Annotated in this window: 51 protein-coding genes; 24 read left to right on the top strand and 27 right to left on the bottom strand. The window is 43.4% G+C overall.

From position 1 onward, the window contains the following. Positions 1-178 precede the first annotated feature (178 nt). The 3 genes from PG901_RS02485 (at position 179) to PG901_RS02495 (ending at position 2,336) form a co-directional block, all read left to right on the top strand. Positions 179-397 (top strand): dodecin family protein, encoded by a 219-nt coding sequence (locus PG901_RS02485; RefSeq protein ID WP_105246437.1) that lies wholly within the window; start codon positions 179-181, stop codon positions 395-397. 217 nt (positions 398-614) lie between these two features. Then, positions 615-1,667 (top strand): 5'-nucleotidase, encoded by a 1,053-nt coding sequence (locus PG901_RS02490; protein WP_271133392.1) that lies wholly within the window; start codon positions 615-617, stop codon positions 1,665-1,667. Positions 1,668-1,730: 63 nt separating this feature from the next. Further along, entirely contained in the window at positions 1,731-2,336 is a 606-nt protein-coding gene (locus PG901_RS02495) for a rhomboid family intramembrane serine protease (RefSeq protein WP_271133393.1), read from the top strand. Positions 2,337-2,423: 87 nt separating this feature from the next. Here the strand turns inward: PG901_RS02495 and PG901_RS02500 are convergent, their stop codons facing one another. From PG901_RS02500 to PG901_RS02510, 3 genes are all read right to left on the bottom strand, one after another. After that, positions 2,424-2,969: a hypothetical protein gene (locus PG901_RS02500; protein WP_201625361.1), complete on the bottom strand. Its 546-nt coding sequence runs from the start codon at positions 2,967-2,969 to the stop codon at positions 2,424-2,426. 235 nt (positions 2,970-3,204) lie between these two features. Beyond that, positions 3,205-5,073: a sodium:solute symporter family protein gene (locus tag PG901_RS02505; protein ID WP_201620087.1), complete on the bottom strand. Its 1,869-nt coding sequence runs from the start codon at positions 5,071-5,073 to the stop codon at positions 3,205-3,207. A 4-nt stretch (positions 5,074-5,077) separates the two neighbouring features. Further along, positions 5,078-5,338 carry a DUF4212 domain-containing protein gene (locus tag PG901_RS02510; RefSeq protein ID WP_201565170.1) on the bottom strand — a complete coding sequence of 87 codons (261 nt, stop codon included), beginning with the start codon at positions 5,336-5,338 and terminating at the stop codon, positions 5,078-5,080. Positions 5,339-6,460: 1,122 nt separating this feature from the next. Here PG901_RS02510 and PG901_RS02515 point away from each other — a divergent pair. After that, positions 6,461-7,957, top strand: coding sequence for an alanine/glycine:cation symporter family protein (locus PG901_RS02515; protein ID WP_271133394.1), 1,497 nt, complete (start codon positions 6,461-6,463; stop codon positions 7,955-7,957). A 129-nt stretch (positions 7,958-8,086) separates the two neighbouring features. Here PG901_RS02515 and PG901_RS02520 read toward each other — a convergent pair whose 3' ends face one another. Further along, positions 8,087-9,724, bottom strand: a complete 1,638-nt coding sequence (locus tag PG901_RS02520; RefSeq protein ID WP_201565185.1) for an electron transfer flavoprotein-ubiquinone oxidoreductase — start codon at positions 9,722-9,724, stop codon at positions 8,087-8,089. A 652-nt stretch (positions 9,725-10,376) separates the two neighbouring features. Here PG901_RS02520 and PG901_RS02525 point away from each other — a divergent pair. The 4 genes from PG901_RS02525 to PG901_RS02540 all read left to right on the top strand — a co-directional run bounded on the left by PG901_RS02525 (position 10,377) and on the right by PG901_RS02540 (position 14,000). Further along, the gene (locus tag PG901_RS02525) at positions 10,377-11,114 is read left to right on the top strand and encodes a DUF1285 domain-containing protein (RefSeq protein ID WP_271133395.1); all 738 of its coding nucleotides are present in this window, start codon (positions 10,377-10,379) and stop codon (positions 11,112-11,114) included. A 166-nt stretch (positions 11,115-11,280) separates the two neighbouring features. Next, on the top strand, positions 11,281-12,180 hold the full coding sequence (murI, locus tag PG901_RS02530; protein WP_271133437.1) for a glutamate racemase: 900 nt from the start codon (positions 11,281-11,283) through the stop codon (positions 12,178-12,180). Positions 12,181-12,412: 232 nt separating this feature from the next. Then, complete coding sequence (locus PG901_RS02535) at positions 12,413-13,444, top strand: DUF4062 domain-containing protein (protein WP_271133396.1); 1,032 nt, start codon at positions 12,413-12,415, stop codon at positions 13,442-13,444. A gap of 256 nt (positions 13,445-13,700) precedes the next feature. Then, positions 13,701-14,000 (top strand): hypothetical protein, encoded by a 300-nt coding sequence (locus PG901_RS02540; RefSeq protein ID WP_271133397.1) that lies wholly within the window; start codon positions 13,701-13,703, stop codon positions 13,998-14,000. A 161-nt stretch (positions 14,001-14,161) separates the two neighbouring features. On the opposite strand, the gene PG901_RS02545 is transcribed toward PG901_RS02540, so the two are convergent. The 4 genes from PG901_RS02545 to msrA all read right to left on the bottom strand — a co-directional run bounded on the left by PG901_RS02545 (position 14,162) and on the right by msrA (position 17,963). Beyond that, positions 14,162-15,634 carry a lytic murein transglycosylase gene (locus PG901_RS02545; RefSeq protein WP_271133398.1) on the bottom strand — a complete coding sequence of 491 codons (1,473 nt, stop codon included), beginning with the start codon at positions 15,632-15,634 and terminating at the stop codon, positions 14,162-14,164. A 240-nt stretch (positions 15,635-15,874) separates the two neighbouring features. Then, positions 15,875-16,588, bottom strand: a complete 714-nt coding sequence (locus PG901_RS02550) for a DUF1499 domain-containing protein (protein WP_271133399.1) — start codon at positions 16,586-16,588, stop codon at positions 15,875-15,877. Between the two features lie 57 nt (positions 16,589-16,645). Beyond that, positions 16,646-17,320, bottom strand: a complete 675-nt coding sequence (tmpT, locus tag PG901_RS02555) for a thiopurine S-methyltransferase (protein ID WP_271133400.1) — start codon at positions 17,318-17,320, stop codon at positions 16,646-16,648. A 121-nt stretch (positions 17,321-17,441) separates the two neighbouring features. Continuing rightward, entirely contained in the window at positions 17,442-17,963 is a 522-nt protein-coding gene (msrA, locus tag PG901_RS02560) for a peptide-methionine (S)-S-oxide reductase MsrA (protein WP_271133401.1), read from the bottom strand. Between the two features lie 288 nt (positions 17,964-18,251). On the opposite strand from msrA, the gene cmoA reads away from it, so the two are divergent. Next, entirely contained in the window at positions 18,252-19,073 is an 822-nt protein-coding gene (cmoA, locus tag PG901_RS02565; RefSeq protein WP_442966840.1) for a carboxy-S-adenosyl-L-methionine synthase CmoA, read from the top strand. 73 nt (positions 19,074-19,146) lie between these two features. Then, the gene (cmoB, locus tag PG901_RS02570) at positions 19,147-20,205 is read left to right on the top strand and encodes a tRNA 5-methoxyuridine(34)/uridine 5-oxyacetic acid(34) synthase CmoB (RefSeq protein ID WP_271133402.1); all 1,059 of its coding nucleotides are present in this window, start codon (positions 19,147-19,149) and stop codon (positions 20,203-20,205) included. A 133-nt stretch (positions 20,206-20,338) separates the two neighbouring features. Here cmoB and PG901_RS02575 read toward each other — a convergent pair whose 3' ends face one another. Beyond that, positions 20,339-20,557 (bottom strand): DUF2788 domain-containing protein, encoded by a 219-nt coding sequence (locus PG901_RS02575; RefSeq protein ID WP_201565181.1) that lies wholly within the window; start codon positions 20,555-20,557, stop codon positions 20,339-20,341. A 386-nt stretch (positions 20,558-20,943) separates the two neighbouring features. Here PG901_RS02575 and argS point away from each other — a divergent pair, with 386 nt between their 5' ends. The 3 genes from argS to PG901_RS02590 all read left to right on the top strand — a co-directional run bounded on the left by argS (position 20,944) and on the right by PG901_RS02590 (position 24,944). After that, a complete protein-coding gene (gene argS / locus PG901_RS02580; RefSeq protein ID WP_271133403.1) occupies positions 20,944-22,773 on the top strand; it encodes an arginine--tRNA ligase in 1,830 nt (609 codons plus the stop codon). Between the two features lie 138 nt (positions 22,774-22,911). After that, complete coding sequence (locus PG901_RS02585; RefSeq protein ID WP_271133404.1) at positions 22,912-23,745, top strand: SPOR domain-containing protein; 834 nt, start codon at positions 22,912-22,914, stop codon at positions 23,743-23,745. Between the two features lie 104 nt (positions 23,746-23,849). Next, positions 23,850-24,944, top strand: coding sequence for a PTS transporter subunit IIC (locus PG901_RS02590; protein WP_442966841.1), 1,095 nt, complete (start codon positions 23,850-23,852; stop codon positions 24,942-24,944). Between the two features lie 104 nt (positions 24,945-25,048). Here the strand turns inward: PG901_RS02590 and PG901_RS02595 are convergent, their stop codons facing one another. The 7 genes from PG901_RS02595 to rdgB all read right to left on the bottom strand — a co-directional run bounded on the left by PG901_RS02595 (position 25,049) and on the right by rdgB (position 33,179). Next, positions 25,049-26,044, bottom strand: coding sequence for a c-type cytochrome (locus PG901_RS02595; RefSeq protein WP_271133406.1), 996 nt, complete (start codon positions 26,042-26,044; stop codon positions 25,049-25,051). 604 nt (positions 26,045-26,648) lie between these two features. Then, on the bottom strand, positions 26,649-27,686 hold the full coding sequence (locus PG901_RS02600; protein ID WP_271133407.1) for an SDR family NAD(P)-dependent oxidoreductase: 1,038 nt from the start codon (positions 27,684-27,686) through the stop codon (positions 26,649-26,651). A 221-nt stretch (positions 27,687-27,907) separates the two neighbouring features. After that, a complete protein-coding gene (gene clpX, locus PG901_RS02605; protein WP_201612622.1) occupies positions 27,908-29,221 on the bottom strand; it encodes an ATP-dependent protease ATP-binding subunit ClpX in 1,314 nt (437 codons plus the stop codon). A gap of 150 nt (positions 29,222-29,371) precedes the next feature. Then, positions 29,372-30,019, bottom strand: coding sequence for an ATP-dependent Clp endopeptidase proteolytic subunit ClpP (clpP, locus tag PG901_RS02610; protein WP_201555148.1), 648 nt, complete (start codon positions 30,017-30,019; stop codon positions 29,372-29,374). Between the two features lie 592 nt (positions 30,020-30,611). Next, positions 30,612-31,955 (bottom strand): trigger factor, encoded by a 1,344-nt coding sequence (gene tig, locus PG901_RS02615; RefSeq protein WP_201565851.1) that lies wholly within the window; start codon positions 31,953-31,955, stop codon positions 30,612-30,614. Positions 31,956-32,008: 53 nt separating this feature from the next. Next, on the bottom strand, positions 32,009-32,134 hold the full coding sequence (locus tag PG901_RS02620) for a hypothetical protein (RefSeq protein ID WP_265088598.1): 126 nt from the start codon (positions 32,132-32,134) through the stop codon (positions 32,009-32,011). A 355-nt stretch (positions 32,135-32,489) separates the two neighbouring features. Beyond that, positions 32,490-33,179, bottom strand: coding sequence for an RdgB/HAM1 family non-canonical purine NTP pyrophosphatase (rdgB, locus tag PG901_RS02625; protein ID WP_271133408.1), 690 nt, complete (start codon positions 33,177-33,179; stop codon positions 32,490-32,492). A 520-nt stretch (positions 33,180-33,699) separates the two neighbouring features. On the opposite strand from rdgB, the gene PG901_RS02630 reads away from it, so the two are divergent. Together PG901_RS02630 and PG901_RS02635 are read left to right on the top strand one after the other, a co-directional pair. Further along, a complete protein-coding gene (locus PG901_RS02630; protein WP_201546523.1) occupies positions 33,700-34,329 on the top strand; it encodes a superoxide dismutase in 630 nt (209 codons plus the stop codon). A gap of 144 nt (positions 34,330-34,473) precedes the next feature. Beyond that, positions 34,474-34,965: a hypothetical protein gene (locus PG901_RS02635; protein WP_271133409.1), complete on the top strand. Its 492-nt coding sequence runs from the start codon at positions 34,474-34,476 to the stop codon at positions 34,963-34,965. 31 nt (positions 34,966-34,996) lie between these two features. On the opposite strand, the gene PG901_RS02640 is transcribed toward PG901_RS02635, so the two are convergent. The 3 genes from PG901_RS02640 to PG901_RS02650 all read right to left on the bottom strand — a co-directional run bounded on the left by PG901_RS02640 (position 34,997) and on the right by PG901_RS02650 (position 37,814). Then, complete coding sequence (locus tag PG901_RS02640) at positions 34,997-35,776, bottom strand: tetratricopeptide repeat protein (RefSeq protein WP_271133410.1); 780 nt, start codon at positions 35,774-35,776, stop codon at positions 34,997-34,999. A gap of 122 nt (positions 35,777-35,898) precedes the next feature. Further along, the gene (locus PG901_RS02645; RefSeq protein ID WP_271133411.1) at positions 35,899-36,717 is read right to left on the bottom strand and encodes a DUF72 domain-containing protein; all 819 of its coding nucleotides are present in this window, start codon (positions 36,715-36,717) and stop codon (positions 35,899-35,901) included. A gap of 41 nt (positions 36,718-36,758) precedes the next feature. After that, the gene (locus PG901_RS02650) at positions 36,759-37,814 is read right to left on the bottom strand and encodes a polyprenyl synthetase family protein (protein ID WP_442966842.1); all 1,056 of its coding nucleotides are present in this window, start codon (positions 37,812-37,814) and stop codon (positions 36,759-36,761) included. 815 nt (positions 37,815-38,629) lie between these two features. On the opposite strand from PG901_RS02650, the gene fadB reads away from it, so the two are divergent. The 3 genes from fadB to PG901_RS02665 all read left to right on the top strand — a co-directional run bounded on the left by fadB (position 38,630) and on the right by PG901_RS02665 (position 43,039). After that, entirely contained in the window at positions 38,630-40,789 is a 2,160-nt protein-coding gene (fadB, locus tag PG901_RS02655; protein ID WP_271133413.1) for a fatty acid oxidation complex subunit alpha FadB, read from the top strand. 245 nt (positions 40,790-41,034) lie between these two features. Continuing rightward, on the top strand, positions 41,035-42,207 hold the full coding sequence (fadA, locus tag PG901_RS02660; protein ID WP_201629586.1) for an acetyl-CoA C-acyltransferase FadA: 1,173 nt from the start codon (positions 41,035-41,037) through the stop codon (positions 42,205-42,207). A 256-nt stretch (positions 42,208-42,463) separates the two neighbouring features. Beyond that, entirely contained in the window at positions 42,464-43,039 is a 576-nt protein-coding gene (locus tag PG901_RS02665) for an isochorismatase family protein (RefSeq protein ID WP_173239808.1), read from the top strand. A 137-nt stretch (positions 43,040-43,176) separates the two neighbouring features. Here PG901_RS02665 and PG901_RS02670 read toward each other — a convergent pair whose 3' ends face one another. Beyond that, on the bottom strand, positions 43,177-44,445 hold the full coding sequence (locus tag PG901_RS02670; RefSeq protein ID WP_271133414.1) for an MFS transporter: 1,269 nt from the start codon (positions 44,443-44,445) through the stop codon (positions 43,177-43,179). A gap of 262 nt (positions 44,446-44,707) precedes the next feature. Between PG901_RS02670 and PG901_RS02675 the strand changes: the two genes are divergently transcribed. Next, a complete protein-coding gene (locus tag PG901_RS02675) occupies positions 44,708-45,367 on the top strand; it encodes an HD domain-containing protein (RefSeq protein WP_271133415.1) in 660 nt (219 codons plus the stop codon). A 124-nt stretch (positions 45,368-45,491) separates the two neighbouring features. Here PG901_RS02675 and asd read toward each other — a convergent pair whose 3' ends face one another. Then, positions 45,492-46,328 (bottom strand): archaetidylserine decarboxylase, encoded by an 837-nt coding sequence (asd, locus tag PG901_RS02680; RefSeq protein WP_271133416.1) that lies wholly within the window; start codon positions 46,326-46,328, stop codon positions 45,492-45,494. 129 nt (positions 46,329-46,457) lie between these two features. Between asd and dtd the strand changes: the two genes are divergently transcribed. Continuing rightward, complete coding sequence (gene dtd / locus PG901_RS02685; RefSeq protein ID WP_271133417.1) at positions 46,458-46,910, top strand: D-aminoacyl-tRNA deacylase; 453 nt, start codon at positions 46,458-46,460, stop codon at positions 46,908-46,910. A 63-nt stretch (positions 46,911-46,973) separates the two neighbouring features. Here dtd and PG901_RS02690 read toward each other — a convergent pair whose 3' ends face one another. After that, positions 46,974-47,582, bottom strand: a complete 609-nt coding sequence (locus tag PG901_RS02690) for a M23 family metallopeptidase (RefSeq protein WP_271133418.1) — start codon at positions 47,580-47,582, stop codon at positions 46,974-46,976. 261 nt (positions 47,583-47,843) lie between these two features. Between PG901_RS02690 and PG901_RS02695 the strand changes: the two genes are divergently transcribed. Further along, positions 47,844-48,533 carry a putative quorum-sensing-regulated virulence factor gene (locus PG901_RS02695; RefSeq protein WP_271133419.1) on the top strand — a complete coding sequence of 230 codons (690 nt, stop codon included), beginning with the start codon at positions 47,844-47,846 and terminating at the stop codon, positions 48,531-48,533. 36 nt (positions 48,534-48,569) lie between these two features. On the opposite strand, the gene PG901_RS02700 is transcribed toward PG901_RS02695, so the two are convergent. Next, positions 48,570-49,460, bottom strand: a complete 891-nt coding sequence (locus PG901_RS02700; protein ID WP_271133420.1) for an alpha/beta hydrolase family protein — start codon at positions 49,458-49,460, stop codon at positions 48,570-48,572. A 448-nt stretch (positions 49,461-49,908) separates the two neighbouring features. Here PG901_RS02700 and PG901_RS02705 point away from each other — a divergent pair, with 448 nt between their 5' ends. Continuing rightward, complete coding sequence (locus PG901_RS02705) at positions 49,909-50,586, top strand: TIGR00730 family Rossman fold protein (RefSeq protein WP_201541104.1); 678 nt, start codon at positions 49,909-49,911, stop codon at positions 50,584-50,586. A gap of 108 nt (positions 50,587-50,694) precedes the next feature. Here the strand turns inward: PG901_RS02705 and PG901_RS02710 are convergent, their stop codons facing one another. Further along, entirely contained in the window at positions 50,695-52,242 is a 1,548-nt protein-coding gene (locus PG901_RS02710; RefSeq protein ID WP_271133421.1) for an FAD-dependent oxidoreductase, read from the bottom strand. Between the two features lie 658 nt (positions 52,243-52,900). Here PG901_RS02710 and PG901_RS02715 point away from each other — a divergent pair. Both PG901_RS02715 and PG901_RS02720 read left to right on the top strand, forming a co-directional pair. Beyond that, positions 52,901-53,335, top strand: coding sequence for a COG4315 family predicted lipoprotein (locus tag PG901_RS02715; protein WP_201565752.1), 435 nt, complete (start codon positions 52,901-52,903; stop codon positions 53,333-53,335). Between the two features lie 366 nt (positions 53,336-53,701). Beyond that, complete coding sequence (locus tag PG901_RS02720) at positions 53,702-53,983, top strand: type B 50S ribosomal protein L31 (RefSeq protein WP_149491046.1); 282 nt, start codon at positions 53,702-53,704, stop codon at positions 53,981-53,983. 151 nt (positions 53,984-54,134) lie between these two features. On the opposite strand, the gene PG901_RS02725 is transcribed toward PG901_RS02720, so the two are convergent. The 3 genes from PG901_RS02725 to PG901_RS02735 form a co-directional block, all read right to left on the bottom strand. Continuing rightward, positions 54,135-55,007: an SGNH/GDSL hydrolase family protein gene (locus PG901_RS02725; RefSeq protein WP_271133422.1), complete on the bottom strand. Its 873-nt coding sequence runs from the start codon at positions 55,005-55,007 to the stop codon at positions 54,135-54,137. After that, on the bottom strand, positions 55,001-56,398 hold the full coding sequence (locus tag PG901_RS02730) for a nicotinate phosphoribosyltransferase (RefSeq protein ID WP_271133423.1): 1,398 nt from the start codon (positions 56,396-56,398) through the stop codon (positions 55,001-55,003). The genes PG901_RS02725 and PG901_RS02730 overlap by 7 nt, the downstream gene beginning before the upstream one ends. Before the next feature lie 131 nt (positions 56,399-56,529). Further along, positions 56,530-57,576 carry a bifunctional nicotinamide-nucleotide adenylyltransferase/Nudix hydroxylase gene (locus PG901_RS02735; RefSeq protein ID WP_271133424.1) on the bottom strand — a complete coding sequence of 349 codons (1,047 nt, stop codon included), beginning with the start codon at positions 57,574-57,576 and terminating at the stop codon, positions 56,530-56,532. Between the last annotated feature and the right edge of the window lie 95 nt (positions 57,577-57,671).

Genomic DNA, 57,671 nt, shown 5'->3' on the forward strand with positions numbered 1-57,671 from the left:
AAAAAACTATTTTATATATCCTTAATACATAACTTAACAGCTAGGTATTGTTGAGATGACTTATTAAAGCTATGATTATTACAGTTCATGTTATCGATGCAGGATTGCTAGAGAAACATGGGCTTTTATAAATGAACTTAATATCATAAAAATTAATAATCACAAGGATGAGATGATTATGACTATTGCAAAGAATATTGAAGTAAGCAGCACCTCAGAAACAAGTTTTGAAGACGCTATTCAAAAAGGCGTGGCGCGTATCGCCAAAACCGTTAACAATGTTCAAGGTGCTTGGGTAAAAGAGCAGAAAGTTGGTATTACCGATGGTAAGATTAATAAGTATCATGTCATTATGATTGTGAGCTTTGTCATTAATGAAGATACTGACCTTAGTTAATCATTATTAACAGTGCCAAATTACTTATAAACCTGATTTATTAAAAAATAAAAAGCCTGTGTATGCAGGCTTTTTTTATGTCTTTTAACCCGTCATAAAACAAAGATTTACTCATAGAAATTTCTTAACATTATAGATTGAGGTAGATGTAGTAAACTGGTCGTTTGATATTTTTAACATGATTTTTTTAACAAAGTTTTTATAAATAGAGAAAGCTATGGCAGTTGATTTTACCAATACCTTGATCGTTGCGATATCAGCAACCGCTTTATTTGATTTATCAGAGTCTGAAAATCATCTGATAGCACTATTGCAGCAGCGACCTAGCGAGGCGATTAAAGAGTTCCGCGACTATATGGCTGAGCGCGAGAATGATTCGCTCAGCATTGGAGCCGGCTATCCGCTTATTAAAGCATTGTTAAATTTGAATAATTATTGCCATGATTGCGAGGCGCAGGACGCAGGTGTCGAGACGCCATTGGTAGAAGTGGTTATCGTCTCAAAAAGTAGCCCTGATACAGGTATTCAGGTGCTTAATGCAATTCGTGAACATGGTTTAACCATTTCTCGCTCGGCATTTATATCCGGAAGCCCTATAGCGCCTTATATTAAAGATTTTAATGTGGATTTGTTTTTGACCACCAATCGTGATGACGCTCAGCAAGTTGCCGATGCCAATATTTGTGCCTGCGCGATATTAGATGCCACACCAGTAAATACCTATGAGCTCGATACTGGGCAGCTGCGTATCGCATTTGATGGTGATGCGGTATTGTTTGATGATTCAGGTGAGCTGCTTTATAAACAAAAAGGGTTGCGGGCTTTTCATGAGCGTGAAGCCGAAATGCGGGATTTGCCGATAGAAAAAGGACCTTATGCAGAACTGTTGATTAAGCTGTCAAAAATGCAAGAGCGATTGCCTGCAAGCTTGCATACTTCTCCCATGAAGATAGCATTAGTCACTGCCCGTAATGCCCCTGCGGACTTACGGGCGATTAAAACGCTACGTGATTGGGGGGTCGATCTCGATATGGCGTTTTTTTTAGGTGGACTTGAGAAAACATCGGTGCTAAAAACCTTTGCGCCGCATATTTTCTTCGATGATTCGGTCAAGCATATCGATGCTGCTCGTAGTTTTGTGCCGACCGCTTTGGTACCTTATCATTCGACCTCGTTACTTCATGCCAATAGTATTCTGACGGCTGATAAAGACGCGTCGTTATTGTCATTTAAACCTGTAGAAAACCCACTTGTTTCTGTCAGTCGTTGATAGTGTTTTTATAAAATGTAGCGCTTATATAAAATTAAGAGGCTTAAAAAGGTAATACCTAATATGAATTGGCAGCAATTATTAACCTTGGTGATGGAGCGGATTAAGCAAGTCATCGGCTTATATGCATTTGTGCTCATACCCATGTGGGGCATGTATGTGCTGAATGAAGCGGTGTTTTTTGGTCTATGGAATATTTTTGGTATTGTGCCACGAGCATTAGACGTTGGCAGTATGATTGGGGTGTTTGCATCATGGACAATGCACGGCAATTTTTCCCATTTATTGGGCAATACGTTAACGCTATTACAAATTCTGTTTTTGTTTGGGCTGTTTGAAAATAATGCTTATCGTACGATACTCAAATTAATCGTGGCGTCGGGATTGGTGACTTGGGTGCTTGGCTCGCCTTTGTCTATCCATATTGGCGCGTCGGGGCTGTGTTTTGCGATGCTTGGTTATATGATAGGCGGCGCAGTATTTGCGAGGCGCTGGGGCTACTTATTGGCTTGTATCGTGATGGGGACGGGCTATTGGTTGACTATTAAACAAGGTTTAATGCCGCAGCAAGGTATCTCATTTGCGGCGCATTTTGGTGGGCTATGCGCCGGTTTGTTGTTGGGTGCAAATTCTAAGCACGCCTATACCAGAGTAAATAATCGTCGTTAATTTTATTTTAGGCACATATGTTAAGACAGCCTGTTCAATCAAGTACGGAGATATTTATAAATAATTTTGTAAAACCCAATAAGTGGGTTATTTCTTATTGATACAAACATTGATATATAGCGGGTCGCTCTTTTCTAAAGCTCGCCACTTGGTGGTTTGCTTTACATGCTCATCGATACTCAGCTTGCTGCCTTTTTCTTGTAGCACATAATCTGCACGGGCAGGGGCGGCACAGTCAATCACTTGTGGTACTTGCTGCACACTTCTACGTCTTTCAAACAAATACAAATTGACCAAGTAAATATTTGGCGCATCGGCGTTGGCACGAGCGTGTCCGCTATCAGCGGCGATAAAGCGTAATGTTTGTGGTTTAACATATGACCAAGGACGAAACCACGTGCCTTCTTCAACTTTTTTGACCACATGAACGCCTTCTGGAAGCTGGGCGACCTGCTGACCAAACCAGCTATACTCTTGGCTTATTTGAAAGCCAAAAATACCGATGGCACCAAATAATGGAATAAGCCATCTTGGTGCTTTTTTACCGGCAAGTTTACTCAGGTGAGTGATAACCAATGCTATCCCAGCCAAACCAAACCCAGCGGCTATGGTCGCGATAAACTCAAAAAGCATAAGACTTTTCCTTAACGCCATTAGCGCATTTAATACCAATTATTAAAAACAAACCTACGATTACAAGTATGTTAAGTGCATTCATTATGTCACTTATGATCATGTTTCTCATTATTTTTACTTTTAAGAGCGATGGATAAAAAAATCACTCACAAGCAGCTGCTGCCTGTGAGTGATATATTATCGTAAAAAAACAGTTATCATTTGCACATCATTTTTTAGCTTATATCGAAGCTTAGTGATCGATTGCGCCGCCAGCGCCGCGTGGCGAACGGACGCTTTCAACCAACTCTTGGATATGGGCTGGTGGTGGCGCAGTCGCATAAGAAACAGCGAAGGCAACGATGAAGTTAAGTAATGCACCAATCGCACCAAACGATAGTGGCGAGATACCAAATAACCAATACTCTTCGGTATCAGGGAAGTTTGCCGTACCAGTGATAAAGAACCAGCCTTTAAAGACAAAGATATAAACCAAGATACTAATCAAACCTGTGAGCATACCAGCGATGGCGCCCAAGTTATTAATACGCTTCGAGAAAATACCCATCATCAATGCAGGGAATAGTGATGCACCCGCAATACCAAAGGCTAATGCAACGACCTGTGCGGCAAATCCTGGGGGATTAATACCGAGCCATGTCGCAACCACAATCGCGATAGCCATCGTAATACGCGCGACTTTTAGCTCGCCTGCATCAGTAATGTTTGGATTCAGGTTACGCTTGATTAAGTCATGACTGATCGCAGATGAGATTGCAAGTAGTAGACCAGCTGCCGTTGAAAGCGCTGCTGCCAAACCACCGGCGGCGATAAGACCGATAACCCAACCTGGTAGCTGTGCAATTTCTGGGTTAGCCAATACTAAGATATCAGCGTTGACGTCAAGCTCGTTACCTGCCCAACCTCTATCGACAAACACACCATCACGCTCTAAAGCATGCTCAGCTTTTGCTTCTTCAACCGTTGTAGTAGCGGCAGCAACATCACCACCGTCAGCGGTAGCTGCAGCCAATGCAAGCTCTGCTGCACCAAGTCCGCTATCGCTATATAACTGAATACGACCATCGTTATTTAGATCGTTATATTTAATAAGACCGGTATCTTCCCATGTTTTCATCCAATCTGGACGTTGATCATATTCGATCGCAGGGGCATCAACACCTTGTGGATAAATAGTATCGATTAGGTTTAAACGTGCCATCGCACCTACTGCCGGAGCAGTAAAATAGAGTAGTGAGATAAATACCAAGGTCCAACCAGCTGTCCAACGGGCGTCAGCAACTTTAGGAACCGTGAAGAAGCGAATGATAACGTGCGGTAAACCGGCGGTACCAATCATCAGTGATAAAGTAAATAGCACCATGTTTAGCTTGTTCGGCACGTCAGCGGTATAAGCGGTAAAGCCTAAGTCGACGACGATTTGGTCAAGCTTGGTTAAAATAGGAATGCCTGCTTCAACATGGTTTGAGAATAAACCAAGACCTGGAATCGGGTTACCCGTTAATTCAAGTGAGATAAAGACGGCAGGAATGGTATACGCAATCATTAGAACCACATACTGCGCAACCTGTGTGTAGGTAATCCCTTTCATACCACCAAGTACGGCGTAGAAGAAAACCACAACCGCCGCAATAATCAGACCAGTGGTGTTATCAACTTCTAAGAAGCGTGAGAATGCCACACCAGCACCGGTCATCTGACCGATAACATAAGTGGTTGAAGCAATAATCAAACAAACAACGGCAATCATGGCCGCAGTCTTAGAATAAAAACGGTCCCCAATAAAGTCAGGAACCGTGAACTTACCAAATTTACGTAAGTAAGGCGCTAGGAGCATGGCCAGTAGAACATAACCACCTGTCCAGCCCATTAAATACGTTGATGCCGCATAGCCGCCGGTTGCAATAATACCTGCCATCGAGATAAATGACGCCGCACTCATCCAGTCAGCGGCGGTTGCCATACCATTCATAACAGGATGTACACCGCCGCCAGCAACATAAAACTCACTGGTTGAACCTGCACGTGCCCACCAAGCAATACCGAAGTATAAAGCGAATGATAGACCTACAAAAATAATATTAATCGTAAATTGACTCATAGGGCTATTCCTCGTCTACACCATATTGTTTATCTAGTTTATTCATGCGCCATGCATAGAAGAAGATTAGAGCGATAAAGACGATAAGAGCCCCTTGTTGTGCAAACCAAAAGCTTATATCGGTACCGCCTACTCTAATACCTGACAATAATGGACGTAGTAAGATGCCAAAACCATAAGAGACTAAGGCCCAAATGACAAGGCTAACTTTAATGAGACGGAGATTGGCACGCCAATAACCTGATGAATCGTTGTGGTTCTCCATAGGACAACTCCTTTTGTCTAATATAAAAACAAGGTCACTGATTTGAGTCTGACAAGTCATTTTGCTTTAGTGTTTGTGCTACTACAAAAAGCAGTGTGACACTCAGTCCATCTTATAACCATAAAAACGGTAGACGAACGGCTAAAGCAGAATGATCAATCAGGATAAGTAACCCAAAATTATCAACATATGAGCAAATTTTTTTCAATGCTAGCGATACATACACTGATGTTAAGTTGCTGGGTACGACGACAGCATAAAATTTGCAGGATAAAATCAATATAAACCGGTTAAGAATTCATTCTTTCTTTATCTATTAACAGAGATGAAGAAGTTTTTATTAAATTAAGCGGATATAAATAGTGATATTTAAATAGGAAGGTCGGTATTGGCTGACAATCCTCTGTCTTATCATTCATATCATCTTCCCGATAATATGGCTTCAATACTTCAAAATTATTCATTCCAGTAAGTATTGCAAGCATTTTTTATAAACTTATTAGGAATATATACAATATTGACTTAATTAACAATAAATAAATTTTATTTACTTTATGTAACTAAATATTTGTTCCATAGAAACTATAGTATAACTTATGTTAGTAAAAGTTAATAAATCTCCTGTCTCTAATAGAATAGCCTACTAACACCTTATTAACGTTAAGGATTTATTCTTATGGCTATATTAATAGCTATAAGTTAAAAATAGCATTTATTTCAAAAATAAGAATCAAGAACTCATAAGCAAACGTTATATTGCCAAGTTTTTTTACAATAAATAAGCGTTATATAAAGATAGTCATACTTTCATCACTATGAATCAGTCTTAAAAGTTTTTCATTATTATTTATTTATAACAATAGATTTTTTATTTAAAGTATTTTACTCGTCAAAAGTTTATAGATATTAAAGGTTCTAAATAAAGGATTGAAATAGTTAAATAATCGCCAGTCAGTTAAAATACGCCAACATGATATGGGTGATTTCATTGCCACTTTATTGCTTAGCTTTCCAGTACTGTTAGAGAGGTCAGGAGAGAACAAAGCGTCATAAGAGGGTAGACAGTCACATTAATTAATAACATATGTTAAAAATATAGAAAGTCAGTCAGGGAAATATAGTATGAATGAAGGCATAGCAGGTTGGTTTAATAGCATCGTTAATTACGGTGTTAGTATTATTTGGGGTAATAATGATTGGTTAATCGCCAGCAATCCATGGTATGGCTTGTTGATGTTTGTCTTGATTGGTGCCGGTCTTTATTTTACCGTTGCTACGCGTTTTATTCAATTTCGTCACTTCGGTCATATGTGGCAATTATTACGGGTGTCAAATCAAGGGCGTAAAGATGGTGGTATCAGCTCATTTGAAGCGCTGATGACATCCTTAGCAGCGCGTGTCGGTACGGGTAACTTGGCAGGAGTAGCCATTGCTATCTATCTTGGTGGACCAGGTGCCGTATTTTGGATGTGGATGACGGCGATCGTGGGGATGTCGACCAGTTTTATCGAGTCAACCTTAGCGCAAGCCTATAAAGTGCCGCATAATGACAATGTTTACCGCGGTGGACCGGCTTACTATATCGAAAAAGGTTTGGGTAAGCGCTGGCTTGCGATATTTTTCTCGCTTTGTTTGTTGGTTGCTTTTGGTTTGGCATTCAACGGCGTGCAGTCAAATACCATTGCGCAAGCGACCAATGAAGCCTTTGGTGTGCCAACATGGATGACAGGTTTGGTATTGGTGCTACTGGTTGCGCCAGTGGTATTTGGTGGTTTGCGTTCGGTTGCGCGTATCGCGGGTAAAATCGTGCCGGTTATGGCGATTCTTTATATCTTATTGGCGCTTTATATTATTGTTACCAACTTTAGCGAATTCCCAGCGGCGATTGCCTTGATTGTAAAATCGGCCTTTGGCTTTGAGCAGGCAGCGGGCGGTGTGATTGGTTATGGTATTGCGCAAGCAATGATTAATGGTATCAAGCGCGGTCTATTTTCTAACGAAGCCGGTATGGGCTCAGCGCCTAATGCGGCAGCAACGGCAAAAAGCCATCCTGATCATCCAGCGGTGCAAGGTTTTATGCAAATGCTGGGTGTGTTTATGGATACGCTGGTTATCTGTACCGCAACCGCTGCTATTATTATCCTCTCTGGCGTTGTCGACCCGAGTGTCGAGCAAGAGGGTATTCAGTTAACCCAGTTAGCATTGTCGCAGTATGTGGGTGATATGGGCGTGATTTTCGTCGCGATTGCTATTTTCTTCTTCTCATTTACCTCTATCATCGCCAACTACAGTTATGGTGAGTCTAATCTTGAATTTATCTCTGGCGAGAAAAATGCCAAGGTCATGATCATGATTTTCCGCTTTATGGTTTTGGGCATGGTGTTTGTCGGCGCAATTGCGAGCTTACCTGCTATTTGGAACTTCGCTGACTTATCGATGGGTCTAATGGCACTCGTTAACTTAATAGCGATTTTAATCTTGTCACCCGTAGCGCTGCGCATATTGCGTGATTACGAAAGACAAATCAAAGAAGGTAAAACGGGCGATCAAATCAAGTTTAATCCCGATGACTTTGTGAAATTAAAAGATGAAGCCAATCGTGATGCGTGGACGGACTAGCCTTTATCCGTAAATCAAGATATTGAGCCATTAAAGATACAAACATTAAAAAACCGCCCTTATAATTAAGGGCGGTTTTTTATTGCAGAACAATTAATTATTTACAACAACAGTTATCTCAAACATGGTTTACATGTTTGGATAGTTAGGACCGCCGCCGCCTTCTGGCGTCACCCAAGTAATGTTCTGCGACGGATCTTTAATGTCACAGGTTTTACAATGCACGCAGTTTTGCGCATTAATCACAAACTTAGCGCCTTCGGCATCTTTTACCACTTCATAAACGCCCGCTGGACAATACAGACGCGCAGGCTCAGCATATAGGGGTAAGTTAATAGAGATAGGCACTGTTGAATCAGTCAGTTTTAAATGCGTTGGTTGGTCTTCAGCGTGGTTGGTATTAGAGACAAATACTGACGATAATTTATCAAATATCAATTTACCATCTGGCTTAGGATAGGTTGGCTGGTAGGCATGAGCCGCACGTTCTAGCTGATCGTAGTCAGGAAGATTGTCGTGTAGGGTAAATGGCATTTTACCTTTCAACAAGTTGTGCTCGATAAAGGTAAACGCGCCGCCCATAAACAGACCCATGCGATGTATCGCAGGCGAGAAGTTACGCGACTCGTAGTTGTCTTGGTACAGCCATGACTCTTTATACATAGTGGTATAAGCCACTACTTCGTCATGCTCACGACCAGCTTGTAATGCTTCGAAAATTGCCTCAGCAGCTAGCATGCCTGACTTCATAGAAGTATGCGTGCCTTTAATCTTCGCAGGGTTCAAGAATCCAGCATCATCACCGACCAACACGCCACCTGGGAAGGTGAATTTTGGTAATGAGTTTAAGCCGCCTTTGGTCAACGCACGTGCGCCGTAAGAGATGCGCTTACCGCCTTCTAATACGTTTTTGATGACAGGGTGGGTTTTTAAGCGCTGCATCTCATCGAATGGCGACATATATGGGTTGTGGTAAGACAAGTCAGCGACAAGACCAAAGCTTACTTGGTTGTTCTCATCGAAATATAACCACCAACCACCAGTAGAACCTGTCTCGGTCAATGGCCAACCAAGACCGTGCATGACCACACCTTGCTCGTGTTTTTCAGGTGCAACTTCCCACAGCTCTTTTAGACCAATACCGTAATGCTGAGGGTCAGAGTCTTTATCAAGACCGAAACGACTGATTAAGCGTTTGCCCAAATGACCGCGGCTACCTTCAGCGAAGATAGTGTACTTGGCAAGCAGCTCGTAACCAGGCTCAAAGCTGGCCTTGGCTTCGCCACTGGCAGCCACACCCATATCGCCAGTCAAGATACCACGTACTGAACCGTCATCGTTGTATAGAATGTCAGCAGCAGGGAAACCTGGGAACATCATGACTTCAAGCTCTTCAGCCTGTACAGCCAACCAACGAACCACATTGCCTAATGAAACAATATAGTTGCCATTGTTGTGCATTGGGGCTGGAATAAGAGGGTCGGGAACCTTGGTTGAACGAGTGGCTGAATTCAAGTAGTAGAAGCGATCTTCAGTGGCTGGCACGTTTAATGGTGCGCCTTTTTCTTTCCAGTCTGGTATCAGCTCGTTTAAAGCACGTGGCTCGATGACCGCGCCAGATAAGGTATGCGCACCAAATTCTGAGCCTTTTTCGACCACACAAACCATAAACTCATCGTTACCAGCTTCGATAGCGAGCTGACGTAGACGAATGGCGGCAGACAAACCTGCAGGACCACCACCGACGACAATGACGTCAAATTCCATCGACTCACGTTCGATTTCAGGCTCTGCGGCGACCGGTTCTACGACAGGCTCAGGTGTTTCTTTTAACACAGGAGCGTCTACCACAGAAGCAGCAGCTTCTGTCGCTTCAACTTCAGCGGCTTCTTCAGTCATGGCGACTTCTTTAGCTTCTACAGTTGCCGTTTCTGCTACTGGTGTATCAGTATTTACGGTATCGCTACTTACGATGTCACTATCAACGACTGGCGTTTGATTGTCTTGCATACCTACTCCTAAACTTGTAGTGGCTTATCTCAGGGCATCATTAGCTTAACAATTGAATAATAAGGCTTGCGGCGCTAACGTTACTCAGACATATGGCTGCCCGATAAAAACTGTCTTTGCGGCATCAATTGACGACGTTAAGATTAAAAATATCCGATATAAAAAATATCAACCTACAACGTAAAATGTGTCATTAATACAACACCCACTGAACCATTTGAAATAAAAAATCGTTACTCATTATAAAAGAAAAGTCCTACAAACACGATACGCATTTCTGGGTATCAATGTTAAGGTAAGAGTGACTGAGCAGGGGTACAATGACGATAGGCTTTCATCATACCCGAAACTAAAATTTATAGTAATAACAGATTTGCCAAACTTTGATTACTAAATAAAGGATTTTATGATGAATGATAACAATAAAAGTGTCGATATCGCTGCTGAAAATAACGCTCAAGCCCCACATGATATAGCGTCCGAGCTTAAAAATATGGATGCGCTTAGCCAGTATTTTAAGTCGGCAGCCGGCATACGTGAAGGACGCGCCATACCGCCTCTTGAGAAATGGCATCCTGAACAAGTAGAGGATATGGATTTGACTATCAAAGCCAATGGCGAGTGGTGGCACGAAGGCGTGCACATGACCCGGCAGTCATTAGTCAATTTATTTGCCACTATCTTATGGAAAGAGGAAAATGCTGGCAAGGTTGAGTACTTTTTGAAGACACCGGTGCAAAAGCTGCGTATTCAAGTAGAAGATGCACCGTTATTGATTAACGATGTCGGTATCGTTGATGAAGACGATAAGCGCTGGCTGGAATTTACCACCACCACGGGTGATGTGGTGCGTTTAGATGATGAGCATACTATTAGTCTGCGTGCTTATATACCTGAAGACGATACCAGTAATATTAATGCTAGCAGTATTTATGATAATTATAAAAACGAAGAAAATAAACCCTCAGAAAGCGATACCCAAGTTCGTCCTTATATGATGGTACGAAATAACTTGCACGCGCTGATTGGGCGTAACGCCTTTTATCATTTAACGGAAATTGGGGAATTGACAGAGCGTGATGGTGAGACGATACTAACGCTGCAAAGTGGCGGTAAGTCTTATGCATTATCAATGCCATTCAGTTAAGCATAAAACATATTTAGCATCCGATAATATTTAACATCTATATAAAAACGGCGGTAAGATAGCAATGAAAATTGCCGTAAAAGCAGCTCCAAACAATACAAGCTATGAGAGCCTTGATACAGCCTCACTGATATTTACCAATCATAATACGAATATTAAAAAGGTTATGTCGAATAATAGCGTGATAAATAATGCGGTTAAAAATGATCGCAGCGCGCCAATAGGCTTGTTTGATTCGGGCGTTGGAGGGTTGTCGGTTTATCTACACTTGGCTCAGCAATTACCGCATGAACGTTATGTTTATTATGCCGACACCTTGCATGTGCCGTATGGCAATCGCGATAGTGAAGATATTAAGGCGTTGACGCTGACAGCGGTAGAATGGCTATACCAACAAGGCTGCAAGCTTATCGTTATCGCCTGTAATAGCGCCTCAGCTTATGCATTAGAGACCGCCAGACGCTGTTATCCGCAGCTGCCTATTGTCGGTTTGGTACCTGCTTTAAAACCTGCGGTCTTAGCCAGTAAAACCGGTCATGTCGCGGTATTAGCAACGAAAGCGACTTTAAATGGGACGTTACTTAACGATGTCATCACTAACGTTGCCAGCCCCCATGCCACCAAAGTAACCAAGTATTTTGACCCAAAATTGGTTCCGTGGGTCGAGTCAGGTATGCCAAAAGACAGTAAAACCGCGCAGGATTTACGCCAACAATTGCATCTATTCACCCAAGATGGTATCGACCAGTTGGTATTAGGCTGTACCCATTATCCCTTTTTTAAAGCGTTTTTACGCCAAGAGATTGCAGAGCAGCAATTAGCGATACAAATTGTCGACTCAGGGCAAGCAATCGCTGAGCGCGTCAAGCAACTGTTGTTAACAAACCAGTTGTTGGCGTTGCCCGCCGAGGTTGCAGCTGATGAGGCGTTAAAAGATAAGGCAACAAGGGTGAATCTATCGCCGCCATTGACCTTTTATGCGACCAAATATGATGAGAAGTTAGGTGTGGTGATACAGCATTTGTTAGGTCCGCAGACTGATATACACTATTACCTTTCACCTTAAGCGGCTTTGTTTTATCCTAAGAAGCATTTTTTATCTGCTCAATAATCAGCTAGCTGTTATAATCCCGCAATATATTAATGGAATTAGTAATAAACTAAACGCATCTCAGTAATATTGTGCTAGGCTAGTATTTGCTAAACAGAATATTTGAGATGCTCCTGATTTCGTTAGCAATTTATTTAGCAATTGATATGACTATTATTTATATCACTACCTAAGCTTAGAGGTGATTGTGCCAAACCGTCGCTATCATATTCACGTCATATGCGCTGACAACGACCAGCTGTTGGTTTTAGACAGTGTGGCGATGTTTTTTCAAGCCCGCGCATTTTTAACTTATGACGTTTCTAGCAAATTACCGAAAGCGTCGTTATATGGGCGCCAGTGTATCGATGCCTGTGATTATGCGCTGATGATTATCGGTGATAGCTATGGTACGGCGCAAAATACCGGTGTTAGTCAAATGCATTTGAGCTACCTCAATGCCAAAGCCAAGCTCAAACCCTTGCTAATATTGGTCAAGAGCCACCATAATGAGGTCAATATCAGTCGGCAGCTGCAAGAATTCACCAATATGGTGACCAAAAAAGCCGATAAAATTTATTATTATGAGACCGAAAACGATATCGAGCAGTTGCTTATTCAAGCCTACTATAAAATGGTCGCCAATCATGGGGTAGAAGATGGCTGGGTAAGAGTCAGTGACGAGCTGATGAAAGCGAATAAATCGGCACTTACTGAAGAGATGTCTGCTAGCTTTTCGACCAATAGAGGGTCTAAACAAGCTCAAGAACATCCAGTTATTATTAATCATCTTACCGCTGATAGTGTCAGTAAACCCATCATACTGACCGAAACTTTTGAGGTTCAATATAAAGCGCAAGCCTATGAGGGTGGTAATTTAACCGATGTGACCAGACCCATGATTTTGTCGTGGCAAGAGGTGCTAGTCACCTTGATGAAAATACCGGCGACCTTTTCAAGCTATGGTTTGCAGAGCGCTATCAATCGCTTAATCGCTACGAGAGCTGAGGCAGATATCAAAAAGGACATGCCAAACGTTCATGCTGTGGCGCGCTGTCAGATTTCTCAAGATGATTTAAATCAATTGCAGCGTCAATTGGTAGCGGCGAACTGGATACAATTAACCACTTATGGCACGCGGGTCACCCAAGAGCTATGGAAACTCACCTACCATGCAAAAAGTCTATTGGCCGATAAAAAGCCAAAAATAGACAATCAGCCGTCGCTGCCTCTGAATTAACGCCACGTATCACTCTTATTATTAATAAATATCTTATTCAATTTATAATCAGCTAGGTTTATCTATAAAAGCCTGATTGATGGCTGCCTCTAACGATTTAGCTGTTACATTTTGCGCTCTAAATAAATTTTAAGATGCCCATGGCTACGTTTTGTAATACAAAGCATACGTCTCAATGGTTGTGAAGCTAGGCAATACCCGTAATAATGAAGCTGATAAGCACATAACAATATTGAACAACTAGGGAGAATAAATAATGAGCAACTCTAAAAAAGATACATTAAACACTGAATTAACCAGCTTGGAAGAGAAAATGCACGAAGCAAACCAGTTTCATACCTTGGAAGAGCAAGTAGCCGATATGAAGCGTCGCGGTATTGATCCGACTCAAGCCTATAAAGATTTGGATAGAAAAGAAGAAGATGCCGATTGGGGCGATGCTACGTGGAAAGAAAATGGTAGATGGGAGCCAAAAACGCCTGCTGATTTAGATGAGAAAGCACGTGAAAACTGGGATGGCGACAACGGTAAACCAACCCCGCCACCGATTGTTTAGTAGCAGTTATTTGTAGAGATTATTTAATAACAACCATTTATTCTTAAAGCCTTAAATGTATTTTATAAAAAAAAGCCACGCTAATTTGCGTGGCTTTTTTGTTAGATGGCTAACGCTAGTAATTAAATATCATAGCTTTAACCGTTCATTTTAATATCTAACTAGGAACCTTCATCCACACGCACGAGTTTCACTGTGCCATCAGGACTGGTCACACGGCGATAGCGCGTATTGCTTGATGTTGATGGTTGTACGGAGTAAGTATTAGAAGTGGATTTAGGGCTAGTTTGCTGCTGAATCAATTGTCCCATACGGTCGGCAGGCGCAGGATTTAAAGGACGACTGTTTGCTGGCTGTCCATATTGGTTGCCATACTGAGAGCTGCCAGTAGCAGCGGTATTACCAATGATTGTGCGATAAAACTTCTGTCCTGCGCGTCCATCTGCTGGGAAGATACCATGGCTCGATTGATACTCTTGAATCGCAGTGCGCGTATTATCACCGATGATACCGTCGACTTCTCCAATGTCGTAGCCGGCATTTAATAATGCTTGCTGAATTGCTCTGGATTCTTGGCGACCAATACCAGGGTCATCAGTTGGCCAAGCGGTGATAAAGTCGGTTTTACTGCTATCTTCGCGTGTAATTAAATCCGATAAATGGGCAATCGCCAGTGCATAGCTTTCTGAGGCATTATAAGAATAAAAGGTATCGAAGTTTTTACCGACTAAGAAAGCGGGACCGTCAGGACCTGCAGGTAATAATAGACCGGCACTATTCAAATCAGACGGCAGTGGACTACCGTTCGCCAATGTCAGTCCTTGATTACGCCAATGGCTGATAGATTTTTTGTCTTTACGGTTCGATGCACCCCAAAATCCGCTTGGCAGTTTGACTTCATAACCCCATGGCTCGCCTGAACGGTAGCCACGTTTATCGAGGAAATTGGCAGTAGAGGCGAGCGCGTCAGGGACACTATTAACCAAGTCGCGACGACCATCACCATCGAAATCGACGGCCAATTCTAAAAAGGTACTTGGCATAAACTGTGTCTGTCCAAACGCACCAGCCCAAGAACCGGTCATATCGCTGGGTGCGATATCGCCGTTTTGCACAATTTTTAGCGCATTGGCGTATTCGCCTTGGAAATAGCTCTGACGACGATCAAAACAAGACAGCGTCGCTAAAGATTCAAACAAAGGCTTTTTCCCCAATGTCTGACCAAAGTTGGACTCCACACCCCAAACCCCTAATACGTGCTCGGCTTTGACACCATAGCGCGATTCGATGCGGCGTAGTGTGTCTGCCCATTGACGCTTGGCGCGGATACCATCTTCCACTCGTTCCGTATCGACAAGTGACGACAGATAATCCCAGACGTCCTTTTGAAATTCGGGTTGATAGTTTAACGACTGAATAACGCTAGGGTCAGGTTGGCTTGGGCGATAGTTATTAAAGGTAAAGCTATCGACGCCGCGGAATTTGCTAGAGTTCTTTAGACCATCTAAGCACTGTTGAAACTCGCTATTAGATAAGTCTGGCGCTGGTGGTCTGGCGGCTTGGGCCGTGCTGGCAAGACTGAGGCCAACCGCGATGCTAAGCAGCGATAAAGTGGAGAATGGAGTCAAACGCATGAGAATATCCTATAAACGTCAAAATTATCATTTAGAAATGGAGCAAGGCTAATAAAGCTAGTATTGACTTAGAGTAACCAATCTCAATAGTAAAGAAAAGGTGTCGAAGCACTCAGTTACTATAAATTGACGTGAGCGTGAGGTTAGAAGAGGGTTTAAGGTAAATATGGCATTGCACCATTTTAGAGAAGTCTCTGATTTTAGTGCGGGTAAGCGGTTTTGACAGCCATTTATTAAACCCTACTTTGCCAAAATCCCGTCCAACTCCTCAATAAAGCCATGAATACGCTCGGCATTTTTACCCAAATCGCTACCTCCAACCCGTGATTTACTGCGGATATCGACCAGGCGCTCGCTACCGTTATCAGTGATACGTACGATGACATCATCTTTAAAACCAAACCACATCGTCCTATCTGTCGCTTCGATAATTCCTTGGTTAGCATCAATATTTACCAGCTGCCAACCTAAATGATCGATGACTTGTTTGGTTGCCTCGACTAGCTCAGGTTTTGATTGGGGATAATTTAATTTTTGTAGTTCAGGGTAGGCGGCGCGCTGTTGGGTTGCTACTTCTACACCTGCATACTCAACTGGGTTTGGTGCATCAGCACGTAGTGGGGCAATGGCTACAAATTCAGGCGGGTTTACCAAATCGGTCGAAATATCATGAATGGGCGGCACACTTTTGCCCTTATTCAGCATGCTAAGCGGTATTGCAATAGCAATAGTAGACAGTAGCAGCGCCATTATCGTACTGCCAAGCGTCACTGTTTTGCGTTTAAATAGGATTTGCAACACCAGCAAGATAAGGGTGGCGATACCCGCAAACACCCCAAACTTAAAACCCGTAAATGCGGTACCTAAGTCGACGACACCATACTTATAAAGTGGACCGGGTAAAGCCACCAGTAAAAAAGCGCTTAAACTGACAAGGCTCACTAAGACTTTCATCGGCTCTCTCCGTTATTATTTGGTCGCTGCTTATTTTATCCTTACTTGCTGTGCTAATTAATCTTGGTTTTTATTCAATAGCCAAACATGCTCAGTTACCGATAGTTCGGCTGCAGAATTAAGGGTTGATGACTGGCTTTCAAGCTCAATAATTTCATAATTAGCATTATAATACTGCTGTAATTGTTCCTGACTAATCGAAAAAGGTGGGCCGTCTTTTTTACTTTGATCATAGTTCAGGGTAATTAATAGCTGTGGCGCATTATTGCTAAGCTTATATATTTGCTTACTATAATCAGGGCGCATGTCTGCTGGCAAGGCTATTAATGCTGCTCTATCATAAACGGCATCAATGTCGCCAATAGCTGTAGGACTCAGTGCAAAAATATCTGCTACCCATAAGCTAATGGTTTGACCAGCCAGCTGACCTTGATAGCGCTTTAAAGTTGAGCCATCAGCAGCGCTCGTAAACTCAGTAATGGTAGGGGTTATATTTTGCTCAATAAAGAACGCTTGTACGGCTGATTCGACCAGCTCAATGCCAACGACGTCATAGCCTGCGTGAGCCAGCCACACCATATCAACCGATTTACCGCATAAAGGTACCAGCACTCGGCTACCGATGGGCAACGCCAATGTAGAAAAGTGTTTGATTAGCTCAGGGTTGACGTCAGATTGATGAAAGCCAATACGTCCTTCCTGCCAGCGTTGTTGCCAAAATTTAGAATTCATACCATTATTCCTAGCCTATCAATGCTTTAAAGGTTTAACATTATCATACCGCCAAACGCAATAAAAAAGCCAAGCGTATCAACCCTTGGCTTTTATAGCGTCTAAAAATTACGGTAATCGTTTAGCTCACCATATACTGGCTAAATTCTTTGCGCAGCTTAGCAAGTTTTGGCGGTATGGCAAAGTTGCAGTAAGCTTGCCCCGGATTGCGGTTAAAAAAGTCTTGATGGGTTTCTTCGGCTTTATAAAATTCAACAGCAGGATGAACCTCTGTGACCACATTGAGACCCATGTCACGTAGTTTATTAATGGTACGGTCGACCGTTGGTTTTTGCGCTTCATCGGTATAGAAAACCACGCTGCGATATTGGCTGCCGACATCGTTGCCTTGGCGGTCCATGGTGGTGGGATCGTGAGTAGCAAAAAACACATCGAGTACCACTTCTAAGGGTACAATAGACTCATCAAATGCAACTTTAATTACTTCAATGTGGCCTGTATCACCGCCGCAGACCGCTTCGTAATTGGCAGAAACGGCATCACCGCCCATATAACCTGAAACGACAGATTGGACGCCTTTTACCGATAAAAATACCGATTCGGTGCACCAAAAACAGCCGCCGCCTAATATAATGGTTTGCATAATTGTTCCTATTATTCTAACGATAAAATATGCGCTAAATAGTGTGTTTAATAAATAGCCCTTATCTTAAAGGTATTTGATTAAAAAATTCGCTATTTAGCAATATACATTTAGCTTAGCAGGGCAGTTGCCCGCGATAAGTAACAAACAGTAATGTTATAATGGGCTTTTGCTATCTAAAAATGTCTTAAAAACTATTAATGCCATACTCTTTCATTATAGTTCCGTTATCAAAAGTCAAAGTTACATTATCAAAAAACGAACCACCATCAAAAAACGAGCCACCCCATGAGCGAAACCAAGCCAACTACTGTTGTTAATAACACCGTTAAAAACGATACCGTTAAAAACGACATCATTAAACATGACACCTTATTTACCACGCCACTCGATAAAGCGGCGCGTTTTTCTTTTGATGAGCAAGTGGTGGCTTGTTTTCCCGATATGATTCGCCGTAGTGTACCCGGTTATGGTCAGGTGCTAGCGATGTTGCCGATATTTGCCCGTCGCCATTGCAAATACCGCCAACAGGACAATAATGGGCAACGCGTCAGCCGTGTCTATGATTTGGGCTGCTCATTGGGTGCGGCAAGTATGGCGTTGGCAGGCGAGTTTGAGCCGCAAGATTTACAGATTAAAGCGATTGATATCTCACCAGCGATGACCACAGAAGCGAGTGCTTTATTAACGGAAAATTATCCAGCGCATAATATTGAAGTGATCACCGCTGATATTCGTGATGTTGAGTTTGAGCCATGCGATATGGTCATTCTTAATTTGACGCTGCAGTTTTTGCCCGCTGCCGATAGAGTGGCGGTATTAGAGAAAATTTATGCAGCATTAAGTGAAGGTGGGATTTTGGTATTAACCGAAAAAACCCATGCTTTTGATGAGCAGTACGATGCGTGGTTGGTTGAGCGTTATTACGACTTTAAACGCGCCAATGGCTATACCGAGATGGAAATCAGCGGCAAACGTAATGCGTTAGAAAACGTTTTGATTACTGATACCTTGGATGAGCATCATGCGCGTCTAGCGCAAGTGGGTTTTAAGCGTCATCTGACCTGGTTTCAGTTTTTAAACTTTGTCTCTATTGTGGCGTTTAAATAACACTTAATCAGCGCAAATTTTTCGCCAAATCGAAGTTTTTACCAGTGCTTTATCAATACGGTAGCCGCCCTTTATGCTTAATGACACTATCCTCCACGCTGAACGCGAATTATATTTGACCTTGCTAGCACTGGCGCAGCAGCAGCCGAGCGCTTATGAATGGCTAACGCGGTTACCGACATGGCTAGGTGATATCAAAAATAAAGCCAATTACGCTCACGCACCCGCTTATCAAGCATCGGTAGCACGATTGCCAGAAATAACAGTCAATGATGTCGACTTAGACAACGATGTCTTGACGGTTGCCGCTAATCTTAGCGACTCTGAGCGTAAACAAACAATGGCACTGTTAAAGCAGCTAATGCCGTGGCGGAAAGGGCCTTTTCAGATTGGTGGTCAGATTGGTGGTCGGATTGGTAGTGACGAGTCCGCTATAAAAATCGATACTGAATGGCATAGCGATTGGAAATGGCAACGAGTGTTGCCGCATTTAGGCAATTTAAAAGGTCGGCGCGTATTGGATGTGGGCGGTGGCTCGGGTTATCACGGTTGGCGGATGGCAGGCGCAGGAGCGGAGACGGTCATTATTATTGATCCGTCATGCCTATTTTATCATCAGTTTATGGCGATTCGCCATTTTGTCGGCGCGGCAGATGCTCATCCTTCAGGTCGTTATCGTACCCATTATATTCCGGTACCGCTTGAAGCCCTGCCGGAGCACAGTCAGCTGTTTGATACGGTATTTAGTATGGGCGTGCTCTATCATCGTCAATCGCCCTTTGAGCATTTGCAACAGCTAAAAGGTCAGTTGGTTAAAGGTGGGGAGCTGGTGCTTGAAACCTTGGTTATCGATGGCGATGCCAATACCGTCCTTGTACCGCACGACCGCTATGCCCAGATGAATAATGTCTATTTTCTGCCATCGGTCGATGCACTCATTGGTTGGCTAGAAAAAGCAGGATTTACCGAAGTACGCTGCGTCGATGTCGCTGTTACTTCTACCGCTGAGCAGCGCAAAACTGAATGGATGACTTATCATTCGTTGGCAGATTTTTTAGACCCTAATGATGCCAGCAAAACCATCGAAGGCTATCCAGCACCGAAACGTGCGACCCTTATTGCAAAAAAATAACTATTGCAAAGAAGGGATTAGACTGTAAACAGAAGATTAGAGCTATGAATCTCGCACAAGGCTGTCATTACTTTTAAATGCGATGTTTAAAAAAATCAGCAGTGTTTTGAGAAATAGCTATGGCAAATACCGATTAAATAAACCAGCGTTTAAATGCCATTTCTATTAAAACTTTGAGGATAAAACCAATAAAGCCTGCACCAAGAGCTAAAAACATCCAAAAAGTACCCGCGCGACCCGCTTCAGATTGTTTTGATAAGTCCCAAATGATAAAGAATAAAAAGGCAATAAAAATGGGCAATAAAATATACATACCCCAACTGGTGACGGTACTGGCGGCAATAGCAAACATGGTTTTATCCTATAGATGAAAGTGTAAAGTGGCGCACGCTCTGAGGCTTTTTTTATGATTTTTTATAAATGAGACGATAATGTATAGAAAAAGCAGGCGGTAACTGTTTTTCATTATAACGCGGAATAGAGCCGCTATAAATATTTCGCTAACGTCAGGCAACAGTAACGCTACAATCAGCCTAAACAACCCTGTATTTGCAGCCTATAATAGCCATCATCTCCTAAGCTATGCCTATCCAGCATAAAAGTGGCAATTTTAACGCTATTTTTGGTTCAAATAGTGCAATAGCGCCTAAAGGTTGTTATATTTATAGGTTACTTATTTTTTCTGCCTTATCTTATATTACCCCAATTTTTTGTTCATTTATCTGAGTTTATAGTCCTATGTCACAAGCCCAAATCGATACGCTCGCCTCACTGTTTGACAGTGCCATTGAAGTCCTAAAAACGAACGGCGAACTACCGGCTGATTGGCAAAACAACAGCCAAATTACGCGTACTAAAGATACCAGTCATGGTGACTTTGCGAGCAATATCGCCCTAACGGCTGCCAAAGCTGCGAAAGCCAATCCGCGCCAGCTTGCTGAAAAAATCGTCAACGCCTTGCCTGAAAATCAAAATATTCGTCAAGTAGAAATCGCAGGCCCCGGTTTTATCAACGTCTTTTTAAATACCGAAGCCAAATTTGCGGTGTTAGACGATATCTTTAAGTTGCAAGAACGCTTTGGTTTAAGCAAGAAATTTCAAGGTCAAAAAATCCAAGTTGAATTTGTCTCGGCCAACCCTACGTCTAGCTTACACGTCGGTCATGGTCGCGGCGCGGCTTTTGGCATGAGTGTGGCAAATTTGCTTGAAGCCATTGGTTATGACGTCACGCGTGAGTACTATGTCAATGACGCCGGTCGCCAAATGGATATTTTAGCGACCAGTACTTATTTGCGTTATCTAGAGGCCAACGGCGAGGCAGTCACCTTCCCAGTCAATGGCTATCAAGGCGATTATGTCAGTGATATCGCGCAAACGCTAAAAACCCAGCATGGCGACAGCTACGTTCATAGTTTTGCTGACATTGCAAAGGACGTAGCAGCAGATGCGCAGTTTGAAATAAATAATGATGGCGAAAAAGTACTGCTATCAGGCGATAAAGAAGCCCATATCGATGGTTTGATTGCCAATAGCAAAGCCTTGCTTGGCGCCGGTTATGAGCTGTTTTTAAATGCAGCATTGAGCAGTATTTTGGCTGATATCAAAGACGACTTAAATGACTTTGGTGTCCGTTATGAGTGCTGGTTTAGCGAAAGATCCATCGATAGCGAGATTGAGCCTGTTTTACAAATCCTTGATGAAAAAGGCTATTTATACGAAAAAGACGGCAATATCTGGTTTAAATCGACTGATTTTGGCGATGAAAAAGATCGCGTTGTGCGCCGTGCCAATGGTCAAAGCACCTATTTTGCCTCTGATATTGCTTATCATAAAAACAAGTTCGATCGCGGTTTTGATAAAGTCATTAATGTTTGGGGCGCTGACCATCATGGTTATGTGCCGCGCGTAAAAGCGGCATTGACGGCGCTTGGTATCGATGCCGACCGCCTTGATGTGGTATTGGTACAGTTTGTTGCCTTATGGCGCGGTAGTGAAAAAGTGCAAATGTCATCGCGCTCGGGCAAATTTGTCACCTTACGTGAGCTGCGCCATGAAGTCGGTAACGATGCTGCGCGTTTTTATTACGTCGCTCGTAAGCCTGAAGTGCACGTCGATTTTGACTTGGAGCTGGCCAAATCGCAAAGTAAAGACAACTTGGTTTACTACATTCAGTATGCGCATGCCCGGGTTTGCCGTGTGTTAGAAAAACTAGAAACCAGTGGTCTGCAAGTAGACGATATTACTGGCGCTGAAAAGCAAGCGTTACTAGTCGCACCAAGTGAAGAAGAATTGATTAAGTTACTTGCCGCTTATCCGTCAACCTTGCTACGCTCAGCGACAGGCTATGAACCGCATATCTTAACCAACTATCTAAAAGAGTTGGCGGCGTTATTTCATGGTTGGTATGATGGCAATCGCATCTTGCCGGTCAGCCTAACTTCAGGTGAAACACCAAGCCAAGTTGAGATGGATTTGATGCAAGCGCGTTTACGCTTATCTAAAGCCGTGCGTCAAGTATTGGCCAATGGATTGAGCTTATTAGGCTTGTCTGCACCGTCTAGCATGTAGTATAAAGGAAGACGGCTGTAGCCATTATTTGATGATAATTCTTCAATTCTAATCTAATCGACAGTGCTGATTCGATAAAGACAATTCGATAACGATAACTCGACAACGACAGATAATTCAGTAGGGAGAACGAGATCCATGTTAGCCAAAAAACCAAAAGGTGCCACTGAAAAACGCAAAACCAGTAGTGTGTCAGGCTTATTATGGATGTTTGTTGGGGCAGTATTGACGCTCATGATTGGGGTGTTTTTATACCTTTCACCCTTGTTTAACTTCAGTCCTGCGGGCAGCGGTGAGAGCACAGATGCTGATAGACAAGTTCAGCAACGAGTCAATACCGATACCGACAATGGTGATTATGAGTTCTATGATATTTTGCCAAATCAAGAGATGGCGACCATCCCTGATGAAGACTTTGGTGAAGGCAGTAGTAGTAGCCAATCCGGTCAAATCACTGATTTTGAGCCAGATGTAGTCGTTAATCAGCCAGAAAACACCGCGCCAAGTAATAATGATGCGGGTAATTTTGGTATCTCTGAGAGCACTACGATTGAGCCTAGTCGTAGCAACAACGCGAATAATGCAGCAAACAGCAGTAATGACGACGATATTGTCATCGTCGAAGAAGATGCAACTTATGATGGTACACCAGCTGCCAATAATACAGGCGCGGCTGCAAACAGAGCTAATACAGCGAACGCTAGCAATGCTAGCATTCAGCCAGCGAAGCCTGCGGCGACTTATATTTTGCAAATCAACAGCTTTGGTGATGCCGATGAAGCAGACCGGCGGCGAGCGCAAGTCTTGATGGCTGGTGTCGATGCTCGTGTAGTGAAAAACACTACCGGTAATGGCCTGCCTATTTATCAGGTGATTTCACGCCCGATGAATAATCGTCAAGCGGTTGCCACTGCTCAGCAGCGCCTGCAAAATAACGGTATTGATTCTATTATCGTTGAGCAGCGCCGTTAAACCTAAAGCATTGATAAAAAAAGCGTCAGAGGACGCTTTTTTTATCCCTTTTTTTTGATATGTTTTTTAGCTCCTTTCGGCAAACTCAATATAAGAGCATCATGATGACTGTGACTCCTTCAGAAACTGCGCCCGTTAGTATGATGAAAGCTTTTTTCCAAAAGTATTTTATCGATGCTTTTACCGGCATGGCGTTAGGGTTGTTTGTGACCCTTATCGCTGGTCTTATCATCTCGCAAATTGGTGGTTGGTTAAGCCTGCCAGCCTTGGTAGCAGTCGGCAAACTGGCGTCAGTATTAATGGGCGCAGGTATCGGCGTTGGCATCGCCTACTACCTAAAAGCGCCAACTTTGGTGATGCTAAGCTGCTTGGTTGCAGGGATGCTTGGCGCGCATTCTGAAGCTTTGATGGCGGGCAATTTATTTATCGCGCAAGAGGCAGGCCCAGCAACTTTCGCTGCTGTGCCCGGTAATCCAATTGGTGCTTATTTGGCTTCAGTATTTGCTTATCGCGCTGGTACTTGGATCGCTGGCAAGACCAAGCTCGATATTTTGCTGATACCTTTAGTGGTATGTGCCGTCGCATTAATGGTCTGTGCGCTACTTAATCCTCCAGTCGTCGCTGCGGTCAACGCCATTGGTCAGGGTATTCAAGCAGCAACTGAATTGCAGCCATTATTAATGGGTATCGTGATAGCAGTCGTCGTTGGAATTCTATTAACACTACCGACCTCAAGCGCTGCTATCTGTATCGCTATTGGGCTTGGCGGCTTAGCGGGCGGGGCGGCTGTCGTTGGCTGTGCGGCGCATATGATTGGTTTTGCGGTGGCCAGTTTTAAAGATAACGGCGTCAGTGGCGTCATATCCCAAGGACTTGGCACCAGTATGCTACAAATCCCTAACGTCCTTAGAAAACCGATTGTTTTACTGCCAGCCGTTATCGCCAGTGCTATTGTTGGTCCTATCGCAACTGTTGGCTTTGGGCTGGCTTGTACGGCGACTGGGGCTGGTATGGGTACGGCAGGTTTGGTTGGGGTGTTTGGCGTCATTGAAGCATCTCAAGGTATTATGAGTAGCGCTCAATTATGGACGGCGATTATTTTATTGATGTTTATTTTACCTGCGCTTATCGCTGGGGTGGTCGCTTATGTGATGCGCCGCCTTGGTTGGTTGGTCGATGGCGATATGAAACTGCCTTAGATTTAAATTAAATCAATAAAATTATACTAAGCATCAATAATTATAAAAAAGCCCAGCTATTTAAGTAGCTGGGCTTTTTTTATATAACTTATAAGCTTTTTTAATTAACGACGGACATCTTTTGGTGCATCGCCGTTTGGCCAATCTTTGTCTTTATTGGCTTTTACAGGGCGTGGCAAGTGGGTAAAGTAGGCGGCAATATCGACCGCTTCTTGGTCGCTTAGCGTATTACCTTGTCCGAATGGCATTTTACCTTTAATAAAGGCGGCGGCAGTATAAGTACGTGCCATCCCTGCGCCATCATTGAAGGATTTATCGCCAGCTACCGCAGGATAGATATAAGTACCATCGTCATTATATTGACCTTCGCCATTGTCACCGTGACAAACGCTACATTTTTCTGCAAATAGCTTTTCGCCCGTTTCAGGGTTTGGCTCTAGCTCTTTATTCACTTTGACAAATCCACGACCTTCAGGAGATACGCCGACGGGCATATCTTGCGACAGCCAAGTCATATAAGAGATAATGGCGTTCATATCATCTGAGCCCAAATCAAGCGCTGTACCGTTCATTGAGCGCTCAAAACAACCATTGACACGCTCTTGCAAGGAGTTGATACGACCACCGCGCGAACGATAAATAGGGAAGATGCCCGGCAGACCATTCCATGGCGCCGCAAACGCTTCTGAGCCGTTACCTAAGTGGCAACTGGTACAGTTGAGCTGGTTACCAACGTTATTTGGCATCTCTTTATAAGTATGATTGACAATCTGTAAACCTCGACGAATGGCGGCACCGCGCTCATCATCCGGGATGGTAGATTCGTCTGGCATATTAATCGCTGGCTTGCCGCCTGCTGCGCCTGCCGCATCACCGCCGCCTGCGCTAGCGCTCATATCACTGGCAGCTGGCATATTACCTTTTAGCGTTTCGGCACGGGCTTCGAGGGCTTTAACGCGAGCCAAGGCTTCTGCTTCTTCCAAACGGTCAACGGCTTTGGTCTCATTGCTATTACTACAGCCGGCCATACTGATGGCGCTGATGGCAAAGATAGTGGCTACTAACAGGGACGAGGGCTTGGCACGTAGAAAGTTTATCATTGGAATATCCTTATGTTAGAAAATAATATGTAAATCTATATTTATATGATAAATTGGTCGTCATGATCGCAAAACTTATTTTAAGATTTTAGCTAAATAAATGGCTCGGATTTCAGCATTGATCAATGCCAACATAGCTAGCGTCACCTCATTCAGCTTATCGCTACTGCCTAATATTAGCTATCAATCCGCTTGATTCTGCCTATCAAAACTCGACCAGTAATTAATCTGTGATTTGCTAGTAACATAATTGTATCAAATACAAATACGTAAAGTGTTTTTAAATTGAAAAAGAACACTAAAGCGACAAATGATGCCAACAGATGGTGAACGTTCTAAATAGCAAGGCATACTACTTTTACTAAAAAAGCGCGTAAATATGAAAATATTTACGCGCTTTTTTTTGATGAAGATGTTTTTATATAGTAAGTGCAAAATAAAATCGATACGTTAATATTCTCGTGCTAATGGGATAGATTTTTCTTGCTTGCTGTTCGCAAGCGTGACAGAGGCTGCAAAAAACTCACCCCATTAGTACTTTGTATCGGTTTTAGATCGAATAGACGACAGCTGTTTAACTTATTATTGTTTATCTGCCGCTCTATTAATTAGCAATAGCCGCTTTACGGTTAGCCGTTTTTGCGCGTTTTTTGCCTTTTAATTGACGTGATAGCTTATTGACGTCATTCAATACCTTGCTATAGCGTGCTGGGAATACGCGCTGGACAGCATCTATCATTTTGGCATCATTGCCAATCAAGCAGCGTGGCTGATTGGTCGCGGCAGCCTGCAAAATAATCCAAGCAGCAGCGCTGGCATCAAATTTTAAAAATTTATTAAAACTACTGATGGCTTTGCGGCCGCTACGCATACCAAGGTCGCTGATACTGTCGTTACCACGGGCGCTATTGGCGATATTGGTTTTGATGCCACCGGGATGAATACAGGTCGCTGAAACGCCGCAGCGCTGAATATCTAGCTCCTGACGCAGACTTTCAGTAAAGCCACGTACGGCAAATTTGCTGGCGTTATAAGCAGACTGTGACGGCTGCGCGGTCAAACCAAACAAGCTTGAGATGTTAATGATATGACCATGTTCGTTAAACTTACGTGCTTTGCTGTCTTTTTTACCACCATCAATTTCGCTTTCTTTCACGCTGTTTTTAATCAATGGCAAAAACGCCTTGGTGCCGTAAACCACGCCCCAAAAGTTGATATCCATGACCCATTCAAGCTCGCTAATGCTGCTACCTTCTACGCTTGAATAAAGCGCTACGCCTGCATTATTAAAGATAAAGTTTACTTTACCATGCTCCGCCATCACGCTATTCGCCCACGCTTCGACGGCTTTATTATCTGAGACGTCAAGTACCGTGGTGGTGACTTTGACATCATAGCCGACCAGTAACTCTTTGGTTTGTGCCAATTGCTCAGCATTGATATCTGATAGCGCCACATGGCAGCCCATTTTTGCTAAATGAATGGCAAGCTCGCGCCCCATGCCAGAGCCAGCACCAGTGATAGCGGCGACATGGTTACGGTAATAGGGGGTAATGTCATGGTCTTGCTGCGAGGAAAAAGGCAGATGTTGGCGTAGTGAGGTTGCGATTGCAGAGACATTTCCAGAAACAGTGTTAAGCATGATAAACAGTCCTTTGTATCATTAATAGTATTGGTATTTCTACTTTAGCATGATTGATGATAAGCGCTGATAGCAATTGATAAACGCGGCTGTCATTTTACCCACTACATTAGCTGCAAAAAATAAAATGAGAAGTAAGCGGACATAAAAAAAGTGTCTAGCATAATTTACACTAGACACTTTTACTTTAATTACCGCTTCAATAAAGCAGATAAGACCTTTTAAGCGTCTATCGCTATCTGTTCTGAATCACCGTTAGAGAAGGTGATCTCAGGGATTTTACCGTCGTTGATTACTGCTTCATCAACGAGTACGGTCTTAGCATTTTCCATTGAAGGCAGCTCATACATGGTTTCAAGTAGGGCATTTTCTACGATAGAGCGCAGACCACGGGCACCTGTTTTGCGTGCCATTGCTTTTTTGGCAATCGCATCAAGTGCTTCTTTGGTAAAGGTAATGTCAGCGCCTTCCATATCAAACAGATACTTGTACTGCTTGACCAACGCATTCTTAGGCTCTGTGAGAATTTGCACCAAAGCATCTTCATCAAGCTCTGTGAGAGCAGCAAGCACAGGAAGACGACCGATCAGCTCAGGGATAAGACCAAACTTGATCAAATCTTCCGGCTCTACTTGCTGCAGTAGCTCTGAGCTACGTTTACTATCGTCTTTTGAGCTGACATCGGCATTAAAGCCAATACCTGTTTTTTCTGTACGCTGCTGAATGACTTTATCAAGACCGGCAAACGCACCGCCAACGATAATCAAGATATTGCTGGTATCGACTTGGATCAGCTCTTGCTGTGGATGCTTACGACCACCATGTGGCGGGATAGCGGCAACCGTGCCTTCGATAAGCTTAAGCAAGGCTTGCTGTACACCTTCACCTGATACGTCACGGGTGATAGAAGGGTTGTCGCCTTTTTTGCTGATTTTATCAATCTCATCGATATAAATGATACCTTGCTCAGCTTTACTGACATCATAATCTGAGGCTTGCAGTAGCTTTTGCACGATGTTTTCGACATCTTCACCGACATAACCGGCTTCAGTTAAAGTCGTGGCATCTGCCATCGCAAAGGGCACATCAAGCAAGCGCGCTAGAGTTTGCGCCAGTAAAGTCTTACCAGAACCGGTTGGACCGATTAGCAAGATGTTACTCTTAGCCAATTCAACCATGGCATCATCAGCACCGATTTTAGCTTTTTTGCTGTCATTGGCTAAGGTTTGGCTGACTTTTAGGCGTTTATAGTGGTTATAAACCGCCACTGCCAAGGCTTTTTTGGCCGCATCTTGCCCGATGACATATTCGTCAAGCTTGGCACGCAGCTCTTTTGGTGTTGGCAGCTTTTTATTGACCCAAGAGGTATCAATGTCGCTGTCGTCGTCACCATCTTCGGCGCTATCGGCAATCAGGTCTGTACATAGCTCAATACATTCATTACAAATATTGGCGTCGTCAGCGGCAATCAGCTGCTTTACTTCACTTTTTTCTTTGCCGCAAAACGAACACTGCGGGGTGTTATCTTCTGCCATATACAGGCACTCCTAAAATTTAATACTGATCAATATTCTGATTATGGACATCGATGCAAAAGCGCAGGGCACTTAATATATTTTCTCTTACCCTATCGCGCTTAGGCATCTGATGTTTTAAAGTCTCTTAGACGGCTGCTATTAAAGCGCTTATAGAGAAGTCGGGCGACGTTCTAATACTTCGTCAACCAAACCGTATTCTTTGGCTTCTTTGGCATCTAACCAATAGTCACGCTCAACGTCTTTTTCGATTTTCTCGACGGGTTGACCGGTACGCTCAGCCAAAATCTCGTTCAAGCGAGCACGCGTTTTCAGAATTTCACGCGCATTAATTTCGATATCGGTTGCTTGACCTTGCGCGCCGCCTGAAGGCTGGTGAATCATCACGCGAGAGTTGGCTAGGGCATAACGCTTGCCTTTTTCGCCAGCTGCCAGCAAGAATGAACCCATGCTATAAGCGCCGCCCATACAAATGGTCGATACTTCAGGTTTGATAAAGTTCATGGTATCAAAAATAGCCAAACCAGCACTGACTGAGCCGCCTGGCGAGTTGATATATAAATGGATGTCTTTATCAGGGTTTTCTGCTTCTAAGAATAATAACTGGGCGACGATAAGATTGGCCATATGGTCTTCAACTTGACCGGTCAAAAAGATAACGCGCTCACGTAATAGGCGTGAGAAAATATCAAACGAGCGTTCACCGCGCGCTGACTGCTCAACTACCATAGGAACCAATGCCGCTTGGGGCGCGCTTTGGTTATATTGTGCGCTTTGGGCGGTATTGTGCGCACTCATCAACATATCAAAATGCGGGTTAGCAGTGATGCGATCATAATCTGTCATAAAGATGTCCTGTTTATAAGTACATAAAGTAAAGAGGTATAGGCTAGCTGTTGGCTAAATTTTTATGGTGGTTATCATTGTAAACATTGCCGCCTATGAATAAAAGCTGCCTGTTAATAAAAGCTGTCTGCTAATAAAACCTATTCGGTTCAATTAAATGCTCTAAATATCGCTAACAAGTAGTCAATCATATTCGTGATTTAAGGCGGCGCTTAAAAGTTATTCCATCTACTTGCTAGAAATAGCAGCTGTCAAAAATAGTAGCCGCTAAAAATAATTGAGCTAATGGTAACTTTTTTATTGCGGCAATAGTAACTTTTTAATGTGACAAATGATAAATGACTCCCTATTAATAAGGCGTCTGTGCCCATTTATCAAGGGCAGTAGCAATAAACACCAGATAAAAGTAGCTAATAAGCCAGTAATTTATAAGCTTGCAATAAAAATGCCCTAACAAGATGTTAGGGCATTGTAATAGGGTATTTTTGCAGTAAGAGTAGCAATGTACCATTAATGGCAAGTTGCCAAGTTATCTCTTACTAAATTACATACCTTGCTGCTGTTGTTGCTGAGCAGCTAGCAAGTCTTGGTAGCTGACTTCTTTGTCAGTTACTTTGCCTTGCTCGATTAAATAATCAACCACTTGGTCTTCTAGAACCACAGACTCAATGTTAGCGCGTTGCTGCTTGTCATTGGTGTAGTACTCGATGACTTCTGCTGGATCTTCGTAGTTTTCAGCGGCTTCTTTAATAAAGCTTTCAACACGCTCTTGATCTACTTCTAAGCCTTTGGTGTCGATAACGCGAGCAACGATGATGCCAAGACGGGCAGCACGTAGCGCTTGCTCTTCGAACAGCTCATTTGGCAGCATGTCTTTATCGAAGCTATCAGCATTGGCACCGAACTGCTGAGAAAAACGTTGCATCATCATGTTGCGTTGACGCTCGATTTCTTGCTCTAGCATGGCGTTTGGTACGTCAAACTCGTTCTTTTCTAGTAGCGCATCAAAGGTCGCTTGTTTTACTTGGCTACGCGCCGCATTTTTGATTTCGCGTTCCATGTTTTTACGCACGTCTTCTTTTAATTTCTCAACGCCGCCTTCTTTAACACCGAATAGCTCTAGGAACTCTTCGTTGATTTCAGGTAGTTTTGATTTTTCAACCAATTTTACGTTGATTTTGAACTGAGCTTCTTTACCAGCTAAGTTTTCAGCTTGGTAATCTTCTGGGAAAGTCACATCAATGACTTTTTCTTCGCCAGCTTTCATGCCTTTGATGCCATCTTCAAAGCCTGGAATCATCTGGTTGCTACCGATAACCAATTTAAAGTCTTCAGCAGAACCGCCTTCGAATTTTTCGCCGTCGATCGAGCCTTCAAAGTCAAACGTTACTTGGTTGTCTTTGGCCGCTTTACCTTTTTTCTCAACGAATTCTTCACGTTGTTTTTGTAGGTTTTCAATCATGGTGTCAACGTCTTCATCGCTAACCGTCGCTGTGTGACGCTCAACTTCGATCTCATCAATACCTTGCACGTCGATTTCTGGGAAGATTTCAACAGTGGCTTGATATACCAAGAAATCATCTTCAAGTTTTACATCATCGATGTTAGGCATGCCAACGGCGCGGATGTCTTCCGATTTGATCGCTTCAAAAACAGTATCACGGATCACATCGTTGATAACTTCTTGTTGAATGCCAGCACCGTACTGTGAACGGATATGTGACATAGGGACGTTACCTTTACGGAAACCGTCAATCTTGGCAGTTTTCGCAACTTGGCGAATACGGCCTTCAACTTTGTTTTGAATTTTTTCAACGGGTACTTTAACCGTTAGCTGAGTTTCTTTGTTAGATAGCTTGTTGGTTGTAACTTGTAAATCTGTAGCCATGTTCATTACACCTTTAGGATTTAATAGTACGTTTGATTAAATAGTACTTAGGGTTAAATAGTAATAGACAACCGTGCCTCAAAATACGGGCGGGTGTGACCGATTGCCGTTGGAATAAATAGGGGATATTGATAGCGCGCAATTTCGCAGTCCGTGCCCGTAGCAATCGCTGCTGACACAAAAATGTGAAACGCTTTATCTGAATAGACGCTATCTGATATCAATATTAACCGTGAATAGGTCGCATAATAACGCTTTTTGCGCAATTATACAGACAAATAACGGCTTTCAACAAAATTTTAAAAGTAGAACAGTATAATCCATCTGTTTATCAAAGTAAAAATTATCTGCTTGCTGTCTATATAGGGCAGCGCTGCTATCGTCCGTTAAAATAACATTGCTGGGTTAATATTGTCGTATTATCGGTATTAACTATTATCGGTATTAATAACATAGCAAAGCAGTAAACGCTATGGATCGACGATAAGGCAGGACTGCTTTTATTGGGATTGCTTTTACAAGGCAGAATTGCTTTTATAAAGACAATAAAGGCAACTGCACCAATAATTGCTCAATCGCCTGACCACGATGACTGATGCTGTTTTTATCAGCAGCGCTGAGGCTTGCCGCCGTTGCTTGCAAATCTGGCAACCAAAACAGCGGGTCATAACCAAAACCGCCATCGCCATGCGGCGCCGTCAAAATCTCACCGTGCCATAAACCTTGGGCGATAATTGGTAACGGGTCATCTGCGTGACGTACCATTGCCAATACGCAAACGAACATGCCTTTAATAGGCTCATCAGGCTGTGCTGCGCGAATAGGCTGCAAGTCGGCAACAAGCTTAGCATTGTTTTTACTGTCATTGCCGTGCTCGCCTGCATAGCGGGCAGAGTAGATACCGGGTGCATTGCCCAATGCTGGCACGCATAACCCTGAATCATCAGCAATCGCCGGTAATCCGCTTGCTCGGCTGGCATGACGGGCTTTGATAAGGGCGTTTTCAACGAAGCTTAATCCATCCTCGATTGCATCGTCGATATCAAGCTGACCTTGCGGGACAATCGTCACATCCAAATCTGCCTCAGCAAATAGGCGGGTAAACTCAGCAAGTTTGCCTTTATTGTTACTGGCGAGCACCCATTGGCTTTGTGGCGTGGCTGGATTTGAATCATTTAAGGTGGATGCTTGTTGATGAGTCTCTGTGGCGCTGGCTTGATTCATATTCTTTGTCCGTAATTGAGTCGCTTATACGCGCATATTCTAGGCTAGCATCGGCTAAATTACCAATTAGCATAACGAATCGCTGATTCATAACATTTGGTAACTGATATTTGTCGTCACTATTGCTATAATAGGCAACAAGCTACAGTGAATTATATCTTATAGCTTGTGAACTTAAAGTTAATAATAGCTTTAATCGTTAGTAAATAGTTTTAAACGCTAATAATGGTTTTTAAGTCCATGTTTTGGCATTTGACGGTTTTGATGTTTAATGACTTGGCTTTTAAAAAGTTTGAGTGTTTAAAATTTCTCGTATTTAACGATATAATAACTATTGAGTGTTGCTCGCTTAAGATAACTTTCAAATTTAGCGCTTTTTTAGGTTTACCGCATTATGTGTTAGCCTAGTGAGTGTTAAATTTCTCTAACAATAAACTAAGCCAATTTAGTCTCATAATTTATAGCGTTCGTTTTAAGCTATACCTAATACTAATGGCTAAACCAGCAAGGATAAAATAATATGTCAAAGATTACATTACCAGAACTACCGTATGCAAAAGACGCGCTAGAGCCACATATCAGTGCTGAAACGCTAGAATACCATCATGACAAGCATCACAACGCATATGTGACTAAGTTAAACGAATTGCTACCAGGTTCTGGTCTAGAAGACAAAACTTTGTCAGAAATCATCGTAGCAACCGCTAAAGATGACAGCAAACAAGGTATGTTTAACCAAGCAGCCCAAGTATGGAACCACACGTTCTACTGGAACTGCATGACGCCAACAAACGGCGGCGGCGAACCTACTGGTGACTTGAAAGCGAAAATCGAAGAAGATTTCGGTAGCTATGACAAGTTCCGTGAAGAGTTCAAAAACGCAGCATTGACTCAGTTTGGTTCAGGTTGGGCATGGCTAGTTGCTGATAAAGTTGGCGGCAAACTGTCTATTGCTAAAACAGCTAACGCTGATACGCCATTGGCACATGACCAAGTAGCAGTATTGACTTGTGATGTGTGGGAACATGCTTACTACATCGATTATCGTAACCGTCGTCCTGACTACGTTGACACGTTCCTAGACAAACTAGTGAACTGGGACTACGCAAACGCGAAATATAAAGGTCAAGATGCTGGTGTTGAAGAGTAATCTTTAACCACTAAGGTTTTGATTAATAAAAAAGGACGCTGAGAGGCGTCCTTTTTTTGGTTTGATGACTATCGGAAGGTTGTACTAATGTCGAAATGGTAGCTGCTATACTTGTATTTTTAATATATTTTTTCAGGGGTGATAGTGGAAACGTTCTTAATAGTTGTTGTGATAATGACGGTTTTATTTCTCTTTATGAGAGGGCTTTTCTCTTTTAAAAATGGTACCCAATTAACGCTTAGACCCTTTAATGAGTGGCTAGTTCTAGCTAAAGGGGTAAGTAAAAAAGAGCGAGAAGTAATGAGCCATACCATATTACTTGAAACTGGAAGTCTGTTAGAGAAAGCAAATATAATTTCGCAGAGTGAGTTCAAAAAAATATTCTCAGGTTCTAGAATTTATGCTTCAGACGTCTTAATACTTACCTTGGTAACGACTCATATTCAGGATCATTTCTCAGAGTCTAACGAGTTTCCCTTGAATGAATCTAAACAGGCTAGAATTTACTTTTATAACTGTTTTTGTAGATTATATTTCGAGGGTTTTTATTCCGAAAGTAATATTTATAAGGGTAAAGAGTCTTTAATAGCTATGGCTAGGTATGCTACTGATAAAGAACAACAGCCATGGGATTAGGTTTATGTAGGTTAATTATGCGTATAGTGATCTATCTTTGAGTTAGTATTCGATAGGCTTCACAAGCATCTTGCGAGCCATTGTCACAAGCCTTACCTAGCCACTTGCGTGCTTCAGCATAATCTTGTCGCACACCCTCACCATCTTGGTACATCAGCCCAAGAGCATACTGAGATTTAATGTAGTTTTGATCGGCTGCTTTTTTAAACCACTCACTTGCTTTAGCATAGTCTTGTTCTACACCCTCGCCCACATAGTAAAGCACTCCTAGGTTGGATTGAGCGGGTGCATGCCCTTGATTGGCTGCTTTGTGATACCACTCAATAACTTTAGCATAATCTTGATGTATACCTTTGCCATCATAGTACATCAGCCCAAGAGCATACTGAGCGTTAGCTTCGCCTTGGTTTGCTGCTTTTTCAAACCACTCACGTGCTTTAGTATAATCCTGAAGTGTGCCTCTACCTCTAGAATAACTCAGTCCAAGATTAAATTGAGCTTTAACGTTTCCTTGTTGGGCTGATTTTTGCGTCCACTCAAAGGCTCTGATATCATCTTGGCGCACATCCTTGCCTTCTTGATACATCACTCCTAGCTCGAATTGGGCATCAGAATCTCCTTTTATTGCTACTTTCTGAATCAAGTTAAATGTATTGATTGACCCTTGATGCATATTTTCATTATTAGCTAATTTCTGATTCCATTCAGACATTGATCTGAATTGTTTTTCAGCAGATTTTTTACTATTTACATAATGAATAAATACTATTATAGAGGAGACTATCGCTCCGACTACAAACCAGATAAGCATATACACTTTCCTAAATAAGACTGCTAGATTTTAAAAAATAAATACAACTATGAAATAACGACTGCAATAGATAAAAGAAAATTAAAACGCTGCTATAGAAAAATTAGGGAGCGTTCTACGCATCACAACACCTCAAACCCAAACCTACCCAACGCCTCTCTGAGCATCGCAATATTATAGTAAGCATGCGCGTTGACGGTATTTTGAAAGAAAATATACAGCGTATCAAAATGCTGACGTTGATTGGCAATCGCTTGCGCCCAGTCCTGCATTTCCGCCTCGCTGTAGCGATAATCATGACGGTCAGCGGCACTCATCGCATCCCACCAGTTTAGGTTATTACCATGCATCCGTAGATAGCCAGTGCGCTCGGTAAATATCAATCGTGACGGTGGTAGACCGCTGACTTTGGGGTAATCGACGCTACACCAAATCAGCCCTTGTTTGACAAAACTATCAACCACTTGCGGGGTATGCCAACCATTATGGCGAAACTCAACGGCTAGTGGATAGTCTTGAAACCAGCTGACAAGGTTTGCCAGATACAACCGATGCTCGTGGGTACGATCAAAGCCGTGTGGGAATTGCAGCAGTAGTGGCGCGAGAGCGTTGGCTTCGATCAGGGGAAACAGGGCATTCAAAAATGCTTGGGCGTGTTCAGCTGTGCCCTTGCGCGCATGAGTAAAGTCTTGATGCAGTTTGACGGCGAACTTCAACGCACTGTCTGCTTGTACGTAGGCTTTATCGACCATGCCAGCAAAGGCTTTTTGTCCGATGGGCGCGTAGAAAGTGCTATTAATTTCCACCGCGCCGTATTGTTTGGCGTATTCGCGTAAGAAATCCGTCTTTTTGGTACCAGTGGGATATAGCGTGCCGAGTAAGTCGGTATCGCTATAACCGCCGGTGCCAAGGTAAATACGCGGAGTAGGGGTACTGTCCATGTTGACCACCCTTTGCTATTTTTAATTTATCATTAATAAGCTTACTTTTTACGTGCCCATAGCCATTCAATGAGTGCCAATAGTGCGTTGTTGTCTGCACTGTCTTTTTTGCCACTCAGCTCACGGCTGCTCAACTCGCGAATAATGGCTGCGCGTCCGTCATTAAATAGCGATTGCGCATAGCTGGTTGCCTGCTCAACGCCCATTAATTTTACATAGGTAGATTTGTCTAATTTTTCATCACTGCCAGCAGGTTTACCAAGCGTATCGGTGCTGGTGGTGACGTCTAAAATATCGTCTTGTACCTGAAAGGCTAGACCAATATGCTGCGCACACTCTTGTAGAGCCATACGCTGTGGAGCGGTCGCGCCAGCACAAATACCACCCATCAGCATCGCCGCTTCAATCAAGGCGCCCGTTTTATCACGGTGGATAGCTTCCAAGTCGCTTTGTGAAATACCAGTAGTGGCTTCGGCATTAAGGTCGAGCATTTGACCCGAAACCATACGTCTGGCACGCGGCGCAAATATCGCGATGAGCTGGCTTGCGATAGCTGAGTCAAACGGCGCAAAGGTTGGCAGCTCTGCGGTCAATACTTCAAAAGCTAAGGTCTGTAGCACGTCACCGGCCAGCAGGGCAGTTGATTCTTCAAAGACGATATGGGCGGTCGGCTGACCACGGCGCAGCTCGTCATCGTCCATACATGGCAAGTCATCATGTACCAATGAATAGGTATGCAGCAGCTCTACTGCCAACGCCGCACGGCGACACATATCATAATCTGAGTCGTTTTCTAACAGAGCTTCCAAACCGTCAGCGTTAGCCATACAGTTTTTATCATCAGTGCTTTTATCTGTATTTTCATTGGCATTAGCATTGCTTTGATTGACACTATCAAAGGCGCTGGCGACCAATAACGGACGTACAAATTTACCTTGACCGGTCATCACATAACGGCAAGCATCAATCAGTGGGCTTGGCAGCTCAGCATAAGAAAATAGCACTTCGATATCTTGCGACAATTGCGCGCGCACGGCGTTATGAAATTGCTCGGTGTTGTTATCAAAGCCAGAAAAAGATACGAGTCTTGCAGGCATCAGGCTTGGCGTATTAGTAGAAGAAGTAGAAACAGAAACAGAAACAGAAACAGTCATAACCCAACCATCTATCAGGTGAATAATAAAAATAGTGCTAGTGTAGCATGATAGATTATATTCCTTAGCGAGCGGGTATTATCAATGACACATTTTTGGCGCTTTAATGTTAAAAAATTGGCTTAAGAAAGCCGGAAATAATACAACAAGCCCTCGTTACGTATGGGCGATGTATCTTGGCCGTTGAATATGTTTTGATAAGGGATAGCGCTTATCGATAAATAAGCGCTATTTATAAGCGTTAAAAGCATGATTGTCAGTATATAATCTCAGTATACAAGCAGTCACTTAAAGCACCTTGGCAGCAAGGTAAAGGGCTAGTATCGACTTAAGAGTGACTTGCGAGTATGGTATTAGCTTGTGACAGTCGGGGGCATAATCCCCTACACTAATTGGCGTGAAAATGGTCTGGTGCTTAGCAGGTGGGTTTTTAGCCCTTATCTATGTGACATATCAGCTCAATATTCAGTCAGTATTTATACGACGGGTATTCGCACCATTAGGATTTATCACAGCATACCGGCAACAATCGTATATAAATAAAGCGCCGTATTCAGTTGTGCTAACGCGGTAACATTCGGCATAGAACATGAATATATAAGCATGAGCGCTGGATAATAAAGACACCTTCACTGCTTACTTTATACTGACTTTATAAGTCAGTAGGTTGGCAGTGTTATTACTCGTTTTACTAACAATAACTGGCTATGTGCTTTAATTTTAAAACGTAGCTTTCGTTATATAGCAAGGAGTTTCAAATGGTATACCAAGGAAATCGCATCACGGTGACAATGCTAGAGGATGGCATCGCCAACATGCAGTACAACGCCGAAAATGAGAGCGTGAACAAGTTTGATGCTGAAACCAATAAGCAATTTGGCGAAGCGGTTACTGCTTTAGAAAAAGCGGATAACGTAAAGGGTCTTATTGTGACATCAAGCAAAGGCGTGTTTATCGCTGGTGCTGATATCACAGAATTCGTCGGCTCTTTTAAAAAGCCAGAAAGCGAAATCAAAGACTGGGTTGTTAACATCAACGACGCCTTTAACCGTTTTGAAGATTTGCCGTTTCCAAAAGTAGCCGCTATCAATGGCGCAGCGCTTGGCGGTGGTTGTGAGATGACCTTGGTTTGTGAATACCGCGTCATGAGCGACAAAGCCATCATCGGTCTACCAGAAACCCAATTGGGTATTTTCCCAGGTTTTGGTGGTACGGTTCGTAGTACGCGTATCATTGGTATCGACAATGCGCTTGAGCTTATCGCTACTGGCACACCAAAGAAAGCACTTGATGCGTTAAAACTTGGCTTAGTGGATGCGACTGTTCCTGCTGATGATTTACAAGATGCAGCGATTGATCTGGTCAAAAAATGTATCTCAGGTGAGCTTGATTGGCAAGCGAAGCGTGAAGAGAAGCTTGCGCCTGTTAAGCTAAACCAGCTTGAGCAAGCGATGGCATTTAACAGCGCAAAAGGTATGATTTTTGCCAAAGCCAATCCTAAGCAGTACCCAGCGCCAGCAATCGCTATTGAAGCAATTGAAAAGCATGTAAATCTGCCACGTGATAAAGCAATCGAAGTTGAAGCGACTTACTTCGCAAAAGCTGCTAAAACGCCACAAGCAGAAAGCTTGGTTGGTCTGTTCTTAAACGATCAGTTGGTCAAAAAATTAGCGAAGCAGCACAGCAAAAAAGCACATGAAATCAATGAAGCGGCGGTACTTGGCGCGGGTATCATGGGCGGCGGTATCGCTTATCAGGCAGCCAGTAAAGGCTTGCCAATCATCATGAAAGACATCAAGTCTGAGCAATTAGACCTTGGTATGGGCGAAGCCAGCAAGCTACTTGGCAAAATGGTTGAACGTGGCAAAATGACCCCAGCAAAAATGGGTGAAACCTTAAGCCGTATCCGTCCGACTTTGAACTATGGTGACTTTGCTGAGACTGATATCGTTATCGAAGCGGTGGTAGAAAATCCAAACGTGAAACGTGCGGTACTAAAAGAAGTCGAAAGCTTGGTAAAAGACGACTGTATCCTAGCGTCAAACACCTCAACGATTTCTATTACTTATCTAGCTGAAGCGCTAGAGCGTCCAGAAAACTTCGTTGGTATGCATTTTTTCAACCCAGTAAACCGTATGCCGCTAGTAGAAGTTATTCGCGGTGAAAAATCTTCTGAAGAAGCTATTTCAACGACCGTTGCTTTGGCCACAAAAATGGGCAAAGTGCCTGTCGTCGTGAATGACTGCCCAGGTTTCCTAGTAAACCGTGTATTGTTCCCATACTTTGGCGCCTTTGACTTGCTCCTTAAGCAAGGTGCGGATTTTGCACATGTCGATAAAGTCATGGAAAAATTCGGCTGGCCTATGGGTCCTGCTTATCTAATCGACGTCGTTGGTTTAGATACTGGCGTACACGGCGCAGAAGTCATGGCAGAAGGTTTCCCTGACCGCATGAAGCCTGATTATAAAGGTGCTATCGAGCATTTATATGAAAACAAACGCCTAGGTCAGAAAAACGGTATTGGTTTCTATAAATATGAGGTGGACAAGCGCGGTAAGCCTAAAAAAGTTGCTGATGAAGCGACTTATGAGCTACTTAAAGCCACTACTGATAGCGACAAGCAAACCTTTGATGATCAAGCGATTATCGACCGCACTATGCTGGCTTTCTGTAATGAGACTGTACGCTGCCTAGAAGACAATATCGTCAGCACGCCATCTGAAGCCGATATGGCGATGATTATGGGCGTTGGTTTCCCACCATTCCGCGGTGGCCCTTGCCGTTATATCGACCAAATGGGTCTAGATAACTACTTGGCGCTATGTGAAAAATACGCATACCTTGGCAAAGCCTATGAAGCCCCGCAAAAGATTCGCGATATGGCAGCAGCAGGCGAGACCTTTTACGCAACGGCGTAATGGGCAGTCATTACTAGGATGAAGTGCCGTACGTTTGTTATTAAGGCTGAGAGAAAATTAGTTATTTATGCTCCTTAATGCCAATATTCTTTAATAGCAGACGTACGATTATAGTTGGTTGAATTTAGGCCAGTACAAGAAAATCGAGCGCAGAGGTACCTATTGTACTTTAAGCGAGATTGACGCAGTCATAGCATTAAAATCAACTGACTACACTGACAATAAAAATTGAAAAGGAAGATAGTATGACAATTTTAAGTCCAAAAGACGTGGTCATCGTAGATGGCGTACGCTCAGCAATGGGTAAATCTAAAAACGGTATGTTCCGCCATGTTCGCGCTGATAGCTTATCAGCTGAGCTGGTACGTGCCTTGGTTGAGCGTAATGACTTTGACCCACGTGACGTCGAAGACATCATCTGGGGCTGTGTAAACCAGACTTTAGAGCAAGGTTTGAACATCGGTCGTAACATCGGTCTGCTGGCTGGTATTCCAAAGACTGCTGGCGGCCAAACTGTTAACCGTCTATGTGGTTCATCTATGCAGGCGCTACACACTGCTGCCGCGCAAATCATGACCAACCAAGGTGAAGTTTTCATCATCGGTGGTGTTGAGCACATGGGTCACGTTGGCATGATGCATGGCGTTGATCTCAACCCTGAAGCGTCAAAGCACTATGCAAAAGCCTCAAACATGATGGGCTTGACCGCTGAAATGCTTGGTCGTATGAATAATATCACTCGTGAAGAGCAAGATGCCTTTGGTCTTGAGTCACATCGCCGCGCATGGGCTGCAACAACTGAAGGTCGTTTTGACAATGAAATCATCGGTATCGAAGGTCATGATGCTGCTGGTCGCTTGCAACTATGTACCGTTGATGAAGTGATTCGTCCAGATGCAACGATGGAGCAAATGCAAAAGTTACGTCCAGCCTTTGATCCTAAAGGCGGTACGGTCACTGCTGCGACCTCATCTGCATTATCTGACGGTGCGTCAGCAATGCTAGTCATGAGCGCACAAAAAGCCAAAGACTTAGGTCTTAAGCCTCGCGCTCGTATTCGTAGCATGGCTGTTGCTGGTTGTGATGCCGCTATCATGGGTTACGGTCCTGTACCTGCTACCCAAAAAGCACTTAAGCGCGCTGGCATGAGCATCGATGATATGCAAACCATCGAGCTAAACGAAGCGTTTGCAGCGCAAGGCTTGTCAGTACTTAAAGCCTTGAACTTATCGGACAAGCAAGACATCGTCAACATCAACGGTGGCGCGATTGCACTAGGTCATCCACTAGGTTGTTCAGGTGCTCGTATCACGGTTACCTTGTTAAACGCCATGGAGCAGTCTGATACTGAAATTGGTCTTGCGACTATGTGTATCGGTCTTGGTCAAGGTATCGCGACGATTATTGAGCGTGTGTAATTTTTAGACTGTATTAGCTTTGCAATATTTTAGCATTTTAAAAGAAGCCTCCAATCAAGCGATTGGAGGCTTTTTTATTTATAAAAAATAACGAGGTATCTATGACACAACGTTCATAAGTTGTTAATAAAAATTATCTCCATTGACGCCCTCAGCAAACTATGACTAAATAAGAGCTAGGTTTAATAATAATGATATAGAGGCCAAATATAGCGTCGCCTTTACTTATTAATGTCAGTCGTACAAGGAGTGTACTATGTCTACCATGATTACCGATCGCACTTATCGTATCGCCCGTGAAAATACCCAAGCGATGATTATCGATGTTCAAGAACGCTTAACGCCGCATATCTATGACCATGAAAATATTGTCAAAAAGACCGTCACTCTCATCAAAGGGCTGCAAGCGCTTGATATTCCTATTATGCTCAATGAGCAATATAAAAAGGGACTTGGCGATACCCTGCCTGAGATACGTGATGTGCTAGAAGGTGATAATGCCAAAAGCTTTGAAAAAGTCACTTTTAGCGCTTGTGATAATGACGATTCGTGGCATTATCTAGCGCAGCAGAATCGTAGCATTGTTCTATTATTTGGGGTGGAGGCGCATGTCTGTGTCATGCAAACGGCGCTTGATTTGCTCGATAATGGCATGCAGCCAGTGATTATTGGTGATGCCGTCGGCTCGCGCTTTCCGTATGATAAAAAGCAAGCGATTCGCCGTATCCGCCGCGCTGGTGGCGTGATTAGTACGGTAGAATCCATTCTTTTTGAGCTGTGTCGCAGTAGTAAAGACCCTGCTTTTAAGACCATTAGTAATTTGATTAAGTGACTTAATTAAGCGGATTGAGTGGTTATAAAACAGTTTTTTTAATGGTTAATAACAAAAGATAGCGCTTAAGACTTAGGCGCTATTTTTTTTCAATACTAACTTTTTTCGCCTTTAAGTAACGATTTGAAATAACGCTTTTAAACAACGTTTGAACTTGGTTTAACAGTAGATTTAATTGCTGGCTTATCCTTTATTTTTAAGACTAAAAAAGTAGCTGAAGCGACAGCAATAATCAGTACCCAACCAGTCGGCGTCCAACTGCCTGTCAGTCCTTTCACGCCCTGCATCAGCAACACCATCATAACGCCACCTAGATTGCCCATCATCATTAGCATAGCCACTGCTTTGGCCGCTTGTGAGGCGTGTACGGTATCTTCAGCGGCGGCAATCAGTAATGGATAACCTGCCAATAAGAAAAATCCTAATATAAAGCTGAGCAATAATGTTGTGGTTCCTGTGGTTAAATACAGTAAAGGATAGGTGGCGCTAGCACCAACCAGCGTTGCCAATATTAAAAAAATGCGCCGTTTTTGCAGATAGTCAGATAATAGCGGAATCAGTAGCGCGCCTAAAATACCGCCGACGATCAGCATGGCAGTAATGATGCCCGCCGTCGCTTCATCAATACCGCGGGGCGCAAGAATAGGCGCAATCCAGTTACTTAATCCATTAAAATAACCCATCGCAATAAACACCGCTAATGAGATAAACCATAGGCGCTTATTTTTTAATAGCGATTCGATTTCGTGCAGTGAGATAGCGCTATCTTGTTGTTTGGGTTTTTCAGCGACCACTAATAAAAAGCCTACTACCGCCACCGCCGTAATAATGACATTGATAAGTAGCATACCAGAGAAGCCAAATGCCTCGATTAATGGGGCAGGGGCAAAAGCGCCAAGGGCAGTCGCCAAAAACATCCCGCCCATAATCACGCCCGTTACGGTGGCGATTTGCGATTTATCAAACCAGTCGGATGTCACTTGATTGATGGCATTGGTGATATACGGCTGAGCGATGGCAATAAGTAATTGCCCTGCAAATACTAGCCAATAATAATCAGCGCCCAACCAACGTATTATTGAGCCTATCAGCATAAGCAGCGCCGCTAAGCTGACGATTTTTTTATAGCCGATGTTATCGAGCACCTTGCCAGAGTGGATGGCAAGCAACACAAAAACGATAGGGAATATCAAGGTTAATAAATTGGCGAAAAATTCATTAACGCCAAAATGTGCCTCGGTGCTAATTACGATGGTCGCAAAGGTCAGCCATAAAAACTGATTGACCCCCAGTAAAAGAGAGAAGCCTGCGATAATAAGCCATTTATTAGGCGGTTTTTGCTTGGAAATAATTGAAGTTGCAGTTGATGAATTAGCACGCGTGGTGGCGTCAGTGGTGGGTGGCATCGACATATCCTTGTCTGGTGCAGGTTATTATCCATTATTTTGTGCATAGCCTTGTCCATAGCTTATGCATTGCCTGTTGCCTTATTATGAGCATTAGTTTAGTTTTAAACAATAAAAAATTAAGACACTTGCCATTATCTCCCGCTGAAAAAATTTAGATTGCTAGTAGCACGCGTAAAATATCTACTATAATAAGCACCTTTGCATAAAGATTAGAGTTAGATAAAGCGCTAACCATTCACCGATTAAAGCAGAGCAAGCCATGCCGTTAGAAACCATTTCAGCAAACACCATATTAGCAACCAAACAAACACCATTACCCAATCCAAAGCTCGCCTTAAATATCGATATCGATGACGTGACGCACTTTTTATTAGAGCTTGATGCCCTTAAACGTGTCAATCGGCGCAGCTATGTGACGGGCACAACTCGATTGGAAAACTCTGCCGAACATTCTTGGCATTTGGCGATGGCATGTTGGTCAATCGCTGAGTTGTTTGAGCTAAATGTTAATCACGAAAAATTGCTCAAAATGGCATTGATACATGATTTGGGTGAGATTGATGCCGGCGATACTTTTCTATACGCCGATAGCCGTGGTGATGCGCACGTTGATGAGCGTGCCGGAATTACTCGATTACAAAGTGAGCGTGGCAATGGGATTGCTGATTTAAGTGAGGTTTGGGAAGAGCAGGAAACGGGTCATAGTAAAGAAACCCAGCTGCTGAGAGTGGTTGATCGCTTGTTACCGTTTTTGCTTAATTTAAATACCAATGGAAAAACCTGGATTGATGCTAACGTTACACGCTCGCAAGTTGCTGGCGCGCATGAATTTATTAAAGACAGCTTTCCGAGTATCCATGAGTGGCTAGCAAAACAGATTGACTATGCGACTAAGCAAGGATGGCTGATTGATGCTTAGGTAAATAGAACTATAATTTACCATTTATAGTTAGGGCAATGAGCTGTAAAGTCCATTAAAAAGCCCAATTAAGCATGATGATTCATACTTAATTGGGCTTATATTTTTATCATGAAACAGCGGCTTATTTAGGGTTAGCAACACCCAATAACTGTCCCATTTGTACCACGCTATTGGCTTGCATGCTGTCTTGCCAATCGGCTTTTGCGCCTTTTGGTAGTACTACAATCGCGGTTGAGCCTAAATAAAAGCGTCCAAGCTCATCGCCTTTTGCAAAGCTCATATTGTGCTCAGCTTCTTGGATATCATCAGTGCGGCTGATTTTGCCGGTTGCTACCGTTTCGATACCAGCGACAATCATTGCTCCAACCATCACCACCGCTGCTTTGCCGTATTCTGTGTCAAATAAACAGACCAACCGCTCGTTACGGGCAAATAAATCAGGGACATTTGCCGCCGTGGTATTATTGACAGAAAATAGCGTACCCGGTACATAACGGGTTTTGGTCAAGGTACCAGAAAATGGCATGTGCACGCGGTGATAGTTGCTCGGCGCGAGGTACACAGTGGCAAAGCTGCCATCAGCAAAATAGCTGCCATCTTCGCTATCAGCGAGTAGTTGCCCAATATCATAATGACGGCCTTTTGCTTGCAGCAACTTATGGTCGCGGATTTGCCCTAACTGCGAGATAACACCATCAGCAGGACTCACAATACCGTTTGCACGGCTATCAATGATACGCGCGTCGTCTTTTAGCTCACGGGTAAAAAAGTCATTAAAGCTTTCATAAGCGTTAAAGCTTTGGCGCTCGTATTCATCTAAGCTCACATTGTAAGCTTTGGCAAAGCTGCGGATAAAGGTGCGCTTAACATAAGGATGGCGGCTGGCGGCCAAACGTCCAGCTACTTTACTCAATTGCTGCTGCGGCACAAATTGTTGAAGGGTGGCAAATAAATTCATAATGAGGCTACCAAAATAGGGTTTGATGTAATAATTAATTAGGCAAGTTAATGGCGGTATTTTATCATGGTCAGGGTATGATTGTATGACCATAAACGGTAAGCTATTTATAAATAAGGAATGCTATAAATGAGAGCACTGATACAAAGGGTGCAGCGCGCCAGTGTCACTGTCGATGCACACTGCGTTGGTGAGATTGAACATGGTCTATTGGCCTATATTGGCTTGGGTCATGATGATAATTTGCAAAGTGCGCAGCGTATGATTGATAAAATTCTCACTTATCGCATTTTTGATAATGATGATGACCCTGCTAAGTTTGGTAAATTGGATAAAAATGTTCAGCAAGTAGGCGGTGGTTTATTACTGGTCTCACAATTTACCTTAATGGCAAAAACCGATAAGGGGCGTCGTCCTGACTTTGGCGGAGCAATGGCACCCGATGCCGCGCAAGCATTGTTTGAGCAACTGGTAAATTACGCCAAAACCCAACATCCTAATGTAGCAACTGGTGAGTTTGGCGCTGATATGCAAGTGGCAAGTATCAACGATGGACCGTTAAATTTTTTATTGGAAGTTTAGAGGTTTAACGTTTTAGAAGCTTGATTTTTACAAGCTTAATTTTTTGCACTAAAGTTTTAAAGGCTAGCTGTCAGGCTTTTGTAGCAAAGGATAAGGATTGACCGCGCTGCCATTGATATAAATCCCGTAATGGACGTGCGGCGGCGTACCTTTGGCATTACCACTGTCGCCGACGTAACCGATAGTATCGCCGCTATTTACCCAGTCGTTTGGGCTAATATCGGCATAATCCTCTAGATGCGCATAATAATGTCCTGCGCCGCCCGGTCCAATGATGAACACCACGCGACCGCCTAACGTATTTTCACCGACTTTACTGACGATGCCTTGTGTCGTTGCTTGTATCGGCGTACCTCGCTTGGCAAATATATCGATGCCTTCGTGAGAGCGACCTTGGCTACGCGCGCCGCCCCATGTATCGGTTAGGTGCTGTGCTGGTAATGGCGAGGGCAGACTGTTTTCTGTCGGTAATTCTTGTTGTAATAAACTGAGCTGTTGCCATTTTGCCATCACAAACGACTGGGTTTGTTGACTGATACTCGGTAAGAGCTTGTCAAATACAAATAACAGCATCAATAATACAGCTGCCTTGATGAATACACTTATTACACGGCGTAAAAAGGTTGGTTTTGAATTTGGATTTGGCGTAGGCTTATTACCATCTGCTAGCATCGATATCTCTTTATTTTTTTTGAGTTAACTCTAATGGGTAGTATAAGAGTTAACGTCTCTATTCTTTGTATACCATTGTTATTTCTAGTTTTTATCCCCATAAACATAACGTAGTTTTTAAAAGTTACGTGGCTTTTAAAATTCACGCGGCTTTTAAATTTACCTAGCTTTTACAATCTCACTTAAAACACCAATATTGCTACCTATAGCGAAATAACTATCTATCAATAACTATGCTTAAATAATGATGGCTAAATCTTTATGACTGATACTGCGCTGATTATCGATACCGAAACCGATCAAGGTCGTGATCCGCGTCCGATTCAAGTGGCGACTATTAATGTAGCGACGGGATTTGAGTGGATGAAATACTTTAATAGTGGGCGCTCGATATCACCCGTGGTCATTAGAATTCATGGTATTACCGATGATGATGTCGCCGGTCTTGAGCGCTTTGAGTTGGATGCGTTTGAGTTGCCGCAGTATTTGATTGGGCATAATGTGCGCTTTGATTGGCGGGTGATTGGCAGTCCGTCTGCTAAGCTAATATGTACGGTGCGGCTGGCGCGCATCGCTTTTCCAGAGTGGAGCGCCTATGGTCAGTCGAAATGTATTGAGCAGTTATTAGGTAAAGGGGAAGCAAACAGAATGACGATTGCCGCTCATGATGCGCTCGGCGATGCGCGCATGTGTTATCTGCTTTATCAGGCGTGCTGCGAGCGTTTAGAGATTGCACCGACAGATTTTGCGGCGGTCCATGCTATCGCCAATAAAGCCAATCCGGTGAGCAAAATGCCCTTTGGTAAACATAAGGGTATGCTGATTAAAGACGTACCTATCAGCTACGTAAAATGGATGCTGGGTAATATCTATAATATGCAGCCGTCGCTCTATTCTGCTTTGACCAAGCGTGTTAAAGCAGAACAAGCAGCAAAAAACACGCAAGACTAAATAGACTTGCGCTTAAATGGATTAACTCAACAGAACTTATTGCTGCTTAGCTAACCAATCGACCGCCATTTGCCAAAGCTGCGGGGCTTTGGCATTGGTTCTGCTACTAAAATAGCGCATATGACCGATACTGTTTAAGCCGAACTCTTTTGGCTCAAAAAAGCGTTTTTCGACTGGCATTTTGCTAAAGACGCGAATCATATCATCCATATTTTTGCTATTGGCAATCTCATCATCGCTAAAGCCAAGCCACAATGCTGGCATATCAAGCTCATCATAGAAGTGAGTATGAATGCTTTTGCCAAAAGCGGTCTTGATATAGCCTGCGCCATTGCACCACTCGCGCCATTGACGAGCGACGCCGCGTGGTAGCGGCTCGCCCATACCGATTTTATCCGCCGGGGTATAACCGAAGGTTAAGTTAGTGAGTGGGATAAAGGCATCCATAAACCCCATCGCTTTGAGCTTATAAGGCATGTCCATATTTTTGATGCGCCCTGATGAGCAAGCGACATTGAAGACCGACGTAATGACTTGGTAGTTTGGCATTAAACCAATCAGCTGACCACCGGCGCTATGACCAATCAAATGATAAGTCGCATCGGCAAATTCGTCTTGTAAGGCATCAAGCACGGCTGGCATGTCATGGCGACCCCAACTGATTAAAGAGGCGTCACATTTAGCCAAATCAGACGATAGCGATTCACCGATACCTTCATTATCAAAGGTTAGGACACCAAAGCCACTGGCTGCTAAATAAGTGGCAAAATTGTGATAAAACTGCCGTTTGATACCGGTCGCTGGTGCTATCATGACCGCTGCTTTCACCTCATCTTTAGGGCGATAGACAGTCGCTGCCAATGCCCGATTGCGATCAGTCATGATGCTTAGTGCATAAGTATCCGTTTGATTCTGCGTATTTTCCATGGTTTAACCTTAATATGTTATTGCCATTTTTATGAGTAGGTACTTTTTTATCAGTAAATGCTTTGGGTAAATAAAAACGCTTAAGATGCGCTGAGCGTTTAATAATCAGTGTTAATCATATCGTCATTGAGCTGCGACTAATTGTTTAATCTATGGCATAACTCTGCGATAACCGCATGATGACCGAGTTACAACACCGCTTATGGTAAAATAAATCTTAGGTAGGAAGGTAGGCGAAAATGACTTCTAAGTTCTATAAGCAGGTTCTATGTGCGAATTCTATATGGTTTGTTTTGCACAATATTAACCAAAAAAATTAATCAGTATTTATTTTGACCAATCAACACACATCAACAAACCACCAGGTATGAATAAACGTGTTTTAATAGCCAAGTATTTAGTAGCTATATATTTAATAAAAAGTCGATATAAAAATTAAGGAAGTTTTATGCAAATGAAAATTAATAATGACACTTATGAAGTCATTACCAGTCAAGATATTACCAATATTGAAAAAGCAGTGGATAAATCAGCGTTGACGATGCCGTTAGTAGCGGTTTATTGTGGTTCGCGTTTGGGCAATAATGAAGTCTATGAGCAGGCAGCGCGCGAGCTTGGCCGTGAGCTTGCCGATAATGGCATGGGTCTGGTTTATGGCGGCGCGAGCATCGGGCTGATGGGCGCAGTGGCAGATGAAGTCATCCAAGGCGGCGCGCAAGCGGTTGGTGTGATTCCAACTTTTATGCTCAAGCACGAAATTGCTCATGAGCAGCTGACCCGTCTGCATTTGACCGATACCATGCATACCCGTAAAACGGTGATGGCAGAATATGCCGATGCCTTTATTACCTTACCGGGCGGGCTTGGGACGCTAGAAGAAATTATGGAAATCGCCACGTGGCGTCAGTTATATCAGCACGAAAAACCGATGATTATTCTGAATATCAATGGGTTCTATGACCGTATGATTGAGCATTTAAAATATACCGCTGACCAAGGCTTTATGAAGCAAGAAGACCTTGAGCGTTTGGTCGTTTGTAATAGCATTAGTGAAGCGATTGACATGCTAAAAACAGTGGTAACCATAGAAGGCGCGGTCGATACCGAAAAAATGGCCGGTAACTAAGCTAATTAGGCGCTAATATATACTGCCTTTACATAAAAAAGGAGAGAAGGGCTTATCATTAGCCTTTCTCTCCTTTTTTGTTTTAATTTTATTAACATTTAAATCATTTTAACTCGTTTCACAAATACCATGGTTTACGCCTGCCATTGCTAATGGAAAGCCGCGTTCTTGCGCCAAATGACGCGCAACTTTATCAATCTCCACGCTATCATTTTGCGCTAAATACGCCCATTCATGGGCATAACGCTGACTATTTTCTGCCATATCATTAGCAATCAAACCAAGCTCAGTCAATTCATCAACGATTTGATCGGCAGCAATCAGCGTCGATGAGGCTTTGACGTTTTCTGCGCGCGCATAGCGAATATTAGAGTATAAGCTCACATCGGCAACCCGCAGCGTATCGTCTTGACCGGGTATTTGCTGGCCACCGTATAGCGCGTTACCGACCGTACGCGCGCTATGGAAAGTGGGCACAAACTCAGCGACGTAATCAATCGCTTGTTGGCTACGCGCTTGCAGCGGCGCTTTATCCCAGCCATCTTCGATATAGTGTAAGTATTGCGACGGCAATTCAGGCTGGGCGCTGTCTTTATTGGAGGCGACCAAGCCATCATCAAATAAGGTGATAAATTTACTCATGCCATGTATTTGAAAATAGCCACCGGGGTAGGGCGTTAGCTGCGCCATGCCTTCTGGCGTACCACGATCGCCATAGACGATAATCTCTGGTATCTGCCCGCCGGTGTCATCCCAGTGGGTGATATAAGAGGATTTAAACTCGACCATACGCGTGACTTTGACGCCGACCATATCATCGATGACGCCGGTACGAAAACCGCAAGCGTTGATTAAGTAATCGACTTCGATAGATTCGATTTTGCCGTTAGATTGCGCTTCAGGGTCTAAACTAGCACCTTGCTGATAATCGATACGCCATTTAGTCACATGATGGTCAGCGTTTGAGCAATTCTCACAGTCGACGGGCATGACTTGCTTAACTTGTGTATCGGTAAAGACATGCGCGTGCTCATAGCCTTCTAAAGCCAATTGCGCAGACGCTGCCAAGCGGAAGATATTCCAGCCATATTCTTGTACGACAATCAGCGGAAATTTGACTTTATTTAAATCCAAATACTTAGCGACCGGTATCATCCATTCGTCAACCGACCGCGGCACCGTTACTTGCTCACGCTCAGACAATGCAATCAATTGCTCATGGCTATAGAGCTGATAGTAATTTTCAGGTTCGCCGAGTACTTTATTATTGGCATCTTCAGCGATAAGCTCACGATAAGCGTCAGTCAAGATATCAAGGCGCGGTAGCAAGTCTTCGGGCAAGCCTTCATCGCGGGTAGGCACAGCAAATACCGTCGGGCGTACATCGATGGTATAAGGATAAAGGCGTAAAATATCGATGCATTGTTTGAGCAGAGCGACGCAATCTTCATCAGGAATTTCACGGTATAGATTGCCGCCAGCATGCAAATGACACATCGGTGGACCATCGATAAGCGAGGTGTTTTTTTCAAATAGATAGGTTTCAAGCCCTAAGGCTGCCAGACGAATTGCAATGGTTGCCCCAGCTGTACCGCCACCGAGAATACCAACCCGTTTGGTAGCAGGCGCTTGATTGTTCGTAAAAGAATGAGTCATTGTCGTTGTTATATCCTTAATCGCATTCCTGTCATCAGGAGCTGCTCGGCGTATTCGTGAAATGATTTGTTTGTAGATAAAGTGTTTTTAAATACCAAGTTAATTTTAAATACCAAGGTGCTTTTAAATAACAAGGTACTTTTAAATAATCGAGGTCTAACTATTTTTATTTTAAACCGCTTATGTTTTATAGAGGGTGTCGCTATCGATATGCATACAGACGATATGCGTGCATGGGCAGCCAAGTTCAATACGTATCTTAAGCCGCGATGGTCATATTTGCCATTGTGCAGTCATTCCTAATTTCTATAGCGTTATTCTACGAAAAACGGCTACTTATATAAGGATAAATAGGTAAGTACGTGCATCAGTTTTGTCAATGAATAGCACTGGGGCGGTAGGTTAAAGCCTGAGCGCTGCTAAGCGTATTTATAGAGTTAAGTATTTAATTTTGCGTTATTTGTAAACTTTAGGCGCTTTTGTAAATTTATATGCTGAGAGAAACGTGCGCTTTGATGCCTATGCTATATTAAAAACACTTGAAGCCAGCGCTAAACCATTTCATGTACCTCAATCATTGTACGTATTATGGTTAAAAGCAGCCGATGACAAGAAGAAATCCAATAAAAAATTTTTCACTATTAACAAGGAAGTTATTATGAAACACATACTGGTATTATCTGCTCTTAGTGGCATGCTAGCGCTCAGTGGTTGTTCAACCCTAAATAATATGGTCGGCAATGACGATTCGGGTATGCACGATGTGCAAGCGACCAATAAAAACACGGCTCCTGTCGCTAGTAAAAACGGCATGCTCGTCGATGCTAGCAATCATATGACCTTATATACTTTTGATAAAGATTCTATGAATAAGTCAGAATGTGGCAGCGCCTGTCTGCTCGTTTGGCCTGCATTTATGGCACCGAGTAATGCCAAAGCGTCAGGGCAGTTCGCCGCCTTTAAACGCGAAGATGGCAAATATCAGTGGGCAATGAATGGTAAACCTTTATACTTTTATGCCAATGACACAAAGGTTGGCGATAAAGATGGCGATAATAAACTTGGCGTTTGGCACATTGTAAAAACCAAATAACTTTCCATTTTTCTAAAAATAAGCTTTCCAAAAATAAGTTTTCCATAAAAAGGCAGCTAGCGTGGCTGCCTTTTTTTGGTTATTTATGCGGTTTTTTAACATAGCATGATGGCTTTAAGACGAGCTCTTATCGTAGAAGCTGCTTGCATCGAGCGACAAAAACCGTTAAAATCGCGGTTTGATTTTCCCGCTGGGGAAAGGCTAAGTGAGCAGCGGTGTGGTGTTGGGTGCTGGAATAAGCCAGTGACGCAGTTGCCAGACCAGAAGATGTCCTTAGTGCCTCAGTTACGTATGTTAGTGTGATTAATAGTCAAAAACGTCGTTAATCAAAAGCGCTGTACATACATCGGACATAGAGAGTTTATTATGCGTAAAGATATCCATCCTAATTACCAAGAAGTTTTGTTCCATGACACTAACGCTGACGTGTTTTTCTTAACTCGTTCAACCGTTAAAACCAAAGCCACTCGTGAATACGAAGGCACAGAATATCCATACTACCCACTTGATATCTCAAGTGCGTCGCATCCATTCTATACTGGCGAACAACGTAAAACTTCTACTGAAGGCCGTGTTGCAAGCTTCAACAAACGCTTTGGTGCGTTTGGTGGCCGTAAGAAAGCTGCTGATACTGACGCTGCAGAGTAATTTATACTTATGGTATAAATGCATTTCGCTAAGCAGTCTTTTGCTAAGCCATAAAAAACCGCTGAACATTCAGCGGTTTTTTTTGTTTAAATTTTGACGTTAAATTTTAAGCTGTTAGTGTTTAGAAAGTCAGTTTTTTAGCTATTATTGTTTAGAAGGTAGGGCTGTTTAATTTAGCAGCTGATGAATCTAGCAAGTCGACAATCAACTCTGCCAACTGCTGCGCCCAATAACCGTACATAAGGCTGCTAGGATGAAAGCCATCACTGGCAAACATCACCCTGATATCGATTGGGGTGCCATTAGAATGCTCGTCTATCATGCGGGCAAAGTCCGTTGCCATATAGGTGACACTATCGTGAGCGGCACAAATTTGCTGTAAGGTGTTATCAAGGATAGAGGCTTTGGCACCGACGAAGTTATTCAACGGTGCAGGTATCGCCGGCATCTGTGCCATCGGCGGTAGGCTTAAAAAAATCAGCTCTCGCACACCAAATTTTCGCTGGGCAATAGCAATGATATTTTCGATTTGCTGTTGCCATTGATGAACAGAGACGTTGGAGGTGGTGTCATTAACGCCGACACTTAATACCATCACATCGATAGGCTGGCTTGGCGCAGGCAACACATAAAGCCTGCGCAAAATATCAAAGCTGGTATGACCAGTCGTCGCTTGCAGAGACCAGTTTAATGTATGAAATGCGCTCTGGATAATAGGCTGCTGGGTCAAGATGGGAATCAAATTGCCGACAAGCGCCTCTTGCTGGGTCTGACTACCGACGCCAGCCGCTGCCGAATCGCCAACGACCATCAAGTTTAGCGTTTGCTGTGTATCTTTTGAGGTATTGGCAGCGCTGTCAGTTGCATTGTTTAATTGAACTTGACCATGCCTCTCGCCATTTGGTTCGGGCAGGCGCACGGTATCGCGCTTGATTTTGTGCCCTTGATACAGGTACACAGGGGCGAACAACACGTCTCTTGCAACCGAAGCTATTTTATTCTGCATTTTTTTAGTGGCTACCATCCTGCTCGCTCCCGAATAGTGGTGAGGTTGTCTTCAATAAGTAATTTACCATCGATATATACATCGCGTAATAGGTTATCTTCTGCTGTCGATAAATTATCAGCTTTAATAGTTTCTAACGTTCCGTTGCTGTTCTTTATCAATGCTAAACGGCCTTTTTTCGAGCGTTTTGAGCGGCTAGTGACTGGGTCTTTATAAATGTCGGTCCACACGCCGTCGATAGAGATGGCACTGGCTTTCATCGCCCAACTCATGGTATCGCGATTGACTTGCTGTAGTAGCCCGCCGCCCATGCCAAAGGTGATATTGTCGGCGCTAAAACCAGCGTTCAATATCACATCGATGATTTTGCCTAAGCTTTGCGGGCTGATACCATCGCCTTGGATGACACGCACATAATCAGGCAGCACTTTATAACCTTTACTATTGATGGTCGTACCAAATTTTACTGCCAAGCGCTCCAAGGCTTCGCGAACCACTTTTGCCGGATCGCCGCTGTCAGGTCGGATAACTAAAGTCCCGCCCATATTTTTGACGTCTTCTTTTAGGCTACCGCCCCAAATATTATCAATGGCATTCCATAAGTCATAGCTGTCAGATACCACGGAAAAACTCTTATCAGCGCCGCCAAACTGCTCAATCATATTGGCAAAGGCGGCGGTTTCTCCATCACGGCCCCAAGCGGTCATAGTACTGTGCTCAGCGGCAGGAATAGAGAAGGCTGGCATCTCTTTATCCATGTGATACCAACGGCTAGCGGCAACCAAAGCCGTCATCGAATCAGTACCAGCAAAGTTCACCAAATGCGCAAGGCTGCCAAGTGCCACAGATTCTTGGCTCGAAGCACCGCGTGAACCAAAATCATGCAAACGGAAAATCAGTGATTCGGTATTATCCGCAGATTTTTCTAGTGCCCGACGTATGATGCTTTTGCAATAGTGCGAGACGCTCGCAACCGTTGAAGGATACCAAATTGCACGCAGTAGCGCCGTTTCGATATAGCTTGGTAGCCAATAGAACTCAGGGTCAGTATTGATGATTTGACAGACCACATTGGATGATGGAACAACGCTGCCTTCAGGAATGGCTTCGATGCGTAGTGGTAGATAGCCGCCATGCTTATTGACTATCAGCTCCCAACCAGCACGGTTAAAGGTCAAGCCATGCGCCTGAATGACCATTTCGGCTTCATCGATATCTTGATGGGTAATAGGCGTGCTGAGGTATTCTTTAATAAAGGCTTGCAAGCCAAAAAACACCACATCGTAATCGCCTTTACGCGCCTCAATGTAGCTAGACAGATACTCACTACCGCTTGGATATTGCACCCAATGTGAGGTTTTATAGCTGTCGCTATTTAAGATTAAATTGTTTAGATTGCTGGTATACATCACAGAACTCCTCTGCTTTGAGATGCCGTAGCTGTTTTTTAAATAACAGTTGCGGCGCTAAACCATTGCCGTCTATCGGCGCTGGCGTGAAAAATTGTCAATAAAAGATTGGATAGCCGTCTGATAAAATTCTATAAACCAACCATTTTAGTAATAATTGCATAATGGTCTTCAAACATCATAGTTGCATCAAGCTCAGCAAGCGGTAGCCAAAAAGCCTTGGCAGCATCGTCGCCGCCTTTTACTTTTGGTAAGCCTTTTGGGTCGTTTTTAAGCTGAAAGTAAAATGCTTGGGTAATCGTGCGACCACGTGCCGAGCGGTAAGGATCATCAAAGGTATGCTGACTATGACAAGAGCCGCGTAGTACCGGTTCAGGGACTTTTAGACGGGTTTCTTCGCGTAGCTCGCGGATACAGGCATCAAATAAAGTTTCTTTTGGATTCAAAAAGCCACCCGGTAATGCCCACAGCCCGCGCCCTGGCATACTACGGCGCTCAACCAATAAAATATGCCCTGATTGGACGACCAAGGCATCAGCGGTCATAAAGGTTGGTGGGTAGGGCGCAGATTCCCATTGTCTTTTATATTTATCGACAAAATCCGCTTCTTCATGCAGGTTTTGATAAATATCAGTCTTTTTAAAGTCATTGAGGACGTTGCGGGTCGACTCAGGGGTGCGCTCAGGCGTTGGCGTGGCACCCATCAGGTAGCTGTCACGAATAGGGGTGGCGGATAAATTGTGATAATTGGGCACAGAAACCGACGCCCAACTTGGGAATAATGACAAATAATACGATGAGCTGTCTTTTGAATGACCAATCAGCCCAATGTCAGTTTGCAAGTCGCCGGTGACCGATTTGACGCCCGCTTGCACATATTGCAGCCAGCGCGTGTCATTGTAGAGTGCATCGTCGAGTGCAACGCAGTGGATACGTGCTGCTTCTGCTGGCGAGTAGGCGTTTTTTATCATCGTCGCGCGCTCATCGACGCTAAATGGATTACGCAGACTACGTGGTAAGTTAGCAGAACCGATCAGCATAATGACGTTATCGGCACGTTTTAAGGCTTCATCGACCACCGCTTTGTGACCGCAATGAAACGGCTGAAAGCGCCCAATAAATACCAAATAACGATAGTGTTTGTTTTTATCTGCATGCTGCTCTGCTGAATCGCTCATATACGCCACTTTCCTACTACTGATATTTCATTGATTAAAAAAAGTAATGCCGCCAATACTGACACAGCATGGGAGTTGCTGACAAGTGTAAAGAT

Origin of the sequence: Psychrobacter sp. ANT_H3, from assembly GCF_027919975.1 — a bacterium.
In the GTDB taxonomy this organism is placed as follows: domain Bacteria; phylum Pseudomonadota; class Gammaproteobacteria; order Pseudomonadales; family Moraxellaceae; genus Psychrobacter; species Psychrobacter maritimus.

Bases quoted from the DNA above. Each gene is read 5' to 3' on its own strand.
- PG901_RS02485 (WP_105246437.1), top strand. From the start codon at position 179: ATGACTATTGCAAAGAATATTGAAGTAAGCAGCACCTCAGAAACAAGT.
- PG901_RS02490 (WP_271133392.1), top strand. From the start codon at position 615: ATGGCAGTTGATTTTACCAATACCTTGATCGTTGCGATATCAGCAACC.
- PG901_RS02495 (WP_271133393.1), top strand. From the start codon at position 1,731: ATGAATTGGCAGCAATTATTAACCTTGGTGATGGAGCGGATTAAGCAA.
- PG901_RS02500 (WP_201625361.1), bottom strand. From the start codon at position 2,969: ATGCTTTTTGAGTTTATCGCGACCATAGCCGCTGGGTTTGGTTTGGCT.
- PG901_RS02505 (WP_201620087.1), bottom strand. From the start codon at position 5,073: ATGAGTCAATTTACGATTAATATTATTTTTGTAGGTCTATCATTCGCT.
- PG901_RS02510 (WP_201565170.1), bottom strand. From the start codon at position 5,338: ATGGAGAACCACAACGATTCATCAGGTTATTGGCGTGCCAATCTCCGT.
- PG901_RS02515 (WP_271133394.1), top strand. From the start codon at position 6,461: ATGAATGAAGGCATAGCAGGTTGGTTTAATAGCATCGTTAATTACGGT.
- PG901_RS02520 (WP_201565185.1), bottom strand. From the start codon at position 9,724: ATGGAATTTGACGTCATTGTCGTCGGTGGTGGTCCTGCAGGTTTGTCT.
- PG901_RS02525 (WP_271133395.1), top strand. From the start codon at position 10,377: ATGAATGATAACAATAAAAGTGTCGATATCGCTGCTGAAAATAACGCT.
- murI (WP_271133437.1), top strand. From the start codon at position 11,281: ATGTCGAATAATAGCGTGATAAATAATGCGGTTAAAAATGATCGCAGC.
- PG901_RS02540 (WP_271133397.1), top strand. From the start codon at position 13,701: ATGAGCAACTCTAAAAAAGATACATTAAACACTGAATTAACCAGCTTG.
- PG901_RS02545 (WP_271133398.1), bottom strand. From the start codon at position 15,634: ATGCGTTTGACTCCATTCTCCACTTTATCGCTGCTTAGCATCGCGGTT.
- PG901_RS02550 (WP_271133399.1), bottom strand. From the start codon at position 16,588: ATGAAAGTCTTAGTGAGCCTTGTCAGTTTAAGCGCTTTTTTACTGGTG.
- tmpT (WP_271133400.1), bottom strand. From the start codon at position 17,320: ATGAATTCTAAATTTTGGCAACAACGCTGGCAGGAAGGACGTATTGGC.
- msrA (WP_271133401.1), bottom strand. From the start codon at position 17,963: ATGCAAACCATTATATTAGGCGGCGGCTGTTTTTGGTGCACCGAATCG.
- cmoA (WP_442966840.1), top strand. From the start codon at position 18,252: ATGAGCGAAACCAAGCCAACTACTGTTGTTAATAACACCGTTAAAAAC.
- cmoB (WP_271133402.1), top strand. From the start codon at position 19,147: ATGCTTAATGACACTATCCTCCACGCTGAACGCGAATTATATTTGACC.
- PG901_RS02575 (WP_201565181.1), bottom strand. From the start codon at position 20,557: ATGTTTGCTATTGCCGCCAGTACCGTCACCAGTTGGGGTATGTATATT.
- argS (WP_271133403.1), top strand. From the start codon at position 20,944: ATGTCACAAGCCCAAATCGATACGCTCGCCTCACTGTTTGACAGTGCC.
- PG901_RS02585 (WP_271133404.1), top strand. From the start codon at position 22,912: ATGTTAGCCAAAAAACCAAAAGGTGCCACTGAAAAACGCAAAACCAGT.
- PG901_RS02590 (WP_442966841.1), top strand. From the start codon at position 23,850: ATGACTGTGACTCCTTCAGAAACTGCGCCCGTTAGTATGATGAAAGCT.
- PG901_RS02595 (WP_271133406.1), bottom strand. From the start codon at position 26,044: ATGATAAACTTTCTACGTGCCAAGCCCTCGTCCCTGTTAGTAGCCACT.
- PG901_RS02600 (WP_271133407.1), bottom strand. From the start codon at position 27,686: ATGCTTAACACTGTTTCTGGAAATGTCTCTGCAATCGCAACCTCACTA.
- clpX (WP_201612622.1), bottom strand. From the start codon at position 29,221: ATGGCAGAAGATAACACCCCGCAGTGTTCGTTTTGCGGCAAAGAAAAA.
- clpP (WP_201555148.1), bottom strand. From the start codon at position 30,019: ATGAGTGCGCACAATACCGCCCAAAGCGCACAATATAACCAAAGCGCG.
- tig (WP_201565851.1), bottom strand. From the start codon at position 31,955: ATGGCTACAGATTTACAAGTTACAACCAACAAGCTATCTAACAAAGAA.
- rdgB (WP_271133408.1), bottom strand. From the start codon at position 33,179: ATGAATCAAGCCAGCGCCACAGAGACTCATCAACAAGCATCCACCTTA.
- PG901_RS02630 (WP_201546523.1), top strand. From the start codon at position 33,700: ATGTCAAAGATTACATTACCAGAACTACCGTATGCAAAAGACGCGCTA.
- PG901_RS02640 (WP_271133410.1), bottom strand. From the start codon at position 35,776: ATGCTTATCTGGTTTGTAGTCGGAGCGATAGTCTCCTCTATAATAGTA.
- PG901_RS02645 (WP_271133411.1), bottom strand. From the start codon at position 36,717: ATGGACAGTACCCCTACTCCGCGTATTTACCTTGGCACCGGCGGTTAT.
- PG901_RS02650 (WP_442966842.1), bottom strand. From the start codon at position 37,814: ATGCCTGCAAGACTCGTATCTTTTTCTGGCTTTGATAACAACACCGAG.
- fadB (WP_271133413.1), top strand. From the start codon at position 38,630: ATGGTATACCAAGGAAATCGCATCACGGTGACAATGCTAGAGGATGGC.
- fadA (WP_201629586.1), top strand. From the start codon at position 41,035: ATGACAATTTTAAGTCCAAAAGACGTGGTCATCGTAGATGGCGTACGC.
- PG901_RS02665 (WP_173239808.1), top strand. From the start codon at position 42,464: ATGTCTACCATGATTACCGATCGCACTTATCGTATCGCCCGTGAAAAT.
- PG901_RS02670 (WP_271133414.1), bottom strand. From the start codon at position 44,445: ATGCCACCCACCACTGACGCCACCACGCGTGCTAATTCATCAACTGCA.
- PG901_RS02675 (WP_271133415.1), top strand. From the start codon at position 44,708: ATGCCGTTAGAAACCATTTCAGCAAACACCATATTAGCAACCAAACAA.
- asd (WP_271133416.1), bottom strand. From the start codon at position 46,328: ATGAATTTATTTGCCACCCTTCAACAATTTGTGCCGCAGCAGCAATTG.
- dtd (WP_271133417.1), top strand. From the start codon at position 46,458: ATGAGAGCACTGATACAAAGGGTGCAGCGCGCCAGTGTCACTGTCGAT.
- PG901_RS02690 (WP_271133418.1), bottom strand. From the start codon at position 47,582: ATGCTAGCAGATGGTAATAAGCCTACGCCAAATCCAAATTCAAAACCA.
- PG901_RS02695 (WP_271133419.1), top strand. From the start codon at position 47,844: ATGACTGATACTGCGCTGATTATCGATACCGAAACCGATCAAGGTCGT.
- PG901_RS02700 (WP_271133420.1), bottom strand. From the start codon at position 49,460: ATGGAAAATACGCAGAATCAAACGGATACTTATGCACTAAGCATCATG.
- PG901_RS02705 (WP_201541104.1), top strand. From the start codon at position 49,909: ATGCAAATGAAAATTAATAATGACACTTATGAAGTCATTACCAGTCAA.
- PG901_RS02710 (WP_271133421.1), bottom strand. From the start codon at position 52,242: ATGACTCATTCTTTTACGAACAATCAAGCGCCTGCTACCAAACGGGTT.
- PG901_RS02715 (WP_201565752.1), top strand. From the start codon at position 52,901: ATGAAACACATACTGGTATTATCTGCTCTTAGTGGCATGCTAGCGCTC.
- PG901_RS02720 (WP_149491046.1), top strand. From the start codon at position 53,702: ATGCGTAAAGATATCCATCCTAATTACCAAGAAGTTTTGTTCCATGAC.
- PG901_RS02725 (WP_271133422.1), bottom strand. From the start codon at position 55,007: ATGGTAGCCACTAAAAAAATGCAGAATAAAATAGCTTCGGTTGCAAGA.
- PG901_RS02730 (WP_271133423.1), bottom strand. From the start codon at position 56,398: ATGTATACCAGCAATCTAAACAATTTAATCTTAAATAGCGACAGCTAT.
- PG901_RS02735 (WP_271133424.1), bottom strand. From the start codon at position 57,576: ATGAGCGATTCAGCAGAGCAGCATGCAGATAAAAACAAACACTATCGT.